Here is a 56,245-nt window from a genome sequence, read left to right as displayed (position 1 = left end):
GATCGTCGTAGATACTGCTCGCGTGCTCCTCTCTTCCTAGATGCCACTGCCCACTGCCTCCGCCCTTCCGCTGCTCTTCAGCGCCCCAAGTCGTCACCCTAGCCGATTCTTCGCGCGGGCATATTAGTATTACATTTCAGCAGATATTATAAAGAATACTCAGACGGTTAAAGAACACTGCCTTAGGAGGATCGACGAGGGCTAGCAGGATGACCGTGATGCGCCGCGACTACGACCTTAACATTCCCACGCGCACGGCTGCTTTCAGGCATCGGCAAAAATAACTTCAACGGCCAACTTTGGAGCGCTAACCCGCCGCCCCGCTTTCCCACGGGCCATGGAAAGCACCCTGCCCATCGATGCGCTCGAAGCCGTGCGCGCCGAAGAAATCGCGCTGCGCCTGGATCAGGTTCGAAGTGCCGCGGCCCTGCCGGTAACTGTCGAAATAGGCAAGTGCCGATGACAGGGCCGGCACCGGCGAGCCGGCTTCGGCTGCCCTTGCCACGACACGGCGAAGCGACGGATGTGCCTCCTGCATCAATGAAACGAAAGCCGGCGCCATCAACAGGTTGGTGGCTGCGCCGCCGGCGCCGAAGGCCTCCGCCATTGTATCCAGCAATTGCGAGCGGATGATGCAGCCGGCCCGCCAGATCTTGGCGATGACCGGCATCGGCAGGTTCCAGTTGAATTCCTTCGACGCGCCGCTCATCACCGCGAAGCCTTGCGCGTAGGCGGCGATCTTGCCGGCAAACAGCGCCAGCTCGAGATCGCCGAGCAGCGCGTCCCTGTCTCCGGAAATCTTGCTCACGCCGCCGCCATAAACCTTTTCGGCGGCAAGCCGCTCGTCCTTGATCGACGACAGCACGCGGGCCGCCACCGCCGCTTCGATTGCGGTGGCCGGGATGCCGAGCTGCTGCGCCTCGATCACCGACCATTTGCCGGTGCCTTTCTGGCCGGCGCGGTCGAGAATGATGTCGACCACCGATTTGCCGGTCTTGGGGTCGTCGGCGGCCAGCACCTTGGCGGTGATCTCGATCAGGTACGAGTTGAGCCGGCCCGTGTTCCACTGGGAAAACACCTCAGCGATCTCTTTCGGCCCCATGCCTAGCCCGTCACGCAAGATGCCGTAGATCTCGGCGATCATCTGCATATCGGCATATTCGATGCCGTTGTGGATGGTCTTGACGAAATGGCCGGCCCCGTCAGTGCCAAGCCACGCCGCGCAAGGCTCGCCCTTGAACTTGGCCGAGATTGCGGTCAGCACTCTTTCAACGCGCCTCCAGGACTCTTCGGTGCCGCCGACCATGATCGAGGGACCGTGGCGTGCGCCCTCCTCGCCGCCGGACACGCCCATGCCGATGAAGGTCAGGCCCGAATCGGTAAGCTCCGAGAATCGCCGCATCGTATCGCGGAAATTGGCATTACCGGCGTCGATGACGATGTCGTTGGCCGACAGCACGCCGCGCAATGCCGTGATCTGCTCGTCGACCGGCTTGCCGGCCAGCACCATGATGATGATCGGCCGCGGCGGCCGGATCGCGGCGGCCAGTTCCTCGAGGCTATAGCAGGGCACCACCCTATCCCTGAGCGCGCCGGCATTTTCGACAAAGGCATCGGTGCGCGCCGCGGTGCGGTTGAAGACGGCGATGCGGTGCCCCTTCTCGGCGATATTGAGCGCCAGGTTGGAGCCCATCGTGCCAAGGCCGATCAGGCCGATTTCGGCTTTTTCCATCGTTTCTTCCCTGCTTTCGGATCTTGTTGGTTTGAGCCCGCGATTGGGTTGGATGCCCATTCTTGATGACGATGATTGACGGGCCTTCACGGCCGCGTCAACCGTCTCGCCGAATTGTGTTGCGCAGACCAGCGCCGTCTTCATGGCCGGATATCGATCGGCGCTTCGATCTTCACCATCTCGAAATCGGAAACCAGGATATCGAGCCGCGCCGTCCACCGGCCGGCGACCGGAATGACGAGATCGTCGACGCGCCAGGTACCGTCGCCAAGCCTTGTTGCCGGCCGCTTGATGGGTTCGATGCCGGAATCGGGCTTTGACAGCACCAGGGTCACCTGCTTGGCGTCGAGCGGGCCGAAATCGCCGGTCATGATGAAAATCGAAGCGGCAACAGGCCCGGCGTGGCCGGGCGCAATGCTGAGGTCGGCCATCGCTTGCTGCGTGTGGATATGCACCGACGCGGGCTGTGCCGCGGCGATCGCCAGCGCGCGCGGCGGCGGCGTGAAGCGCCAGCCGGCGGCAACGCCGAAGATCGCGACCACGATCAGCACCTCGATGCCGATCGAGCGGGCCAGTCGCCTCTGGACTTCCGTCTTTCCCGCCTCGGCGGGGACCGTAAGCTTGAAGCGGTTGACGGCAGCGAGCGTGAACAGAAAGACAAGCAGCACCAGCTTGAGCAGCAGCAGCCGGCCATAAGCGGTGTGGACCAGCGCCGACGGCGTTTGCACCTGGATGACGGCGAGCACGATGCCGGCTGCCGCAAGCACGGCCACGACGAACAGGATCGCTCGCGAAAACCGACGCAGCAATGGCCCGGCTTTGGCCGGCTGCCGTTTCAAGGCAAGACCAAGCGGCGCCAGCGCGCCGGCCCAGACGGCGATACCAGTGGCGTGCAGAAACACCATCGGCCGGGTCAGCCATTGCGGCTCGGCGGCGCTGGCATGCCCGCTGGCGGCAAGTGCTGCGCCGACGCCAACCAGTCCGGCCAAGGCGAGCGGCTTTGCGTCGGCGGGCGGCACGACCAGCGATAATAGGCTGAGGCCGAGCGCCATCAGCGCGATCAGCACCGTCCAGCCGAAGCTGGTGCCGAGCCCTGTCTGCCAGATGACCGGCTGCGCCAGCCGGGCAAGCGGCGCGCCAAGCGCATCCAGCCCCTGCATGCCGAGCGACAGGGGTGCGGCGGCCAGCCCGCACAGGATTGCCGCGACGATCAGGCGCTGGCCGGATCGACCGCCTTGCGCCAGCCAGGCCAGCGCAAAGGCACCGCCGACGCCGAAAAACAGGCCGATATATAGAAAAACCTTGCCGATCCAGATCGCCGTTCGAAGCCCCCGGTCGACGGCTTCGGAGGCGGCCGGCGCAGCACTCGGTGCGCCGACCGAGAACAGCACCGAGCCGCCGACCGGATGGCCGTCGGCGGAGATTACCCGCCAGCTCAGCACATGCGTGCCGGATGTCAGCGCCTGCGGATTGTCGATCTCGACGGTCTGGCCGCTGAGCCGGAAGGAGCTCAGCGGGACCGCCGTGCCGTCGGGCCGCACCAGCGTCAGCACCAGCGGCGAAACCGGCTCGCTGAAGGTCAGCGACATCTGCGGCGGGCTCTGCGCCAGCACCGCACCGTCAGCCGGCTCGGCCTTGATCAGCGCCGCATGGGCGAAGGCCGGATCAGGCATGGCAATTACGGCGAGCAGCACGATGGCGGCGAGCAGGCCAGCCACAAGCCGGCCAGAATGGTTGCCGGCCATGCAAGCTCGCCGCAGGAAGGATGCCGCGCTCATCTCACCGCCAAGAGCAGCGGCGCGCTCATCCGCCAAAGCGCGCCGCTGGAGCTCACTTCTTCGGCAGCAGCTTGAGGCCGGGCGCCGGAAATTCCAGCGCGTCCTCAGCCTGCCCGACCGCCGGAATTTCAATCCAGCGATCGGCGACGCCGTCACATTCCTGCACCACCGGGAAATGCAGCGTCTGGCCTGCCGGCAGGTCGGACGCCAGTGTCGTGCGAAAGACGAATTCGTCGTAGAATTCGTCCGGCAGGCTGCCGGCGCTCCAGTCGACCTCCTTGACGCCGCTGGTCACTGCCTGGCCGTAGAGCTGGTAGGACTTCTCGTATTTGCCGTTCTTGACCTGCAGCGTCCAGCCCGGCTTCGGCATCGGTTTGACCGAGAGCACCCCTTCCGGGATCTGCACGCGCAAGGCGGTCGTTGCCTTGCCCTCGCAGCCATGCGGCACCCGAAGAACCGCCTTGTAGGTCGAGCCGACCGCCGCCTCCGGCGTTTCGAGCGTGATGTGGGCGAAGGCCGCGCTGGTCCCGAGAACAAGAAGCACGCAGCCGGGCAAAAGAGATTTCTTCATGATGGTACCTCTCGAAGCGGCCAAGTCAGTCGTCGTCCTGGGGTGCCGCACTGCCGATGCCTTGCACGGCGAATTCAATCTGCACGGGCCCGGCTTTCTCGAAGGTCAGCGTGGCGGAGAACATTTCGCCCTCCTTGGGCCGCCGCTTCAAATCCATGAACATCAAATGATAGCCCTTAGGCGCCAGCGCGACCTTGCCGCCGGCCGGGATTTCGAGGCCGCCGGTGACCGGCCGCATGGTCATGACGCCATTGCTGACGCCCATCTCGTGCAGTTCGGCCTTGGCCGAAATGTCGGAGGTGATCGACAGCAGGCGATCCGGCGCACTGCCGGTGTTGGTGATGGTGAAGTAGCCGCCGGCTACCTTGGCGCCGGCTGGCGTGGCGCGCGACCAGGGGTGCCCGATCTCGAGACCGCCAAGCTTGAACTCATGTGCCAACACCGTCTGGGCGTTGGCGAACAGGAGGGCAAGAACGCAAAGGGCGACGCCGAGACGCTGCTCGAAACTACCCAGTGAGAAGCGCCTGCGGCTGGATGCGGCAGCGCGAAAAGAGTGAGACATGATTGCTCCGTGGATTTTAAGAGATCGCGCCGATGCCGGTCGCGAACGATGTCGATAAACGCGCCGGCCAAGGGTGTGCGCGGCGCAAACCAGAACGGATCAGGCCGTCGCCGGTGGTGCGCGCGGATTGGACGGAGTGCGGGCGCGGGCGAAATCGCGATGCCGGAAGGCCGGCAGGAAAAAGGCGATAGTTTCGACGGAAGGGCTGCGAGACAGGCTCCCGGTGGCATCGGGCGGCGCGTAGACCGCCGAAACGAGGTTGCAGCCAAGCATGCAGCAAGCCGGCATGTGCTGCTGATGCGGATCCCCTGCCGGGAGTTGCGCCGCACCGTCATGGGTGCAGATCGTGTTGCCGAAAGCATCGAATTGCGAGGCGTTCGGCTCGATGCCGGAAGCAAACGCGCCGAACATCGACTGGAGCACGAAAAGCCAGGCCGCGGCGAACGCGACCGGCATGCTCCATCGTCTCCGGCGTATGGTCAAGAACCAGCCTCTTCACGCAGCAACGTCAGCTCTCTAGCACGGAGCCGGCGGCCGGAAAATCGCCAAAACGTTGCTGCGGCAACGCAACACAATCACGCGCGCAGCGGCTGCCTGCCCTCCGGGATCGACGTCAGCAGCGTGTGGCGGGCCGATTTCAGGTGCTTGCGGCAGGCGGCGTCGACCTTGACGAGATCGCGCGATTTGAGCGCGGCGATATAGGCGAGATGCTCCTGGACCGCAACTTCGTTGCGCTCGCGCTCCTGCGCCTTGTTCCACTGGTAGTGGTAGTGGAAGATCATGGCGATGACGTCGTAGAAATCGACGATGAAGCGGTTGTGCGACGCCCGGTGGATCAGCCGGTGAAAGCGCTCGTCGAGCTCGGAGAACGCGTTGAAGCGCACGGCGATCTCGCGAGCCAGCAGGCGATGCTCGTCTTCCAGGCTGTCGAGGTCGGCCCAGACCGGGCTGTCCTCGGGCAGAGCGGCAAAGGCGGCGGCCGAGCGCAGTTCGAACATCTCGCGGATTTCGGTCAGCTCCACCGCGAAGGCGCGGGTAAAGCCTTTCAGCACCCAATGACTGTTGCGGCGCTTCTCGATCAGGCCGAAGCGCGAGAAGCGGATCAGGAATTCGCGCACGCTGGTGGTGCCGACGCCGATCTCGCGCGCCAGTTCGAGTTCGTTGATCTGCATGCCGGCCTCGGCGCCACCGGCAAGCAGCCGCCGCATGAAGGAGCGTTCGATGATCTCGGCCAGCGTGTCGGTCTCTTCCTCGGGAAAAAAATCGTCCGGCCGCGGCTCGCGCAGAACCGTCTTGCTGCGCTTGTTCCAATCGATCAGCCCGGTCTCTTCCATGCGGGCAAGGATGGTGCGGACGGTCGTGCGGCTGACGCCGAGCAGCGTGCCCAGCTCCGGCTCCGAAGGCAGGCTCCTGGTTTCGTCGAGCAGCCTAAGACCGCGATTATAGGCGTCCTTGTATACGTTGTTGCTCTTCGACATCCCCTGCCCCGTGGCGCGCCGGCGTTTGCGGCCGGCGTGAAGCTTTTCTCGCGCATGAAATCGGAATCGCTTCGGAAAACATCATGCGCAACGCTAGTTTTGGTTGTAGAGCCTACGTCGCGCATCCAAAAGACGCGTCGCGCTCTGGCGAAAAAACAATTGACGCAAAAATGTTTTTTCACGATAAAAGACATTATATGTTAAGAGCCGCGTGTCAATCCGCTCGCGCACCCAGGAACATACCCAGGAAGCTCCCGTGAACGCCGCAAACAGCATTCTTCTGTCTCCCGCCGACAATGTCGCGGTCGCCAATGGCCGCATCGAGATCGGCACCGTACTGCCGGGCGGCGCCGCCGCCGCCGCGCTGATCGAGCCGGGCCACAAGGTGGCGATCAAGCCGATTGCCGCCGGCGAAGCCGTGGTCAAATACGCCCAGGCAATCGGCCGTGCCACGCAGGATATCGCGCCCGGCGAGCATGTCCATTCGCACAATCTGGTCTTCGAAAGCGGGCGTTTGCCGGTGGTGCCGCCGAGCGAGGCCGTGCACGCGACCGAGGCCGACCGCGCCCGCACCTTCATGGGCTACCGCCGCGCCGACGGCCGCGCCGGCACGCGCAATTTCGTCGGCATTCTCGCCAGCGTCAATTGCTCGGCCACCGTCTGCCACGCCATCGCTGACGCGGCGAACCGCACGCTTCTGCCGCAATATCCCGGCATCGACGGCTTCGTCCCGATCGTCCACGGCCAGGGCTGCGGCATGAGCGCCACCGGCGACGGCATGATGGTGCTGCACCGTACGCTGGCCGGCTACGCCCGTCATCCGAATTTCGGCGGCGTGCTGATGGTCGGGCTCGGCTGCGAGGTCAACCAGCTCACCCTCTATGGCCAGAAGGGCGTTGCCGCGGGAAAACGTCATTTCAACATCCAGGAAGCCGGCGGCTCGCGCAAATCGGTCGAGAAGGCGCTGGTCGTGCTGGCCGAGATCGCCGAAGAGGTCGGCAAGCTTCAGCGTGAGCCGATCCCGGTCAGCGAGATCGTCGTCGGCCTGCAATGCGGCGGCTCCGACGGCATGTCCGGCATCACTGCCAACCCGGCGCTGGGTGCGGCCGTCGACATTTTGGCCGGCGTCGGCGGCGTCGGCATCCTCTCCGAAACGACGGAGATCTACGGCGCCGAGCACCTGCTTGCCTATCGCGCCGCAACTCCCGAGATCGCCGCCAAGCTCGACGGCTACGTGAAATGGTGGGAAGACCATGTCGCCAAGCATGGCGCATCCATCGACAACAATCCCTCGCCGGGCAACAAGCGCGGCGGCCTGACCACCATCCTGGAAAAGTCGCTCGGCGCGGTCGCCAAGGGCGGCCAGACGCCGCTCAACGGCGTCTTCGGCTATGCCGAAAAGGTCACCGGGCACGGGCTGGTGTTCATGGACACGCCCGGCTACGACCCGGTCTCGGCCACCGGTCAGGTGGCGGGTGGCGCCAACGTCATCGTCTTCACCACCGGCCGCGGCTCCTGCTTCGGCTGCCGGCCGACGCCGTCGATCAAGGTCGCCAGCAACTCGACCATGTACCACACCATGGAAGAGGACATGGACGTGAATTGCGGCGTCATCGCCTCGGGCGAAAAGACCATTGCCGGCATGGGCCGCGAGATCTTCGAACTGATCGTCGAGACAGCTTCGGGCCGCAAGACCAAGAGCGAGGAATTCGGCTACGGCGACAACGAGTTCGTGCCGTGGCACCTCGGTGCGACGCTCTAAGCCGGACCGCTCGCGACAGTCGCGAACACCTGACGTGATCGCCAGGTGTCACAGTTCGTACATTCCCGAAAAAAGAATGAACATTCCATATTGACTGAGCGATGGAATTAATATTCCATGCGACATATTGGAGGAGATTGGCAGCGGAGTTCCGACAGAAAGAACCCTTCCGCCCAGCCATTCGAAGCAGGCATCAAACAGCGCTTGCGCCGACTGAGTTGATGCACTATCAAAATGCGATAAATGTTTTTTATTGATAAAGTTCCGTTTGGGCCGCGCCATCCGAATGGAGCTTCCATAACATTCACCGGGCGACTTAGGGAGGACTCCTAATGAAATTCGTGACCAGCATTCTCAATCGCCGCGCCTTCGTGGCACTCACAGCCGCCTCGATGCTTGCCGGCGTGATGCATTCGGCCCCGGCATCCGCGGCCGACGTGACCATTCCGATCATCGTCAAGGACACCACGTCCTTCTACTGGCAGATCGTCCTGGCCGGCGCCCGCAAGGCCGGCAAGGACCTGGGCGTCAACGTGCCGGAGCTCGGCGCCCAGGCCGAGACCGACGTCAACGGCCAGATCTCGATCCTCGAAAATGCCGTCGCCGGCAACCCGGCGGCCGTCGTCATCGCGCCGACCGAAGCCAAGGCGCTCGGCAAGCCGATTGATGAGGCCGCCACCAAGGTCAAGATCATCGGTATCGACTCCGGCGCCGACTCCAAGGCCTTCACCTCGTTCCTGACCACCGACAACATTCAGGGCGGCCGCGTCGCCGCTGACGGCCTTGCCGCAGCCATCGGCGAAGCCAATGGCGGCAAGGTCGAGGGCGACGTCGCCCTGATCACCGCGCTTCCGGGCGCCGGCTCGCTCGAACAGCGCGCCCAGGGCTTCAAAGAACAGCTCGCCGCCAAATATCCCGGCCTCAAGCTGGTCGCCGACAAATACGCCGACGGCCAGGCCACCACCGGCCTCAACATCGCCACCGACCTGATCACCGCCAACCCCAACCTCAAGGGCATCTTCGCCTCCAACCTGATCATGGCGCAGGGCGTCGGTCAGGCGATCGCCGAGAACAGCCTCGCAGGCAAGGTCGGGCTGGTCGGCTTCGACAGCGACGAGAAGCTGATCAAGTTCCTTAATGACGGCGTCATTTCGGCGCTCGTCGTCCAGGATCCGTACCGGATGGGCTATGACGGCATCAAGACGGCGCTTGCCGCCTCGAAGGGCGAGAAGGTCGAAGCCAATGTCGACACCGGCGCCAACCTGGTCACCAAGGCCAACATGAAGGATCCGAAGATCGACGCGCTGCTCAACCCGAAGCTCGACTGAGCATCGCCACTGTGAACTGTTTCCGGGGCCTTTTCGCCCCGGAAACATCCCACTCGTGCCAATCGCGAGGCCAATCTTTGGGGGCCAATCTGGGAGGATTGTCATGATGTCGACGGCGCAGGAACTCCATCCGGCCCCAACGCTTGAACCGGGCAGGACCATCCTCGAACTCCGCGGGCTGGAAAAGCGCTATCCCGGCACTCACGCGCTGAAGCCGGTCGACCTCGCCTTCAAGGCCGGCGAGATCCACGCCATCGTCGGCGAGAACGGCGCCGGCAAATCCACCCTGATCAAGCTTCTGACCGGCGTCATGCCGCGCACCTCCGGCGACGTCATCTGGGAGGGCAAGCCTGCCGCATTGGCGACGCCGCATGAGGCGATGGCGCTCGGCATCAATGCCGTGCATCAGGAAGTCGTCCTGTGCCGCCATCTCACCGTCGCCGCCAACATGTTCCTCGGCGAGGAGGATTCCCGTTTCGGTATCCTGCTGCAGCGGGCGATGGTCAGGCAGGCGCAGAAGATCATCGACGATCTCGGCTTCGACCTGCCGGCGCATGTCAAGCTGGGTGACCTGACCATCGGTCAGCAGCAGTTGATCGCCGCCGCCCGCGCCACCGTGCGCGGCACCAAATTCCTGATCTTCGACGAACCGACCGCCTACCTCACCCGCAAGGAGGCCGACCAGCTGTTCACGCTGATCCGCCGGCTGAAGGGCGAAGGCGTCACCATCATCTACATCAGCCATCGCATGGAAGAAGTGTTCGAGCTCGCCGACCGCGTCTCGGTGCTGCGCGACGGCACGCTGGTCGGCACCAGGAATATCGCCGAGACCAATGACGCCGAGCTGGTCAAGATGATGATCAACCGCTCGATCGAGCAGGTCTACCACAAGGAGCATTTCACCCCGGGCGCGATGCTTGTAGAAACCAGGAACCTGTCCGGCAAGGGTTTCGAAAATGTCTCGATGTCCGTCCGCGCCGGCGAGATCGTCGGCCTCTACGGGCTGATCGGCGCCGGCCGCAGCGAGTTCGTCACCACGCTCTATGGCCGCCACCGCAAGGCGGCCGGCCAGATCCTCTGGGAGGGCAAGGAGGTCAAGGTCAATTCAGAACATGACGCGATCAGGCTCGGCATGGCGCTGGCCCCGGAAAGCCGCCGCGACCAGGGCCTCTGCCTCAACCTGCCGGTCGGGCTCAACCTCAATCTGCCGATCTACAAGCGCATCTCAAGCAATCTGCTGATCTCCCGCGCGCAGGAAAAAGCCCAGGCCGATCGCCAGATCGCCGACCTGCGCATCAAGACGCCGACGCGAAGTGCGCTGGCCTCCAGCCTGTCCGGCGGCAATCAGCAGAAGATCGTCATCGGCAAATGGCTCGCGCACGGCGCCAAGCTGTTCATCTTCGACGAGCCGACCGTCGGCGTCGATGTCGGCACCAAGGCCGAGATCTACCGCCTGTTTGGCGCGCTGCTATCCAAGGGCGCCGGCATCATCCTGATCTCGTCCTACCTGCCCGAGGTCTATGAGCTCGCCGACACGCTGCATGTGTTCCGGCGCGGCAAGCTGGTGGCCACTCATGGGTTTCGTACCGCTGACCACGAGGAGATCCTCACCCAGGCGCTGGCCGAGAAACAAGAAAGACCGGGAGGACGGATATGAGCACCGAGGCGATCGCTGCCGAAAGGCCGAAACGCAACTACAACGCCCTGTTCGGGCTGACACTGCTGGCACTGCTGGTTCTTTTGTGGATCATCTTGTCGGTGGCGACGCCGAGCTTCGCCTCGGCCAACAACATCTCGAACCTGTTGCGGCAAGGGTCGATGATCGCCATCCTGGCGGTCGGCCAGACCTTCGTCATCATCACCGGCGGCATCGACCTTTCCGTCGGCGCCGTTGTCGGCTTCGCCACCGTCATCGTCGCGATGCTGATCAACGCCGGCACACCGGTTTTCCTAGCCATCCTGATTACCTTGCTGGTCGGCGTCGCCATTGGCATGTTCCATGGCTTCGGCATCGTCAAGATGGGCTTGCCACCCTTCATCATCACCCTGGCGACGCTGACCTCGCTGCGTGGCATCGGCCTGTTGATGACCAACGGCAACTCGATCTCGATCAACAACGACGCCTTCCAGACGTTCTCGCGCAGTTCCTTCGTCGGCGTCCCCAATCTGTTCTGGATGGTGATCCTGGTCGGCATTCCGGCCTACATCTTCCTGCACCACAGCCGCTGGGGCCGCTACCTGTTCTCGGTCGGCTCCAACGCCGAGGCATCGCGTCTGTCGGGCGTCAACGTCCAGCGCACAATCTACATGGCCTATACATTGTCGGGGCTGTGTGCGGCCTTCGTCGGCGTGCTGCTCGCGTCGCGCATCGGCATCGGCAATCCGACGCAGGCCGAGGGCTGGGAATTGCAGGCGATCGCTTCTTCGGTGATCGGCGGCACGTCGCTGTTCGGCGCTGTCGGCTCCGTGCACGGGCCGCTGCTCGGCGCCTTCATCCTTGCCACCATCAACAACGGCGCCAATCTGCTCAACGTCAACGCCTTCTGGCAGCGCATCATCACCGGCGTGCTGATCATCGTCATCGTCTATTTCGACGGGCTGCGCCGCCGCGGCAAATAGATCGCCCCTAACAGCCGCCGGCCTCGCAACAGCAGAGCCGGCGGTGCCATGAACCGACTGGATTGAAGCATGAAAGCCGTCGTCTGCCGCTCGCCCGGCGAACTTGTGCTCGAAGATCGCCCGGCGCCTGGCGCGCCGCCCTCGGGCTGGGCGCTGGTCGCGGTCAGTCATGTCGGCATCTGCGGCACCGATTATCACATTTTTGAAGGCAAGCACCCGTTCCTCGCCTATCCCCGCATCATGGGCCATGAAGTCTCGGGGACCGTGCTGGAGACCGGCCAAGGCGTCGATCTGGCAATAGGCGAAGCGGTGATCGTCAATCCCTATCTCGCCTGCGGCAAATGCATCGCCTGCCGGCAAGGCAAGCCGAATTGCTGCGTCAGGATCGAGGTGCTCGGCGTCCATCGCGACGGCGCCATGTGCGAGCAGATCCTGGTGCCGGCGCAAAATCTTTATCCGGCAAACGGCCTGTCGCTGGCCGATGCGGCCGCCGTCGAATTCCTGGCGATCGGGGCGCATGCGGTGCGGCGCTCGCTGGCTCAATCGGGCGCGCGTACCCTGGTCATCGGCGCCGGCCCGATCGGGCTCGGCACGGCGCTGTTCGCCCGCATCGCCGGGCTCGACGTGACGCTGCTCGACATGAGTGCCGAGAGGCTGGGTTTCGCCGAAAGCGAACTCGGCTTCGCGACCCTCAACGGCTCGCAGGGCGCCGCCGCTGATCTGGTGCGGCAGGCGACCGACGGCGATGGTTTTGACGCGGTCTTCGACGCCACCGGCAACACCCAGTCGGTGCAGTCGGCCTTCGCCCATGTCGCGCATGGCGGCACGCTGGTGCTGGTCAGCGTCGTCAAGGACGACATCGCCTTTTCCGATCCCGAATTCCACAAGCGCGAGATGATGCTGATCGGCAGCCGCAACGCTCTGCGCGCCGATTTCGACCATGTCGCCGCTTCAATCCGCAACGGTGCGGTGCCGCTGGCAAAGCTAGTCACCCACCGCACCATGCTTGGCGAGACGCCGCGCGACCTCGCCCGCTGGGCACATGAGAAATCCGGGCTGATCAAGGCGGTCATCCAGGTCGGATGATACAACGATAGCCGCGTCTCAAAGCGCCGACAGTTTGAGTTCGATCCGCTCGGCCGGGAAGCGCGACTCCGAAAACTGGATCGGCTGACCGTCGGGCGTGACGTTGACGGCGACCGTCACCAGCACGATGGCGCCGGGCTGCAGGTCGAGGTCGGCAAGGTCGGCGGCATCGGCATGGCGCGCCGACAGCACGGTCGATTGCCGGAGATAGTCGTCGATGCCGAAACGTGCCAGCGATGCCGTGATCGAACCGGTTTCTGCCATAGCGGCATCGATGCCGGCAAAGCGCCTGGCATCGAACCAGCCGGCAGCGCGGGACACCGGCATTCCATCGGCTTCGCCGCGCGTTTCCAGGCGTATCACATCAGCCCCCTTCGCAAGGCCTAAGCCCTCTGCGACACGACGGTTGGCCGGCTCCACCGACGACGCGAGCAAGGTGATATGCCGCTCTGACGCCTGTCCTTGCAATCCCTCGGAAAAGCGGGTGCGGGCGCCGATCGGATAGGACAGCCGCTTTCGCGACAGCACGAAGGTGCCACGCCCTTGCTCCGCCTTGAGCACACCCTCCTGCACCAGCGCTGCGATAGCGCTGCGCACCGTATGGCGGTTGACGCCATAGCGTTCGGCAAGTGCCACCTCCGGCGGCAGCGCGGCATTCTCGGGAAAATCGCCGACGGCGATCGAGTGCAGGATCTGGTCGGCGATCTGCCGCCATAGCGCGACACCGCTGCGCCGCTCGATGCTGTTGGCTTGCCCGATCATTTCCCGCCCCAATCTTTGCGCCGACCTTTTGGCCCGTGTCACGTACACGTCATAGACACGCGCTAGATAATAGATATAATTTGTATAGTTGTCTATATCAATAGACAAATGCACGCGAACGAGGAGCACCGGCCATGCGAGGACAGGAAGCGCGAGAGCAGGCCGAGCGCAAGGCCGTAATGGCGACGCTGGCGCAATCGGCCGGCGACGACATTGTCCGCCTCTGGGACGAAGCCGGCCTGCCTTGCGAAGCAGAACTTCTACGTGGCCCCGAAGCCGGCCTGGTGACCGTGCGCGGCCGCATTGGCGGTGGCGGCGCGCCGTTCAATGTCGGCGAGGCGACGGTCACCCGCGCCACGGTGCGGCTTGCGTCCGGCCATGTCGGCCACTGCTACGCGCTTGGTCGCGACAAGCAGAAGGCAAAGCTGGCGGCAATCGCCGACGCGCTCTGGCAGGATCCGGCCCACCGCAACGAGGTCGAGACCAGGATCGTCGCGCCCTTGCAAGCCGCACTGGCCAAGGCGCGTGACCAGCGCCGCGCAGAGACGGCGGCGACCAAGGTCGATTTCTTCACCATGGTACGCGGGGAAGACTGATGGACATCGCCACTCAATCCATTGAGGGCGGCTTCGCCGATCCGGTATTCAACGCGCAGACCGTATTCCGCGCCGTCATGGACGCGATGGCGCGGCCGGGCAGCGTGCAGCCGCTGCCGGCCCTCGCCCACCCCCCGGCGCCGCTGTCGGCCATCGCCGGCGCCATTGCTCTGGCGCTGTGCGACAACGACACGCCGCTCTGGCTCGACCCGGCTTTGCAGGGGTCGGCGGCGGTGAAATCCTGGCTTGGCTTCCATACCGGCGCGCCGCTGGCCAACACCCCGGCCGACGCGCATTTCGCGCTGATTGCCACGCCGGCCGAGATGATGGCGCTCGACGGGTTTTCGCAAGGCACCCAGGATTATCCCGATCGTTCGACGACGCTGATCCTTGAGGTCGGCGATCTCGTCTCCGGCGCTCCGCTGCTGCTCGAAGGCCCGGGCATCGAGAAGACGGCGACGATCGCGCCGGCGCAAATGCCGCGTCATTTCGTCGAGCAATGGAAGCAGAACAATCAGCGCTTTCCGCGGGGTGTCGACATCATCCTCGCCACGTCCGACGCAATTGCCTGCCTGCCGCGCACGACGCGCATTAAGACGATGGAGGCGTAGGATGTATGTCGCGGTAAAAGGCGGTGAAGCAGCCATCCGCAACGCCCACAAATTGCTCGCCGACCGCCGGCGCGGCGATCGCTCGGTGCCCGCACTTCGGCTCGACCAGATCGTCGAGCAGCTGGCGCTCGGCGTCGGCCGGGTGATGAGCGAAGGTTCGCTCTACGACAGGGAATTGGCGGCACTCGCCATCGTCCAGGCGCGCGGCGACATGATCGAGGCGATCTTCCTGGTTCGCGCCTATCGCACGACGCTGCCGCGTTTCGGCTATACCAGGGCGATCGAAACCGGCTCGATGCTGGTCGAACGGCGCGTGTCGGCGACCTACAAGGACCTGCCCGGCGGGCAGTTGCTCGGCCCGACTTTCGACTACACCCACCGGTTGCTCGATCCCGAGCTTGCCGCCGGCGGCGAAGTCGCCGAACCGGAGCAGCGTGCAGGCGAAGCGGAGGCGATGCCGCGCGTCGCGGCCATCCTCGCTCGCGAAGGCCTGATCGAGCCCGACGGCGACATGCCCGGGGATCATGTCCCCGGCGACATCACCCGCGAGCCGCTCGAATTCCCGATGGCGCGTGATATCCGCCTGCAGGCGCTGTCGCGCGGTGACGAGGGGTTTCTGCTGGCGCTCGGCTATTCCACCCAGCGCGGCTATGCGCGCAACCATCCTTTCGTCGGCGAGGTTCGTATCGGCGAGGTCGAACTGGAACTGGACGTGCCGGAACTGCCCTTTGCCGTGCCGCTCGGCAGCATCCGCGTCACCGAATGCCAGATGGTCAACCAGTTCAAGGGCTCGGCCAAGGCGCCGCCGCAATTCACCCGCGGGTACGGCCTCGTCTTCGGCCAGAGCGAGCGCAAGGCGATGGCCATGGCGCTATGCGACCGCGCTCTTCGTGCAACCGAATTCGGCGAAGATGTCGTCGCCGCCGCGCAAGACGAAGAGTTCGTCATCTCGCATTCCGACAATGTCCAGGCGACCGGCTTCGTCGAGCATTTGAAGCTGCCACACTATGTTGATTTTCAGGCCGAGCTCGACCTCGTGCGCCGCATGCGCGCCGCGCACGACGCCCGCGAAAACGCCGGCAAGGCCGACGAGAAAAGGCAGGCCGCGGAATGACCGGACAACCGACCGACATCGCCACCTACAACTTCGCCTATCTCGACGAGCAGACCAAGCGGATGATCCGCCGCGCCATCCTCAAGGGCATCGCCATCCCCGGCTATCAGGTGCCGTTCGCCTCGCGCGAGATGCCGATGCCCTATGGCTGGGGCACCGGCGGCGTCCAGGTCACGGCGTCGATCATCGGACCGGACGATGTTCTCAAGGTCATCGACCAGGGCGCCGACGACACCACCAATGCCGTCTCGATCCGCGCCTTCTTCAAGAAGGTCGCCAATGTCGCGGTCACCACCGAGACGGCCAAGGCGACCATCATCCAGACCCGCCATCGCATCCCTGAACATCCGCTGAGTGCCGGTCAGGTGCTGGTCTATCAGGTGCCGATCCCCGAGCCGCTGCGCTTCCTCGAGCCGCGCGAAACGGAGACGCGCAAAATGCATGCGCTTGAGGAATACGGCCTCATGCATGTGAAGCTCTACGAGGACATCGCCAGGCACGGCCGCATCGCCACCACCTATGCCTACCCGGTCAAGGTCGAAGGCCGCTATGTGATGGATCCGTCGCCGACGCCGAAATTCGACAATCCCAAGATGCACCGTTCGCCGGCTCTGCAGTTGTTCGGCGCCGGCCGCGAAAAACGCATCTATGCGCTGCCGCCCTTTACCGAGGTGGTCAGCCTCGACTTCGAGGATCATCCCTTCGAAGTGCAGACCTTCGACCAGCCCTGCGCGCTGTGCGCGGCCGAGAACGTCTATCTCGACGAGGTCATCCTCGACGACCATGGCGGCCACATGTTCGTCTGCTCCGACACCGATTATTGCGAGAAGCGGCGCGCCGAAGGCCACCGCGGCCATCTCGCGCCCGAGACCCATCTTGCCCCAGGAAAAATGGAGCCGGCTGAATGACCGACGAACCGCTGCTGCGCGTTTCGGCGCTGTCCAAATTCTACGGCTCGCGCGTCGGCTGCGAGAACGTCACCTTTGATCTGTGGCCGGGCGAAGTGCTGGCGGTGGTCGGCGAATCCGGTTCCGGCAAGACGACTTTGCTCAACTGCCTGTCGACTCGGCTGCTGCCCTCTTCCGGCACCGCCAGCTACCGCATGCGCGACGGCCAGTTCCGTGAGCTTTACCGCATAAGCGAGGCCGAGCGCCGCTTCCTGATGCGCACCGACTGGGGCTTTGTCCATCAGAACCCCGCCGACGGGCTGCGCATGACGGTGTCGGCCGGCGCCAATGTCGGCGAACGGCTGATGGCGGTCGGCGACCGCCACTATGGCAGGATCCGCGCGACGGCGGTCGACTGGCTGTCGCGCGTCGAGATCGACGAGGACCGCATCGACGACGAGCCGCGCGCCTTCTCCGGCGGCATGCGCCAGCGCCTGCAGATCGCCCGCAACCTGGTCACAGGGCCGCGGCTGGTGTTCATGGACGAGCCGACCGGTGGCCTCGACGTTTCGGTACAGGCACGCCTGCTCGATCTGCTGCGGGGGCTGGTCACCGATCTCGGCCTGGCGGCCATCGTCGTCACCCACGATCTCGCCGTGGCGCGGCTGTTGTCGCAGCGCATGATGGTGATGAAGGACGGCCGTGTTGTCGAAAGCGGCCTCACCGACCGCGTCCTCGACGATCCGCGCGCGCCCTACACCCAGTTGCTTGTCTCCTCGATTCTGCAGGTGTGACGATGATTGCTCCGGCGTACCCCCCTCTGGCCTGCCCTCTTTGGCATCGCTTGGCATCTCCCCCTCAAGGGGAGAGATTGGCTATCACTCCCGGTTTCGCCATCCTACAACGTTGCAGAACGAGCGAGATAGTCAGGCTGCCCATCTCCCCCCTTGAGGGGGAGATGGCCGGCAGGCCAGAGGGGGGTGTTGGCCCGCAAACGAATGGCGATTGGAGGACCTTCTGATGGCAACCCCGCTCGTCGTCTCCGATGTCGCCAAGAGCTTCACCATGCATCTGCGCGACGGCATCAAACTGCCTGTCGTCGCCGGCGTCTCGTTCGCGATCAGGGCCGGCGAATGCTCCGTGCTCGGCGGCCCGTCCGGCGCCGGCAAGAGCTCGATCCTGAAAATGCTCTACGGCAATTATGCCGTCGACGCAGGCCAGATCATCGTCCAGCACGAGGACGGGCTCATCGATCTCGCCACGGCCAGCCCGCGCACCGTGCTAGCCGTGCGCCGGCTCACGATCGGCTATGTCAGCCAGTTCCTGCGCACCGTGCCGCGCGTCTCGGCGCTCGATGTCGTCGCCGAACCGCTGGTCGAGCGCGGCGAGGAGCGCGAAGCCGCGCGCGGCAAGGCACGCGACTTGCTGGCCCAATTGAACCTGCCGGAAAAACTCTGGGCGCTGCCGCCGGCGACGTTCTCCGGCGGCGAACAGCAGCGCGTCAACATCGCGCGCGGCTTCATCACCGAGCATCCGATCCTGCTGCTCGACGAGCCGACCGCTTCGCTTGATGCGAAGAACCGGGACGTCGTGATTTCCCTGATCGCCGCCAAGAAGGCGGCGGGCGTCGCTTTGCTCGGCATCTTCCACGATTACGACGTGCGCGAAGCCGTCGCCGATCGCATCATAGACGTGACCGCCTTCGCCGCTGGGAAAATCGCCGCATGACCAGGAAATTGTCGGAGGCCCCGCTGGTCCACGAGACGGCGGAGATCGAGAACTCGACGCTCGGCCGCTGGACCGAGATCGCCGACCGAAGCCGGGTTTCGGAAAGCATGATCGGCGACTATTCCTACATGATGCAGGACTGCAGCGTCTGGTGCGCGACAATCGGCAAATTCGCCAACATCGCCGCCAGCGTCCGCATCAATGCCACCAATCATCCGACCTGGCGGCCGACGCTGCACCATTTCACCTATCGCGCCTCCGACTATTGGGACGACGCCGAGCACGAGAGCGAATTCTTCGCTCAGCGCCGCGCCAAACGCGTCACCATCGGCCACGACACCTGGCTCGGCCATGGCTCGACCGTCCTGCCCGGCGTCACCGTTGGCGACGGTGCGGCGGTCGGTGCCGGCGCAGTGGTATCGAAGGACGTCGCTCCCTACACCATCGTCGGCGGCGTACCGGCCAAGCCGATCCGCGAGCGCTTCGACCGCCGCACCGCGGAGCGCTATCAGGCGCTCGCCTGGTGGGATTGGGATCATGCAAGGCTGCGCGCCGCGCTCGACGATTTCCGGGAGCTGTCGGCGGAGGCTTTTCTGGAGAAGTATGGTGGCTAAGGATCGTGAATGGTAATGGCGGGCAGCGAATAAATTTCGAGGCTCAGGAAAGCCTTTCTTATCACCATTCACCATTCGAGCTTCTCGCGCCGAGTTGATCCCGCCCCGCTCCAGGCTGTGGGCGGTAACAAAACTGACATCAATCAGACACCGCAGGTTCACGTAGCTGCGCTAGCGAGGGTTAACAGACCTTCAATTGCGATTGGACTGGAGCCTGCACTATGTCAGCTACGCTCGAAATCCGCGGCGTCACCCGCCGGTTCGGCAAGAACACCGCCGTCAGCAATGTTCACATCTCGATCCCGCAAGGACAGATGGTCGGCGTCATCGGCCGCTCCGGCGCCGGCAAATCGACCCTTCTGCGCATGATCAACCGCCTCATCGATCCCAGCCAGGGATCCATCCTGTTCGACGGCGTCGAGGTTTCCGGGTTGCGCGGCTCGCCGCTCCGGCGTTGGCAACGCGACTGTGCCATGATCTTCCAGCAGTTCAATCTGGTGCCGCGCCTCGATGTGCTGACCAATGTGCTGCTCGGCCGGCTCAACCACCGCTCGACCCTGTCCAACCTGTTCGGCATGTTCTCCCGCAACGAATGCGCCGAGGCGGTTGCAGCCCTCGAGCACCTGGACATCGCCCGCACCGCGCTGCAGCCCGCCGGCACGCTTTCCGGCGGCCAGCAGCAGCGCGTTGCGATCGCGCGTGCCATGATGCAGCAGCCGAAGGTGTTGCTCGCCGACGAGCCGATTGCCTCGCTCGATCCGCTCAACGCCAAAGTGGTGATGGATTCGCTGCAGGATATCAATTTGCGCGAGGGTATCATCGTCATCACCAATCTGCATACGCTGGATACGGCGCGCAACTATTGCAACCGCATCATCGGCATGGCCGCCGGCAAGGTCGTCTTCGACGGCCCGCCCGAAGACCTCAATCGCGAGGCGGTGCGCATGGTCTATGGCGCCGACAGCAATGGCGGCGAAATCTCCGAGGCCATCACCTCGACCAGTGTCGCCATCAAACAGAAAATCGCTGCATCCGCCGGACCGCTCGAGCCAGCGTTTCCTGGTTATTGAGAACGGCCTGATCGCCGCCCGCGTCAAAGGCACTCGTCAAAATTCGATCGCAACCGGCGCGAGGCCGGATCAAAGGAGAGAGACCCAATGTTCAGGAAGATGGTTTTTGGCGCGGTTTCATTGCTCGCCATCGCGGCCAGTGCCGCTCACGCCCAGGATATCAAGGAATTCCGCATCGGTATCCTTGGCGGTGAAAATGAAGCGGACCGGCTGCGCAATTTTCAGTGCCTCGCCGATCACCTGACGTCCGAATTCGGCTTCGAGAAGGTCTCGCTGTTCCCGGCCGCCGACTACGACGGCGTCATCCAGGGCCTGCTCGGCGGCACGCTCGATTTCGCCGAGCTTGGTGCGTCCGGCTATGCCAGCGTCTACCTCAAGGATCCGAACGCGGTGACCCCGATCCTCACCACCCAGCAGACCGACGGTGCGACCGGTTATTATTCGATAGGCTTGGCGCTGAAGTCGTCCGGCATCACCGACATCAAATCGGCCAAGGGCAAGAAGCTCGGTTATGCCGACCCGGATTCGACGTCGGGCTATCTGATCCCGCTGACCCAGATCCCGAAGGACACCGGCGCTTCGAACGAAACCTTCTTCGCCTCGACCCAGTTCAATGGCGGCCACGAGAACAACCTTCTCGCCGTCCGCGACGGCAAGGTCGACGTGGCGGTTGACGACTCCTCGGGCATCGGCGACTTCAAGAACGGTTACACGTCCGGCACCTTCCACAAGGAAGTCGCCAAGGGCGCCGTCGACCCCAACGACTTCGTCGAAGTCTGGCGCTCCGGCCTGATCCCGAATGGCCCGCTGGTCGTGCGCACCGCGCTCGGCGGCGATATGAGCGCCAAGCTCGCCAACTTCTTCACCAGCTTGCCGGCCAAGGACAAGCCTTGCTTCGAAGCCATCGAAGGCGGCGATTTCACCGGCTACGTTCCAGTGAAGCCGGACTTCTACAGCGTCATCGTCGAAGCCCGCAAAGCGGCGATCGGCGGGTGAATGCAATTGAAAAGGGCGGCCTTACCAGCGCCGCCCTTTTTGCATGCCGATCATGACCATCTCAGCCACGATCCGTTCAGACGCGACCCGGCGGACGGCCGACACCTGGCGACGCCAGACGTCCTTGCGCCGGTTCTACACCGCGCTCGGCATCGGCTTGCTGCTTGTTGCCATGTGCACAGCCATGTGGTTCGCCGACGAGGCCAATGCCGGACATTTCTTCGATCGGCTGCCGCACATACTGGATTTCCTTAGCTGGCTTGTTCCCAAGGACTGGAATGACGTCTGGCGCGCGCTGTTCGACATCGCATCGCCGCACGACAAAGGCAGCCAGGAGTTCAACTTCCCGCTTGGCCGCGTCTATCTCTGGCGCGGCTTTTATCTACCCGAATATTTCGAGCTGATGCTCACTACGCTCAACGTGGCGCTGGTTTCCACTTTCATCGGCTTCGTCTTTGCGGTGCCCTTCTCCTTCATCGCGGCGCGCATCTTGACGCCCAGTCCGGTGCTCAGGCTCGTCGTCAAGCGCTTCATGGAACTGCTTCGCGCCTTCCCGGAGATCGTCATTGCCGGCCTTTTCGCAGCCATCCTCTCGACCGGCCCGGTCGCAGCCATCATCGCCATCGGCCTGCATTCGATCGGCGCCCTCGGCAAGCTCTTCTACGAGATCAACGAAAACATCGACATGCGCGCCGAAGAAGGCCTGCGCGCCGTCGGCGCCAACTGGTTCGAGCGCATGCGCTTCGCTGCCCTGCCGCAGGTGCTGCCCAATTTCACGTCCTACACGCTGCTCAGGATCGAGATCAATGTCCGCATCTCGACCATCATCGGCGCGGTCGGGGGTGGTGGCATCGGCGAGGAGCTGAAGCTCTCCATCTCGCGCGGCTTCGGCGCCAAGACGCTGGCTCTGGTGCTGCTGTTGTTCACCACCATCTTCCTCGTCGATCAGTTCTCTGCCTGGCTTCGCCGCAAGCTCGTCGGCGAGCAGGCTTTCATGATGGGCGCCTGAGCATGGCCGCAATGACCGCCGATGAGATGCAGTCGATCGAGGAGCGCTTCCCCATGTGTTCCGGCGGCCCCTGTACAAACGCTTCGGCCCGCTGGTCCTGTTCGCCGGCATCCTGCTCTACCTCGTCTACACCTTGTGGTTCTTCAGCCTGCCGCAAGTTCTGAGGGAATCCCACTGGGAGCGCCTGCCGCTCTTTCTGACGCAATGGATCAGCTACGATCTGCAGCCGGAATTCCGTCTCGATCAGCCTCAGATCACGCCCAAATACCCGCGTTTTTCCGCGCTGGGCGAAGATCCTCATCCCGACTGGGTTATCACCAATGCGAACGGCTCCTACACCATTCTGATCGCCGGCCGGGCCAAATCGGTTACCTTCGACAAGACCGAGGCGACGCTGGTCGCCAATGACCAGACGGTGCCGGTGTCCTTGGCCAGCGGCAAGCCGGTGATATCCGGCCTGGTGCCGGACTGGATCACCGCACACGACGACGAAATCGTCGCCAGGATGGGCTTTGCCGGCGAGGTCCGCATAACCGTCGATCGCGTCAAAGTCCGTAAGCGCTTCCTCGGCTGGGCGAATTTCGTCTTCGACACACGCTCGCCCTTCTTCGGCAAGTCGCCCGGCGAGGTGGTCTCGTTGCTGATGTCCGGACCCCAGCTCAAGCCGGGCACATCTAACATCACGCTGGCCGCCGACAATATCTGGTACAACGCCCAGTGGCAGCATGGCGATGTCTGGACGAAGCTGTTCCAGACCATCGTCATGGCATTTCTCGGCACCTTGCTCGGCGGCATCGTCGCCTTCCCGCTCGCCTTCTTTGCCGCCCGCAACATCACCCCGAGCGGCGTGATCAGTCAGGTGCTCAAGCGCTTCTTCGATTTCATGCGTTCGGTCGACATGCTGATCTGGGCGCTGTTCTTCACCCGCGCCTTCGGCCCGGGCCCGCTTGCCGGCAGCGCCGCGATCTTCTTCACCGAGATCGGCACGCTCGGCAAAGTCTATTCGGAAGGCCTCGAGAACATCGACGACAAGCCGCGCGAGGGCATCCAGTCGACCGGCGCCAACGGCTTGCTGGTGCAGCGCTATGGCGTGCTGCCGGAAGTGATTCCGGTCTTCATCAGCCAGACGCTCTACCAGTGGGAATCCAACACCAGGGGCGCAACGATCATCGGCGCTGTCGGTGCCGGAGGTATCGGCCTGAAGCTTTGGGAAGCGATGCGCACCAACTCCAACTGGGCCAATGTCTTCTACATGGTGCTCTTGGTCCTGCTCGTCGTTTTCATCTTCGACAACATTTCCAATTTCCTGCGCCGCCGCTTGAGCAGGACGATCCACGACTACAACAGGATCCAGGCCGGCCAGGGGTGACGGCCGCGTTGCGCCGGCGGCAGTTAGGCCGCCTTCTTCCAGCCGCTCCTGATGTGCCTGTAGCCGTCGCGGTAAACAGCTTCCGGGCCTTCGGAAAAGTCGCGCCACACCTTGGTGGCCGCGGCCAGATCCTTCAGCGAGCGGCCGAACGCCTCGATCGTCAGCCAATCGTCATAGTCGCTCTCGCGGATGGCGGAGAAAGTCTCCTTCCAGGGGATGTGACCGCGGCCCGGCACGCCGCGGTCGTTCTCCGAAATGTGGATATGGACGACGTTCTTGCGGTTGCGTGTATAGGCGCCGATCGGGTCGGCCTCTTCGATGTTGGCATGGAAGGTGTCGTACATCGCCTTGATGTGCGGCCGGTCGATCGCGTCGATATGCTCCGACAAATCGTCCATCGTGTTGAGCAGATAGCATTCGAAGCGGTTGAGCGCCTCCAGCCCGATGGTGACGCTCTTGTTGCCGGCATGGTCGCCAATAGCGCGTTGCGAAGCGATCGAACGTTTTTTCTCGGCCGCCGTCGGCCCGCTGCCCGAGAAGGCCCCGAGCGTCGAATGCAACGGGCCGCTCAACGTGTCTGCGCCAAGCGCCTGCGCGCAGTCGATCGCCCATTTCATGTAGTCGATACCGGCCTTGCGCGTCGAGGCATCCGGCGAGATCAGGTTCATCGCCGGATCGCCCATGGCCGAGACGGCGGTGCGTTGCAGCCCGATTCGGTCGAGCAGATCACCGAGCTTCTTGTAGCCGTCCGGCGCGCCGGAGAAGACCGGTATTTCGACGCCGTCGAAGCCGGTCGTCTTGATGTCTCTCAACAGCGGCTCGTGTTTTTTCGACACGGCCGTCGTCCACAACAGCATGCACATGCCGATCTTCATCGACGCCCCTCCCTTCATTCGCTCGATCGCCCCCGAGGAGTGGTAGATTCAGGTCAGGCCGAGCCGAAAATGGTAGGTTCCGAGAACCGGAGCGGAGCGTACTTTTGGTACGTGAGCACCGGAAGCGCAGGAAAACTGCCATTTGCAGGCCGGCCTCACCTGAATATCACCACCCCTTCAAAGCTTCGTCCACGCCCCATTCTTCTTAGACGACTTCACGCAGGCTTCGATGAAGGCCATGCCTTCGACGCCGTCTTGCACGGTTGGGAAGACGACATCCTTAGCCGGCTTGCCGCCCGTCCGGCGCGCCGCACGAATAGCCCGCGCGGCTTCCTGGTAGATGTTGGCGAAACCTTCGAGATAGCCTTCCGGATGCCCTGGCGGGACGCGGCTGACGCGCCCCGCGACGGGGAGCGCGCCGGCGCCATTTCGGGTAATCAACTGCTTCGGCTCGCCGAACGGCGTGTACCAGAGATAGTTCGGGTCGGCCTGCACCCATTCGAGCCCGCCCTTCGAGCCGTAGATACGCAATTTCAGCCCGTTCTCGTGGCCGGGCGCCACCTGGCTGGCCCAGACCATGCCCTTGGCCGGGTGCGACCCGCCGACCGGCTTGAAGCGCAGCAGCACATTGATGTTGTCGTCGAGCAGCCTCCCCGGCACGAAGGCATCGAGATCGGCCGACAACGAATCGAGCTCCAGCCCGGAGACGAAACGGGCAAGGTTGTAGGCATGGGTGCCGATATCACCCAGCGCACCGCCCGCACCCGCCTGCTTGGGGTCTGAGCGCCACGCAGCCTGCTTCTGGCCGGTGGCGGCCAGGTCCTCGGTCAGCCAGTCCTGCGGATATTCCGACTGCACGATGCGGATATCGCCGAGCTGCCCCTTGGCCACCATCTCGCGTGCCTGCCGCACCATCGGATAGGCGGTGTAGTTATGCGTCAGCACGAACACTTTGCCGGTCTTTTCGACCAGCGCCGCCAGCTTCTTTGCCTCGGCCAGCGTCGTCGCCAGCGGCTTGTCGCAGATGACGTGGATGCCGGCCTCGAGAAAAGCCTTGGCAGCCGGCACGTGCACATTGTTCGGCGTGACGATGGCGACCACCTCGATGCCGTCCGGCCGCTTGGCCTCCGCCTTGGCCATCTCGGCATAGGAGCCGTAGCTGCGTGCCGGATCGAGCCCAAGCTCGGCCGCCGAGGCCTTGGCGCGCTCCGGATTCGATGACAGCGCGCCGGCGACCAGCACGAACTCGTTGTCCATGCGCGCCGCGATGCGGTGCACCGCGCCGATAAAGGCGCCTTGTCCGCCGCCAACCATGCCGTAGCGGATCGGACCGCCCCCGGTTTCCGCCTTCGATGCGCCGACCATGATTTTCTCCCTCGTTGTCTGAGATACCCCTCCCCCTTGAGGGAGGGTGGCCCGAAGGGCCGGGAGGGTCGGTCAATGCCGAGCTCAACCCAGCGACCCCACCCCGATCCGCTGCGCGGATCGACCCTCCCCTCAAGGGGGAGGGAAAGCTGTGTTAGATCCCCATCATCCCGCGCAGCACCTTTTTGTCGGTCGTGCCGCCGGCGAAATCGTCGAATGCCTTTTCCGTAACCCTGATGATATGATGCTGGATGAAGGGAGCGCCCTCGGCAGCACCATCCTCCGGGTGCTTCAGGCAGCATTCCCATTCCAGCACCGCCCATGAATCATAGTTGTATTGGGTAAGCTTGGAGAAGATGCCGCCGAAATCCACCTGTCCGTCGCCGAGCGAGCGGAACCGCCCGGCACGGTTGGTCCAGCTCTGGTAGCCCGAATAGACGCCTTGCCGCCCGGTCGGATTGAACTCGGCATCCTTGACGTGGAACGCCTTGATCCGCTCGTGGTAGATGTCGATGAATTCGAGATAATCGAGCTGCTGCAGCAGGAAGTGCGACGGGTCGTAGTTGATGTTGCAGCGCTTGTGGCCGCCGACCGCATCGAGGAACATCTCGAATGTCGCGCCGTCGAACACGTCCTCGCCCGGATGGATTTCGTAGCCGACATCGACGCCGTTCTCGTCATAGACGTCGAGGATCGGCTTCCAGCGCTTGCCGAGTTCGGCAAATGCTTCCTCGATCAATCCCGCCGGCCGCTGCGGCCACGGGTAGAGGTAAGGGAAGGCCAACGCCCCGCAAAACGACACCGACGCCTTGAGCCCGAGATTCTTCGACGCCTTGGCGCCGAACTTCATCTGCTGGACCGCCCATTGCTGCCTGGCTTTTGGATTGTTGTGCACCGCAGGTGGAGCGAAGCCGTCGAATTGTGCGTCGTAGGCCGGATGCACCGCCACCAGCTGACCCTGCAGATGCGTCGACAGTTCAGTGATCTCGACGCCGGCATCGGCGCAGATGCCCTTCACCTCGTCGCAATAGGCCTTCGACGACGCTGCCTTCTCGAGATCGAACAGCCGGGCGTCCCATGTCGGGATCTGCACGCCCTTGTAGCCCAGACCGGCCGCCCATTTGGTGATCGAGGCCAGCGAGTTGAACGGAGCGGCGTCGCCCGCAAACTGCGCCAGGAACAGACCAGGCCCCTTCATCGTCGTCGGCATCGGCATCTCCCTATGTTTCGCGACCAAGCATAGCGCCGATTGAAAACAGGGCCAGCCTCTTTGGTCTCTTTGCACAGCGCGCTCGGCGCCGCTATTCTGGTATTACCAAATGCCGAAATCTGGTCAAGCCATTTGACGCGCGGCCGCAGTCCTGCAACCATGCCGAGCTGCCCAACATAATTCAACGTAATCAATGCTGTAAGCAAGAGACGGCGCTTGATGGTAGCACTTCTTGCCGTCCAGATGAAATTACTGTAGACCTCCCATCAAGCCCAATTGGTCGAACCAGTTTGCCAAAAAAATGCTGGGAGGCCTTGGGGAGGAATCATGCAGCGCACTTCGGCAGAGTGCGTCGCAGGCGAACTGGTACAGGCGATTCTGGGAAGGATAGACCATGCATCTTTCGACGCACAATTGGATGCGGGCGGAGCCGCTGGAAACGACGCTCAAGCGCATCAAGAAATTCGGCTATGAGTCGATCGAGATTTCCGGCGAACCCGAACAGTACAAGACCAAGGAAACACGCGCGCTGCTGAACGAGTACGGCATCCGTTGCTGGGGAGCGGTGACGCTGATGCTGGGCGAGCGCAATCTCGCCGCCAAGGACCAGGGCCAGCGCGAGCGCTCGGTGCAATATGTCAAGGACGTGCTGACCATGGTCAGCGAGCTCGACGGCGAGATCATCACGCTGGTTCCCGCCACCGTCGGCAAGGTCGTGCCGGACGGCACCGAGGAAGAGGAATGGAAATGGGTGGTCGACGCCACCCGGGAATGCTTCACCCACGCCAAGAAGGTCGGCGTCAAGATCGCGGTCGAGCCGCTCAACCGCTTCGAAACCTACCTGTTCAACCGCGGCGCCCAGGCACTGGCCCTTGCCGATGCGGTCAGCCCCGAATGCGGCGTCTGCCTCGACGCCTACCACATCCACATGGAAGAATTTAACGTCTATGACGCCATCCGGCAGGTCGGCAAGCGCCTGTACGACTTCCATGTCGCCGACAACAACCGCTTCGCTGCCGGCCTCGGGCAGATCGACTGGCCGAAGATTGTCGGCACGCTGAAGGAGATCGGCTATGACGGCGCGCTGACCAATGAATTCGTCGCCCCAGTCGACCGCACGCCGGCAGCCCCCTATCCCGACATGGTCGAACGCAATCCGGTCGACATCTCGCCAGAGCAGCTGAAATTCATTCAGGACCACGGCTCCAGCGTGCTCACGGAAAAATTCTACACTGACCAGATGCGCATCAATGCGGAAACGCTGCTGCCGCTGATCAAGTAGCCAAGCCGTTTGGAAAAAGCCCTTCCGCCTCACAGCGGCCGGGCCGAGGATGAACATGCGCATCAAGACGGTCCAAGCCTGGTGGGTTCGCATACCGATCGAAGCCGCGAAGCAGCACCGCAGCGACTTCGGTCAGGTGGCGACGTTCGACGCCGCCATCCTGCGCATCGAAACCGACGACGGGCTTGTCGGCTGGGGCGAAGGCAAGAACGCCGCCGGCAGCGCCGGCAGCTACGGCGCCCTTGTCCATTTGCTGAACCATGAGGTCGGGCCGCAGCTGGTCGGCCTCGACCCGGCCGACATCGGCGTCATCTGGGAGATGCTGTACAATGGCGCGCGTCACGACAGCGCCGCCCGCGCCGGCCACGCCATGCCGCAATTGGCGCGACGCGGCATGAGCATCGCCGCTATCAGCGCCGTCGACATCGCATTGTGGGACATTCTCGGCAAATCACTCGGCGTTCCGGTCTGGCGACTGCTCGGCGGCCGCAAGCTGGACCGCATGCCGGCCTATGCTTCCGGCGGCTGGGCCACTGCGGAAGCCATCGGCGATCAGCTGCAATCCTACGTCGCCAAGGGCGGCTTCAAGGCGCTGAAGATGCGCGTCGGCGCCATGGACGGCGCCCCGCACGTCTCCGCCGCCCGCGTCCGCGCTGCAAGACAGGCGCTCGGTCCCGACATCGACCTGATGGTCGACGCGCACGGCACCTATACGGTGGCCGAAGCCAAGCGCTTCATCCATCTCGCCGGCGACCTCGATCTCGCCTGGTTCGAGGAGCCGGTGATCGCCGACGACAAGCCCGGCATGGCCGAGGTGCGCGCCTGCGGCTCGATCCCGATCGCCACCGGCGAAAGCGAGGCGACCCGCTATGCCTTCCGCGACCTCGCTGTGCTCAAATCCGCCGATATCTTCCAGCCGGATCCGGCCTTTTGCGGCGGCATCAGCGAGGCGATGAAGATCGGAACCATCGCCAGCGCCTTCAATCTGCGCTTTGCGCCGCATCTTTGGGCGGGTGCGCCCTGCTTTTTTGCCGGGCTGCATGTCTGCGCCGCTTCGCCGGCGAGCTTCACCGTCGAATATTCACTCGGCGCCAACCCGATGATCCACGATCTGATCGAAGAGACTGTCGAAGCAAAGGACGGTATGGTAGCGATCCCTGATAGACCCGGGCTGGGATTCACTATTTCGGAGCGGTTCCTGGAGGCGCACGCGCAACACGGCTGACATGAAAGAAAAGAACCTTCTCGCGGAACTCGCCGCCTACCTGTTCTCCCATTCGGACAAGGAGACGGGCCGCACGCCGTCGGAGCGCGAACTGGCAGAGCATTTCAGCGTCAGCCGCGGTCAGATCCGCGAGGCGCTGGCCATCCTCGAGGCCATGCGCATCGTCGAACGACGGGCGAAGTCCGGCATCTACATCGATACAAAGCAGGCGAGCGTCGAGGCGATGGCGCTGTTCGCCCGCGCCGGCCTGCCGCTCGATCCTGTCCAGATCTACGAGACGGTCGAGTTGCGCAAGATCCACGAGATCAAGGCCGCCGAACTTGCCTGTTCCCGCGCCACCGAGGAGAATTTCGAGCGGCTGCGCGAGATCCTGAAGGCCTCTGAGGATCGCATCGCGGCCGGTGAAGGCCTTGCCCGGGAAGACCGCGAGTTCCATCTCGAGATCGTGCGGGCGACCAAGAACAGCGTCTTCCACAATGTCTGCAGCGTCTACTACATGATGGGCGAGATGCGCCTGCCGATCTATTTCAACGATCCCGAACGCAGCGTGCGCTCGCATGCCGAGCACATCCAGATCTACGAGGCGCTGCTGCGCCGCGACGGCAACCTCGCCCAGGCGCTGATGAGCGCTCATCTGCAAGGCGCCGAAAGCTACTGGAAGGGGCTGATCGAGGGGCGTGAGGCGGAACCGCAAAGCCCAGCGCTCGAAAAGGCCTGAAATGCCCAAGATCCTGTCGACACACAGACTGCACCCCCGTGCCTCTTCCATGCTGACAGGGGCCGGCGAACTCGTCGTTGCTTCCGCTCTCGACGCGGCCACGCTGGCCGCCGAGGCAAGGGACGCCGATGTCATCATCGTTCGCGCTCCTTTGCCTGCGGCGCTTTTCGAAGGCGCGACCAAGCTCAGGGCCGCGATCCGCCACGGCGCCGGGCTCGACATGGTACCGATGGAAGCGGCCAACGCGGCGGGCGTGCTGGTGGCGAACGTTCCGGGAGTGAACGCGCGCTCGGTCGCCGAATATGTGATGTTCGCGGCACTGGCGCTGCTTCGGCGCTTTCGTGTGTTGGACCGCGACTTGCGGGCGAAGGGCTGGCTGGCCGGCCGCGAACACACCGTCGTGGCTAATGAGCTTGCCGGCAAGACGATCGGCATTGTCGGCCTCGGCGCAATCGGCCAGGCGGTCGGCCACATCGCCGCCCATGGTTTCGATCTGAATGTGGTGGCAACGACGCGCAGCATGCAGCCGGCGCCGGACAGCGTCGGCTTCTTGTCGATCGATGCGCTCATCGAGCAGAGCGACATCATCGTTCTGTGCTGCCCGCTGACGCCCGAAACGCGGGGGCTGATCAGCCGGGAACGTATCGACCGGATGAAGCCGGATGCGCTGCTGATCAATGTTTCGCGCGGGCCGGTGATCGACGACGACGCGCTGATCGAGGCCCTGCAGAAGGGCCGCATCGGCGGCGCCGCGCTCGACGTTTTTGCGACACAACCGCTGCCGCCCAACCATCCCTACTTCGGCTTCGACAACGTCATCGTCACCCCGCACATGGCCGGGATCACCGAACAGTCGATGATGCGCATGGGCGTCGGCGCGGCTGGCGAAGCCTTGCTGGTGCTGGCCAACAGATTGCCGGTTAATCTGCGCAATCCCGAAGTGGTCGAGCACTACCGGCGGCGGTTCCCTGCCGATTTCTAAAGCGCAGGCTACGCCTCAATTTTCCCGAATTCGCCAGCGACGTTGCCGGTATGGGAAACACCACAAAATTCCTGCTGACCGCCAGTGTCTGCATGGCGGCGGCGCATGCCTTGGCCAACGGACAGGGCAGCTACGTGTTCTGCGACAACGGCTTGCGCTGCGTGATGGCACCCTGTCCATCGAACAGCGCGCTCGACCTCGACACCGGCAAGTTCGTCAAAGGCGTTTCGATCGACATCGATCGCCTGCCGCAGCAAGACAAGGGCCTCGATCTTTCGGACAAGCTCTATGCCGGCAAGGTCGTTGTTGTCGGCTCGATCGAGAACCGCACCCGGACCTTCAACGGCAAGCGATACACCCTGCCTTGGCTGGTTGCCACCAGCATCGAGCGCACCGCCAAGGACAACGAGCGCGGCCACTGCTCGTCGCGCTGACACGCGCTATCGGATCAATTTGCAAGCAGTGCCTCGACCGCAGCGGCGATCCGCAGCAGGTAGTGGTCATGGCCATTGCGCGCCACCAGCATCAGCCCGGCCGGACGCATCATTCCGGGCATCGGCAGCGAGATGGCTGAAAGATCGAACTGGTTGGCGACCTGCGTGTTGCGCAGCAGAAGGCCTTCCGTCCTGTCGCACAGGGCCTCGTCGCCGGTCATCGAGACGATCGTCGGCGCGGTCATCGGCGTGGTCGGCAGGGCCAGCACGTCGACCGACGCCAGCCGGTCATCCATCGCGGCGGCAAGTGCTGCGCGACGGCGCATTGCTCTGATATAGACCGTGGCCGGAATGGCGGCGGCGCGCGACAATGGCCCGCTTACCCGCGGGTCGACCGGCATCGTCGCTCCCGTCGCCAGCCAGTCGGCATGGATCTCCGCCCCTTCCATTGCCGCGATCGAGGCGCGTTTGGTTGCCGCGCGCAGATCGACAAGCAGGTCGTCGATCGACAACTCCACAAGCCGTGCGCCGCTAAGCTCCATCTTGCGAAGACACCGGTCGAACGTCGTCGCGACCTCTTCCTCCGTATCATCGAACAGCACGCCGCGCGGAATACCGATGCGCAGGCCGTCCAGCGGAAGCGGCAACAGTGCCGCCAGGTTTTCGCCCGCCATCACTGCGTCGGCCGCCGCACATTCGGCGACGGTGCGGGCCAGCGGACCGATCGAGTCCAGCGTGGCCGACAGCGGAAACGCACCCGCGAGCGGCACGCGCCGCGCCGTCGGCTTGAAACCGACGACGCCATTCAACGATGCCGGAATGCGCACCGATCCGCCGGTATCGGAACCGATGGAGATTTCGCTGGTGCCTTCGCCGACCGAAACCGCGGCGCCTGAGGACGAGCCGCCCGGAATACGGCTGGCATCACTTGCATTGCCGGGCGTGCCGTAATGTGGGTTGACGCCGATCGCGGTAAAGGCGAACTCGGTCATGTTGGTCTTGCCGAGGATGACCGCACCGGCCTGGCGCAGCCGTCGCACGACAATGGCATCCCGCAGCGCCGGCGCTGCGGTGGCGAGCAGCAGAGAGCCCGCCGTGGTCGGCTCGCCAGCGACATCGAACAGATCCTTGATCGAGACGATAGCCCCATCGAGCGGCCCGAGCGTGACGCCGGCTTTTCGCCGCGCATCGGCGGCGTCGGCCGCCGCCCGTGCTGCTTCAGGATAGAGCTTTACGAAAACGCTCTCATCGCCCACGCGAGCAGCAAGAAGCGAAACAATTTTTTCGAGGCGATCACGGGCTGATTGCATTTTCGGTGTCGGACTCCGCACGCTTGCAACGTCTTAGTGTAGCAGCCACAAACTGGCCGCAGGAGACATAACCCGGCACGGCCGGGTTTGCACCTGTCGAACCGAAGGAGGAAGGCCCGATGCTCTACAAAGGCAGCTGCCACTGCGGCAAGGTCGCGTTCGAGGTCGAAGGCGAGCTGACCGGAGCCGTACGGTGCAATTGCTCGATCTGCTCGCGCAAGGGTGCACTGCTATGGGCAGTGCCGCATGAGAGCATGCGGGTGCTTGCCTGGGGCGATAATCTCGGCCGCTACAGCTTCGGCAACCATGTCATCGCCCACCGCTTCTGCCGCAGCTGCGGCATCCACCCCTTCGCCGAGGATGTCGGCGAAGGGAGCGGGCGAAGTGCCTATATCAATATCCATTGCATCGAGGCGTTGGACGTCGCCGCGGTGCCGGTCTTCGACTTCGACGGCCGTTCCGTCTAATGCATGTCGCGCAAAAGTGTGCAGCGGTTTTGTGATAACGACATGCATAAAAAAAAGAATCTAAAGCGCGTCGCATAAGGCCGATCGAGTGCGACGCGCTTTAGGCCTTGGGACCGTCGATCGCCTTGGGGCCAAGTAAGAACGCCGCCAGTGCCGCAAGCAACGTCGCCGCCGCGCAATAGGCGAAGGCGCTGGCAACGCCGGTATTGTCGACCAGCAGGCCGCCGAAGACGGCGCCCAACGCGATGGCGACCTGGAACGTCATAACCATCAGCCCGCCGGCGCTTTCCGCCTGATCGGGGGCGGCCCGCACCAGCCAGGTCTGCAGCCCGACTGGAACGGCACCGAAGGCAAAGCCCCAGCTGGCCACCGCTATTGCAGCCACGACGGGTGAGCCTCCGACCACCAGCAGCAGGAGCGCCGAAAACGCGATCAGCAGAGGCGCCAGGCTGACGGCTGCCCTGAGGCTGCGTTCGGCAATGAAGCCGCCGGCAAAATTGCCGAAGAAGCCACCAATGCCGTAGGCGAGCAGCACAAGCGAGATCGTCTCGATGTCCAGCGCGGGCACCTTCTCGAGAAACGGGCGGACATAGGTGAAGCCGGCAAAGTGTCCCGAGGCGACCAGCAGGACCACCAGCAGTGCCACCCTGATCATCGGCCGCTTCATCACCTCCAGCAGCGTGCGAAAACCTGCCGTACCTGCCGGTGGCAGCTTCGGAATGGTAGCCACCTGCACCAGCAGCGCCAGCGCGCCGACCACGGCGGCGATCATGAAGGCCGTCCGCCATCCCCAGATGTCGCCGACATATGCGCCGACCGGAGCCGCACAGACCGTCGCCACCGAAACCCCGGTGAGGATGATCGACATGGCGCGCGGCATCAGCCGCATCGGAACGAGCCGCATCGCCATGGCTGCCGACATCGACCAGAAGCCACCGAGACTAATGCCAAGCATGATGCGGGCGATCAGAAGAACGGGAAGCGACGACGCAAACGCGGCTACCAGATTTGACAGCACAAGCAGCACCGTCAGCGCCCACATGACCAGCCTGCGGTCCAGCCGCTTGGTGACAATGGCCATGGTCGGCGCCGCAATCGCGCCAATGACGGCGGTGGCCGTTACCGCCTGCCCGGCGGCGCCTTCGGTGATGCCGAGATCCTGCGCAAGCGGCGTCAGCAGGCTGGCCGGCAGAAATTCTGCGGTCACCAGGCCGAAGACTCCGAGCGCCAGGGAGACCACCGCTCCCCATGCGGGCTCGGACCGTTCGCCGGTTTCCGATGCGTCGAGAACGGCGTCCATGACGCCTGTCGCGGGTTCGGTCATGAGGGATCTCCGATCTGGTTGCAGCGCAGCATCTGGCTGCAGTGCAACATAGGGAGTGACTGTCCGGAGTTTCCATGCTAGAAACACCATTATGCTTGACCGTTCGTCCAAAATCCCTGTCACCGGTGATCCGCTGACAGACATATTGCGCGGATTGCGCCTCGAAGGCGTCGATTACGGCCGTTGCGAGATGAAGGAACCCTGGGGCATCCATTTTCCGGCTCAGGCGGCGGCACGGTTTCATTTCATCGGTAGCAAAGGCTGCTGGTTGCTGCAGCCGTCCGGCGACTGGGTCGAGCTCAAGGCGGGCGACGCTGTGTTGTTGCCGCGCGGTTCAGCCCACACGCTGGCGAGCGAGCCGGGTATCGAGGCGGCGCCGATCCACGGCTATGAGGTCGAGGAGATCTGCAAGGGTGTCTATTGCATGTCGAATGACGGCGTGCCCGGCTGCCGTCCGGGCACCTTGCTGTTTTTCGGCAGCATGTATTTCAATCTCGATGGCTTGCACCCCTTGCTCGGCATGATGCCGGACGTGATGCGCGCGCATGAGTTGGAAGCCTATGAGCCAGGTATCCCGCATTTGCTGGAGGCGATGGCCCGCGAGGTGACGATGGAACGCGTCGGCTCCGGCGGCATCCTGGCGCGGCTAGCCGATGTGCTTGCCGCGACCGTCATCCGCTCATGGGTCGAGCGCGGCTGCGGCGACTCTTCCGGATGGATCGCGGCGGTGAGGGACCGCGAGATCGGCCGGGTGCTGGCCGCGATCCATCTGGAACCGAGCCGCGACTGGACGGTGGACGCTCTGGCGAAGATGATGGGCGCCTCGCGATCAGGTTTCGCCGAGCGCTTCGCAACCATTGTCGGCGAAACACCGGCAAAGTACGTCACGCAGGTACGGATGCACCAGGCGCGGCAATGGCTGGTCCGCGACCGGCTCAAGATTTCCGTCGTCGCGGCGCGCCTCGGCTACGAATCCGACGCCTCCTTCAGCCGCGCCTTCAAGCGGGTAATCGGATCGCCGCCCAGCCATTTCCGGGCCGAGGAACAGGCGGAGATCCGCCAGGCCGGCTAAACGTTGGCCGGGTTATTGCTCGGTGATGCAGGCCGAGCCGGCGCTGCTCTTGCAATATTTGCCGGAAGCCCCGCACCTGCCATCCGAGACTTCGACAACGGTGCCGCTCAACAACAGCTTGCAGTCACTGGTGGACAGATTGACCGTGCCGTTGAGATCCTTGATCTTCTTGGCGTCGACCTTCGCGCCGGCGACAACTTTCTTGGCTGCCTGCGCCTCGCCCAGATGTGCGGCCGACAATCCCATACCGGCGACAAGCAGGATCGCAGCAAAACTGCGGAACAGATTTCCCATAGCCAACCCTCCATTTTGGGCCTCCAAATTGGGCTCAAAGCCCGTTTGGGACCAAAGGATCAGCCTATTCGACAAATCGGAGCATCCGCATCCCCCGTACGGGGGATGACGGGAAGACTCGAGCATTTCGCAGCCAAGTGGAATCACACGGCGTCGCACAAATGCGACTAAAACAGATAGATAGAGCGGGATGCACGGTCAATTTGAACGCATCCCGCTCTAGCTGCAGTAAAGAGGCTTGTACTTAGCCGGCGTGACGCAGGCTTATTCCGCTGCCCTTATCGAACAGCACCACCTTGTCCGGGTTCCAGGCAAAGCGCACCGGCTGCTCTATCTGCACGTCGGTCCTGGCCGGCACAGTGGCGCGCAGCATGGCGTCGCCGACCCGCAGCGTCAGGATCTTCTCGACGCCATGGTTCTCGACGTCATGGACCCGCGCCTCGACCGGCGCGCCGGTCTCGAGATAGACGTCCTCGGGACGAATACCGAAGACGAGCGGGCGACCGTCGGTCGCCGCGCCCGTCTTGGCACCCCCCGAAGTCTTGGCACCCCCCGCAAACGGCAATTCGAAATTCAGCGGTGCCATCACCGCACGCCCGTTAACAAGCTTGCCGTCGATGAGATTCATCGGCGGCGAGCCGACGAAGCTCGCCACGTAGGTGTCGCGCGGATTGTTGTAAATCTCGTACGGCGTGCCGGTCTGGACGATGCGGCCATGGTTGAGCACGCCGACCTTGTCACCCATCGACATCGCCTCGATCTGATCGTGCGTCACGAACAGGAAGGTGGCGCCGAGCTGCATCTGCAGGTTCTTCAATTCGGTGCGCAGCGCCTCGCGCAATTTGGCGTCGAGCGCCGACAACGGCTCGTCCATCAGGAATACCCGCGGCTTGCGCACGATGGCGCGGCCGATCGAGACGCGCTGCATCTCGCCGCCTGAAAGCCGGTCGGTCTTGCGGTCGAGCAGATGCTCGATCCGCAGTGTCCTGGCAGCGCGGTCGACACGATCCTTGATCTCGGCATCGGGCAACCGGCGGATCTTCGGCTTCAGCGGAAATTCGAGGTTTTCGCGCACCGTATAACGCGGATAGAGCGAATATTGCTGCAGCACCAGCGCCACGTCGCGCTCGGCCGCGCCCCAATCGGCGACATCGACGCCGTCGATAAAGACCTGGCCTTCGCTCGGTTTTTCCAGGCCGGCAATCATGCGCAGCGTCGTCGTCTTGCCGGCGCCGGTCTCGCCGAGCAGGACGAAGAACTCGCCGTCGGCGATGTCGAGGTCGAGCCCGGTCAAAGCGGTGTGGTTGCCGAATTTCTTCGAAATGTTCTTGAGCTGGATGTGGGCCATCAGAGTCTCACTCCCAGCGATTTGCCGCTCGCCGTGTCGAAGAAATGCGCCTGGCTGGGATCGATTCTGACGAAGACCCTTTCGCCGGGGCCGCCGATGAAGCCGCTCTTGGTGCGTGCACGCAGCATCTTGGAGCCGACCTTGAGGTCGACGATATCGAAGGAGCCGAGCGGCTCAACGATCTGCGTCTCCACCGGCAAGAACCCCTCGGCGGCTTCGCGGCGAACGAGAACGCCTTCCGGCCGGATGCCGAGCGCGAGCTGGCCGCCGGCATGGCCGTTGAGCTTCGACAGCAAGGTGCGCGGGAATTCGAAGCCGGCGGCCGCATCGCCGACCGTGACCGAGGCCGACGAGGCTTTCTCGGTCACCGAAGCGTCGGCGACGTTCATCACCGGGCTGCCGACAAACTGCGCGACGAAAAGATTCGCCGGATGCGAATAGACCTCGTCCGGCGAGCCGACCTGCTGCAGTACGCCCTCATGCATGATGACGATGCGGTCGGCGAGGCTCATCGCCTCGATCTGGTCGTGAGTGACGTAGATGCTGGTCGAGCCCTGCTTGATGTGCAGCCGCTTGATCTCGGCCCTCATCTCCTCGCGCAGCTTGGCATCGAGCGCGCCGATCGGCTCGTCCATCAGCATCGCCTTCGGCCGTCGCACCAAGGCTCGGCCGATCGCGACGCGCTGCATGTCGCCGCCCGACAGGGCGGATGGTTTCTTGGCGAGGAGATCGCTGATCTGCAGCGTCTTGGCGACCGAGCGCACCTCGCTGTCGATCTCGGCCTTGCTCTTGCGCGTCGCCCTCAGTGGAAAGGCGATGTTCTCGTAGACGCTCATATGCGGATAGAGCGAGAACGATTGGAAGACCATGGCGATGTCGCGGTCGGCGGCCTTGAGGTGCTGGACCGGCTTGCCGTCGATGAGGATGTCGCCGCCGTCGATCGTCTCCAGTCCGGCAACGGCCCTGAGCGTCGTCGTCTTGCCGCAGCCCGACTGGCCGAGCAGCACGATGAACTCGTTATCGTCGATCTTCAGGTTGAGGTCCTTGATGACCTGGACGGCGCCGAAATATTTCTGGACGCCGCGAAGCTCGATCTGGGTCAATGCTGTGCCCCCGGGTTTGCCCCTTGCCCGGTGCCGGCCTTCGCCTCCGGCGCGATCTTGGAGGTGATGTTGAAGCCGATCAGGCCGATCAGGATGATGGTCACGCCGTAGCTGTGCAGCAGCATGTGCCATGGCTGGCAGAGCGCGATGATGCCGAGCACCATCAGCACCTGGCTGCCCGGTTCAAGATATTTCTGATTGATGTCGCGAAAACTCATTTGCGGATCGCTCCGAAGGACATGCCGCGCAAGAGGTGGTTGCGGAGCAGGAAGGTGAAGATCGCAACCGGCAGCAGGAACAGGAAGGTTCCGGCGGCAATCACCGTCCAGTCCGGCAGGCCGGCGCCGACCTGGCTGGGAATGAAAGGCGGCGCCGTCTGGGCACGGCGGCTGGTCATGATCAGTGCGAAGGCATATTCGTTCCACGCCGTGATAAAGCAGAACACGGCGGTGGCGGCGATGCCGGTGGCGGCCTCGGGCAGCACGATCTTGAAGAAGGCCTCCATGCGCGTATAGCCGTCGACGAGGGCCGCCTCCTCATACTCCTTGGGGATCTCGTCCATGAAGCCTTTCATCAGCCACACCGAGAAGGACAGGTTGAAGGCGGTGTAAAGGATGATCAGGCCGACATGGGAATCGTTGAGGCCGACCGCCCGGTACATCAGGAACATCGGAATGGCGACGACCACCGGCGGCAGCATGCGCGTCGACAGGATGAAGAACAGCAGGTCCGCCTCGCCTTTCACCTTGAAGCGCGAGAACCCATAGGCGGTGAAGGTGCCCATGCCGACGGCCAGGACGGTCGAGGTTATGGCAACGATCAGCGAGTTCATGAAACGGCTCGGATAGCCCGACCACTGCACCTGGCCCTTGCCGTCGCGCACGATCTTTTCGCCGCCATTGAAGACGACGCGCTCCCACCACGGCGCAGCCGCGTACTCCTCCGGTGATGGCGGGCTGCGCAGCTGCGAACGCTTGGTGAACAACTTGACGAAGGGCGATATCTCCGGCTGGAAAACCACCGTCGGCGGAATGGTGGTGGCGAGGTTGCGCGGCTTGAACGCCGTCGAGGCTATCCAGTAGATCGGCGCCAGGAAGATGATCGTCACCAGCAGGACGGCGACGATGGCGACCCGGTTGAAGGTGATTTCGGAAGAAGTGCGGACTGCGGCCATCTCAGCGCTCCTTCACCTTGTTGAGGTATTTGACATAGATGTTGGTGATCGCCAGCACCATGATCAGCACGATGTAGGCGAGCGCGCAGGAGCGCCCGGTCTGCCATTCCTGGAACGCCATCTTGTAGAGCCGGATCGAGATCAGCTCGGCCGTCGGCTGGCTGGTCAGGATATAGGCGAGGTCGAAGGTCTTGAACGCTTCCATGGTGCGGAAGATGACCGCGATCATCAGGATCGGCGCGACCAGCGGCAGCGTGATGCGGAAGAAGGTGTAGAACGGCCCGGCCCTGTCGATCGCGGCGGCCTCGTAGAGATGCTTGGGCACGGCCGACAGGCCGGCCAGCGACAACAGCATGACGAAGGGCGACCACATCCAGATATCGGTCAGCGCGACCGCATAGAGCGCCATTTTCGGATCCGACAGCCATTCGAAGGTGCCGAGGCCCAGCGCATAATTGATGATGCCGAAGGACGGATCGTAGAGCAGTTTCCAGAACAGGCCGACGACGGCCATAGACAGCATCATCGGCAACAACAGGAGCGTCGTCAGCAGGCCCTTGAGCGGAATGTCGCGGTTGAGCAGCATGGCCACGCCGAAGCCGACGAGCAGCTGGCCGGCGACCGAGATGATGACGTATTTTGCGGTGATGGCGAAGTTGGACCAGACATAGGGATCGCTGAGCAGGTCGCGATAGTTTTGCAGCCCGACGAAATTCGCCGCCGCGCTGGTCGAGGCGCGGAAATCGGTGAACGAATAGCCCAGCGAATAGATCAGCGGGAAGATGTTGAAGACGATCAGAAACAGGATCGTCGGGATGATGAAGAGATTGCGGATCGAAATGTCGCTTAGACCGCGAGCAGCGGCCCGCGAGGACCTGTCCAGCGTGGTGATCATCGTGGTCGCCAAGACCCTGCTCCCGGTTCAAGAATCAGAAAAAGAAACGGAGGAGGCACGAACGCCCCCTCCGTGAAGCTTCATACTTATTGGCCGCGGCCGTATTTCTTGAAGGTCGCGTTCCAGTCGGCTGCCAGTGCGTCCAGCGTCTCCTTGGCGGTGCCTTCGCCGCCGATCATGTAGGGGTAGATGCGCTGGTTGAGCTGCTGCAGCAGTTCGGCATATTCCGGAACCGCCCAGAAGTCCTTGACCTTGAACATGGTCTCGTAGAACGCCTTGTTGTAGGGCGTGGCGTTCTGGAATTCGGGCGACTTGAGCACGGCGGCACTGCAGGTGTAGCCGCCAAGCGCTGCCCATTTCTTCTGGGTCTCGTCCTTGATGAACCATTCCAGGAACTTGGTCGCCTCTTCCTGCTTCTGCGAGTAGGAAACGATGGAGATGCCCTGACCGCCGAGTGCGGCGAACTGGTCCCCGTTCGGGCCGGGAGGATTGGCGAAGAAGCCGGTGTTCTTGGCGTTCGGGTTCGACGCCTCGTTGATCAGCGAGGGGAAGAACGCGAAGTAGTTCATGCTCATCGCCGCCAGGTTTTCAGTGATCGCCTGGTTGTCCTCGACGAAGAACGACTTGGCCCAGCCCGGAGGCGTGAACTTGTAGAGTTCCTTGTAGGCGTCGAGCGCCGCGATCGCCTTGTCGGAGTTGATGAAGCCATCGACCTTGTAGGTCTTATAGTCACCCAGCTCGCCGCCAAAGGAGAACAGCGCGTTTTCGAAGCCCATCGCCATCGCGTCATAGGAATTGTCGGTGTAGATGGCGATGCCGTATTTTTTCTGGTCCGGCCGGTAGAAGAACTCGGCGATGTCGCGCAGCGCCTTGAAATCCTTCGGCACGTCGAGATCGTAGCCATACTTGGCCTTGAAGGCTTCCTTTTCCTTCGGATCCTCGAACCAGTCCTTGCGGTAGGACCAGCCGACAGCGTCGCCTTCAAGCGGGATGGCCCAGTACTTGCTGCTGCCGCCCGGATATTCGGCGTAGTACTTCACCGTCGCCGGTGCCATCACGTCGCCGACCTTGTGCTTGTTGAAGAAGTCGGTCAGGTCGACATAGTGGCCACCGGTCGAGCCGGCACCGAGCCATTGCGAGTCGCCGACGACCATATCATAGGCGTCGCCATGGGCGTTGAACTCGGTGAAGGCTTTGGTCTGGAAGTCGGGCCACGGTGTGGTTTCCACCGTGATTTTGACGCCGGTTTCCTTCTCGTACTCGTTGCCGAGTTCCTGCAGGTAATTGGCCGGATCCCATTCCGCCCAGAAGATTGTAAGTTCCTTTTCCTGCGCGTAGACGGACGTTCCGCAGGCTAGCACTAAGCCGATACCAGCAAGCAAGCTGGTCATTGTCTTGCGCATAATGATTTCCTCCCTTGTGCGCATTCTACCGCGTCATGCGAGCCGGCGGCGAGGCCGGCCCTGGTAGTCCTCCCGTGACGGCACCGTTCCGGTTTTTGAGCCTCCTCGTTCGACCGAAACGGATATTAGCCTTCACCCTTTGATCCGCTTTATTTGTCCTGATCTGGTATTACCAATTTCAGACGAACGTCAAGCCCTTTCTTGGACGGCGGCGGACACGCAGACAAGTTGGTTTCTGCGATATCTGCCTGTTTTCCCTGAATTTTCCTACTCCTTGATACAGAGGGGCCTTGCCTCGGCCGCTGCATCGCCAATAGTATGAGTAGGCAGGGTGCAAATCTGGTCGAACCAGATTGGCGTTATCTAGCGGCTGTCATCGGTGCGATCCCATCTCCTTCAATCATCGATTCCGTCACAGCTGCGCGTACCAGCGCGCTGGCGGCCCATTGCGCGACCGACATCATACTGCGGCTGTCCAATCCCCATATATCCTTCAGTACGATCAGCATCTCAACACCGAAGATCAATGACAGCGCCTGCGCGAGCCGCTTGAATTCGCGCGGCGGCAACCGGCCTTTGAGTGGCGCAATCGCATCTTTCAAAAGATCGACGCGATGGCCGCGCGTGAACGCCGGTTCGCCGTCAAACGTGCCTGCCTGTCGCTGCGCCCACTGGTCGAGCGACAGTTTCAGCGCCGCCTTGAACGTCGCTTCGAAGGCCTCGATGCGCGGCATGGCGGTCTCGAACAGCTCGGCCACCCGGCGCTCGGGATCGGCAGAGCTCGATTTCCAGGTAAGGATCGGTCCGAGCCCCTCATCGACCACCGCCTGCACCAGCGCCGCCTGGCTCGGAAAATACCGATAGGCGGTGGCGCGTGAGACTTCCGCCGCCTCCGCCACCTCGCTGACCGACGGCGTGGCGCCCGCCTGCATCAGCTTTGTCGCCGTCTCCAGCATCAGCCGCCTGGTGCGCGCGCGGGCCCCGCGCTCTACCCGCGGGTTCGGCCCCTGGCCGGCATCGTCGTCCGTTGCCGCTTGTTGACGTGAGACATTCATGTCAATACGATACGCGCGTCTCAAAAAATTGCAATGGCCCTTCGCGCCGTCGAATGGCCGGGCAAAGGGGCGGCAGCGTCGAACACGCCCAGGACCGGGGAAACGCGATGAAGCGCATCTATGTGGTGGGCACCGCCGACACCAAGGGCGAGGAACTCGCTTTTCTGGCCGATGCGGTCGCCGCAACCGGCGCTTCGATTGCCCGTGTCGACATCGGAACACGCGGCGCGACCGTGCCGGTCGATGTTTCGGCAGACGAGGTCGCCAGCCACCATTCAGAGGGTCGCAATGCCGTGCTCGGCGTCGACGACCACGGCACCGCAGTGGCGGCGATGGCTGCCGCCTTTGCCCGATTTGTTCAATCGCGTAGCGATATTGCCGGGATTATCGGCATCGGCGGTGGCGGCGGCACCTCGATCATCACCACAGGCATGCGCACGCTGCCGCTCGGCCTGCCCAAGATCATGGTTTCGACCTTGGCCTCCGGCGACACCGCGCCTTATGTCGACGTCTCCGACATCGTCATGATGCCGTCGGTGACCGACATGGCCGGCCTCAACCGGCTTTCCCGTGTCGTGCTCCACAATGCCGCCCAGGCGATATCAGGCATGGCGGCAAAGCCGGCGCCGCCGGCCGACGGCAGACCCTCGATAGGCCTCACCATGTTCGGCGTCACCACGCCGTGCGTGACCGCCATCGCCGACGAACTTCGTTCGACTTATGACTGTATGGTATTTCATGCCACTGGAACCGGCGGCCGCACCATGGAAAAATTGGCCGACAGCGGCTTGTTGTCCGGCGTCATCGACATCACCACGACCGAAGTCTGCGACTTGCTGTTTGGCGGCGTGCTGCCGGCGACGGACGATCGCTTTGGTGCCATCGCCCGCACCGGGCTGCCTTATGTCGGCTCGGTCGGCGCGCTCGACATGGTCAATTTCTGGGCGCCGCCAACAATTCCGGAACACTATCGCGGCCGGCTATTCTATGAGCACAATCCAAACGTCACACTGATGCGCACCACCGCCGACGAAAGCAGAATGATCGGCGAATGGATCGGTACAAGGCTGAGCCTCTGCCAGGGTCCGGTTCGTTTCCTCATTCCGGAGAAAGGCGTGTCGGCGCTCGACATCGAAGGCGGCGCCTTCTTCGACCCTGAAGCCGATGCAGCTTTGTTCGAGGCGATCGAGCGCACCATCAAACCCGCCAAAACGCGGCGCGTTCTGCGCCTGCCGCTGCATATCAACGACCCCGAATTCGCCTGGGCCGCCACAACGGCCTTCCTCGACATCGCCAGACAGTGAGACACCAAGATATGGCCGCCATACCGCGCAAGAAAATCCTGGAGAAATTCCGCAAGATGATCGCGGACGGCGTTCCGATCGTCGGCGGCGGTGCCGGCACCGGCCTGTCGGCCAAGGCAGAGGAAGCTGGCGGCATCGACCTGATCATCATCTACAATTCCGGCCGCTACCGCATGGCCGGGCGCGGCTCGGCCGCCGGCCTGCTCGCCTATGGCAACGCCAACGAGATCGTCAAGGAGATGGCCTACGAAGTGCTGCCGGTAGTGAAGAAGACGCCGGTGCTGGCCGGCGTCAACGGCACCGATCCCTTCGTCATCATGCCGCTGCTTTTGGCCGAGTTGAAGACGATGGGCTTTTCCGGTGTGCAGAACTTTCCGACCATCGGCCTGTTCGACGGCCAGATGCGGCAGAGTTTTGAAGAAACCGGCATGGGCTTCGGGCTCGAGGTCGACATGATCGCCGAGGCTCACAAACTCGACCTGTTGACCACGCCCTACGTCTTCAATCCAGACGAGGCTCGCGCCATGACACAAGCCGGCGCCGACATCGTCGTCGCCCATATGGGGGTGACCACCGGCGGTTCGATCGGTGCGACCTCGGCTAAATCGCTGGACGATTGTGTGAAGGAGATCGACGCCATTGCCGAAGCGGCACGCTCAGTGCGCGAGGATATCATCCTGCTTTGCCATGGCGGGCCGATCTCGATGCCGGACGACGCCAAATATATTCTCGAGCGCTGCAAGGGCCTGCACGGTTTCTACGGCGCGAGTTCGATGGAACGGCTGCCGGCGGAAGCTTCGATCGCCAGGCAAACGGCGGATTTCAAGGCCGTCACGTTCGGCGCTGCGTAGAAGAAGGGGTGAGACGATGACCGACAACAGCAAGGTGTTCGTATACCCAAAAGACGTCAGCGCCTTCGGCTTCGACTGGGGCAGGCTGTCGCTGACGGTCGCTCCCGAAGTGAACGGCGCGAAGCGCTTTTCCGGTGGTGTCGTCGACCTGCCGTCGGGCAAGGGCCATACGCGTCATAACCATCCGGGTGCCGAGGAGATCATTTTCGTCATCTCAGGCAATGGCGAGCAGATGGTCGAAGACGAGAAGGGCAATCCGGTCGTCGAGAAGGTCGGCCCCGGTTGCACCATCTATGTGCCGGAAAGCCGCTTCCATTCGACGCTCAATACCGGCGACGCGCCGATGCAGCTTTTCGTCGTCTATTCGCCGGCCGGGCCGGAATTGGCACTGCGCGACCTGCCGGATTTCAGGCTGCTGCCGTTAGGTGGGAATTGAGATAGACGGCGCCTAAGCCCCGCCCCTGTTCCAGCCCCTACCCCGATCGCCGAACATAATGTAACCGGCGCCGGTCACCGCCACCGTGTCCTCCAGCTTGATGAAGCCGCGCGTCGGGTGGAGCATGGTCGTCTCGACCGAAAGCACCATGTTCTTCTCCAGCGGCTTTGCGGCATAGGTGCCTTCATAGGTCACCGGATGGTTGGTCATCAGGAACGGCGCTTCGTGCGTGATCAGCCCCATGCCATGCGCGAAGAAATCGGTATAGGCCGCAACCTTGGATTTCTTCAGCACGCCTTCGGCATGAGAAATCATGTCACCGCCCAGCGTGCCCGCCTTTACCTTGGAGAAGGCCGCCTGCTGCACCGTCTCGATCTCGGCCAGCAGATCCTCGAGTTCGGCGTCAGGCTCACCCAGCACGCCCATGCGGCAAAGGTCGCCGATATAGCCGTGGTAGTTGCCGCCGGAATCGATCGACATCACCTCGCCCTTCTTCCACGTTTGCGGCGAGGCCGCGCGGTTGTGACTGGAGCCTAGCGTCAACAGGCAATATTCGAAATGCGCGCCGCGATTGGTCTCCTCGCGCCTGAGCTGTTCGATGATCTCGCTCTTGGTTGTGCCTTCGCGTGCCCAGCCGATGGTCGCCAGCATGGAATCGGTGATCAGCTCCGAAGCAATGCGCAGCTTCTCCAGCTCGGCTTCGGTTTTGATTGCTCGCATGCGCTCCAGCATGTGCGTGGCGTCGATCAGCTTGGCGTCCGGCAGCGCGTTGCGGATCAGCATATAGGCGTCGGACGGCAGGAAGGCGGGCTCGATGCCAATGCGGGCATTGCCCTTGCCGATCTTCCGCAAATGCTCGACCGCCAGGTTGGCGGCATCGAGCGTGCCCCAGCAGGCGGCATGCAGTGTCGGCGTCCAGAACGGATGGTTCTGGTGCTCGCCGCCCTCCATGCGGTTGCCGATATAGGCGGCATGCTCCGGCCCGCCTTTCTCGTAGACGACGACAGGCAGATAGCGGCTATGGCCGATCGCATCCATGGCGGCGAAGAAGATGAACTTGTAGCCGCCAAGCAGATATTGCGTGTTGTGCTTGGAGGTGGCGAGCAGCACGTCGATGCCGGCTTCCTCCATCAGCCCGTCCACCCTGGCCTGGTCGAACGGCACGCTGCCGACGACATTCTTGCCCGGAGCAACGTTCATTGTCTCTCTCCCTGAAGTGCCATGACCGACCGCACGTGGCGCCGGCCTTTCTGGTTTTAGAGCCTTGGCTCCCCTCAAATCTGCATCATTTTGCCCGGTCTGGTCCAGCCAGAATGGGTCGAGCGGGCGCCAAAAGCTCATTCCGCTACCGGCATGGTCTAATCTGGTCCGGCCAGATCAGCGCATTGGACCGCTTCCCTGTAACTGGTCCAGCGGACGGAAATTTCAAAGCCACGTGAGGATGCGCCAATTCCGTCTCTGGCGAAACCCCGGACAAGGGCCATAATCAGCTTTGCAGGATGCTCACGAGCGTCCGAGGGGTACGGCGCACCCGGCCGGGTCGCGGAGAGGACGGAGTTCGATCATGCCAGAGTTCACCATTTCCAGGCGTACGATACTTGCGGGTTCGGCATTGCTGCTGGCCTCCACCGCCATGCCGACGATCGGCTGGGCGCAGACGCCGAAAAAGGGCGGACGACTGGTTGTCGCCGCTGATTCCGAGCCGCGCAATCTCAATCCGGCGATTGTCGCCTCGAACGGCGTCTTCTTCATCTCGAGCAAGATCGTGGAAACCTTGGCCGAGGCCTCCTTCGGCGGCAAGGACGGGCTCGAGCCACGGCTGGCGCTCAGCTGGGAAGGCGCCGCCGACGGCCTGTCGGTGACGTTCAAACTGCGCGAGGCCGTCAAATGGCATGACGGGAAGCCCTTCACCTCAGCCGATGTCGCCTTCTCGGCGCTGCAGGTCTGGAAACCGCTGCAGAATCTCGGCCGCACCGTGTTCAAGGATCTGGAGGCGGTCGACACGCCGGACGAGGCGACCGCCGTGTTCAAATTCGCCAAGCCGACCCCGTTCCAGCTGATCCGCAACGCCTTGCCGGCGCTGAGCAGCGTGGTGCCCAAGCACATCTACGAGACCGGAAAGATCGAGGACAACCCGGCCAACAACGCCCCGGTCGGCACCGGACCGTTCAAATTTGCCGAATACAAGCCCGGCGAATATTACCGGCTGGAGAAGAACACCGACTATTGGGGCAAGGACGAGCCCTATCTCGATGAGATCATCTATCAGGTGCTGCCGGACCGCACGTCGGCGGCCAGCGCGCTCGAGGCCGAAGAGATCCAGCTCGCCGCCTTCTCCGCCGTGCCCCTGGCCGATCTCGACCGCATCTCCAAAGTGCCCGGCCTCAAGGTGATCACCAAAGGATACGAAGGGCTGACTTACCAACTGGTCGTCGAGATCAACCATCGCCGCAAGGAGCTGGCCGACCTGAAAGTGCGCCAGGCGATCGCTCACGCTATCGACAAGGATTTCGTCGTCAAGACGGTGTTTCTCGGCTATGCCGCCACCGCCACTGGCCCGGTGCCGAAAAACGACCCGCAATTCTACACCGCCGACGTGCCGACCTATGCTTTCGACGTCGCCAAGGCCAACGCCTTGCTCGACGAGGCCGGCTACAGCCGAGGCGATGATGGCAAGCGCTTTTCGCTGAAACTGCTGCCGGCGCCCTATTTCAACGAGACCAAGCAGTTCGGCGACTATCTTCGTCAGGCGCTCGCCGCCATCGGCATCGACGCCCAGCTGGTCAACAACGACTCTGCCGCGCATATCAAGGCGGTTTACACCGACCACGCCTTCGACCTTGCGGTCGGGCCGCCGGTGTTCCGCGGCGATCCGGCGATCTCGACCACCATCCTGGTGCAGAGCGGCATTCCCGACGGGGTGCCTTTCTCCAACCAGGGCGGCTACAAGAACGCCGATCTCGACGCTCTGATCGCCAAGGCATCGGAGACGCTTGACACCGCCGCCCGCACCGAACTCTACAAGGAGTTCCAGAGAAAAGTTGCCGCCGACCTGCCACTGATCAACGTCGCCGAATGGAGTTTCATCAGCGTCGCCCGCGATACGGTCAAGAACATCGCCAACACCCCGCGCTGGGCGGTGTCGAACTGGGCGGACACCTATTTAGAATCGTGACACATTCTGGCGGATGAAAATTCGCGCCGAAATCCGTGTGGAAACTTGGTCAAATACCGAGTTCCTTCACACCCCCCTCTGTCCTGCCGGACATCTCCCCCGCAAAGGGGGAGATTGGCTGGCCGCAACGTCGGCTTATTTGCCTGCTGCGTTGAAGATTGGCGAAATCGCTAATGACATCCGATCTCCCCCCTTGCGGGGGAGATGTCCGGCAGGACAGAGGGGGGTGGGAAGAAACACCGCATCTCCTAATTGCCACTGCGCCAAGCACCCGGCGCCGCCATGAGCCGCGCCCTCACCCTCCTTCGCCGTCGCCTCGTCGGCAGCATCTTCGTGTTGCTGATTGTCGTCATCGGCACCTTCCTGTTGCTCGAAGCCGCTCCCGGCGATGCGGTCGATGCCTACATCGTCTCGACCGGCGGCGACGCCGGCATGATCGAGCTGTTGCGTCACCGCTGGGGGCTCGACCAATCTGAGCTGACGCGGCTGGCCAATTACCTTTGGGCGCTGCTGCATCTCGACCTTGGCCAGTCCGTCACCTTTTCACGGCCGATCCGCGATGTCATCACCGAGCGCCTGCCCAACACGCTGCTGTTGATGGGCAGCGCCACCGCGCTCTCCTTCGGACTCGGCTCGGTGCTCGGCATCTATGCCGGCGCCAGACCCGGCAGCGTCCGTGATCGCTTCCTGTCTATCGGCTCGCTGGCGGTCTATGCCATACCGGGCTTCTGGCTCGGGCTGGTGCTGATCATCGTCTTTGCCGTCGACCTGCGCTGGTTTCCGATCGGCGGCATCGAGAGCATCGCCTCGGCCAGGACCGGCCTTGATCGCGCTGGCGACATCGCCCGCCATCTCGTCCTGCCGGTCTCCGCGCTCGGCTTCATTTATCTCGCGCTCTATCTGCGCATGATGCGCGCCGGCATGGCCGAGGTCTGGCGGCAGGATTTTGTCCTCGCCGCTCGCGCCAGGGGACTTTCCCGCCGTCGCGTCGTGCTCGCCCATGTCGCCCGCAACGCGCTGTTGCCGCTGGTCACCATGCTTGGCCTGCAGTCCGCGCAAATGCTGGGCGGCAGCGTCGTCATCGAAAGCGTCTTTTCGGTGCCAGGCCTTGGCCGATTGGCGCAGGAAGCGGTGGCGGCACGCGACACGCCGTTGCTGCTCGGCATCATTCTCGTCAGCGCCGTTCTGGTCGTCATCATCAACCTTCTCGTCGACATCGCCTACGCCGTCCTCGATCCGCGCGTCGGAGCCAATGAGGCCGGCGCGTGAACCCGCTTCGCCGTTTTCTCCGGACGCCGGAAGCGATCGCCGGCATTGTCATCCTGGCGGCGCTGTTTGCCGTGGCGCTTGCCGCACCTTTGTTCTTTCCCGGCGATCCGCAGGCCATTGCCGGGCCGGCATTGCTGCCACCGTTCCAGGACTGGTCGCTACCACTAGGCACCGACCGCCTCGGCCGTGACATGCTGGCCGAGCTTTTCCACGGCGCCCGCACCTCGCTGGCGGTCGGCCTGGCGGCCGCCGCCGCCGCCCTTGCCGTCGGCGCAGTGATCGGCACGCTGGCCGGCTTTGCCGGCGGCCTTATCGACGAAGTGCTGATGCGCATCACCGACGCTTTCCAGACCGTGCCAGCTTTTCTGCTGGCTTTGGCTTTCGTCAGCATCGTCGGGCCGTCGCTCGGCGTCGTCGTCGCGGCGATCGCACTGGGCGCCTGGACCGGACCGGCACGCGTGGCGCGAGCCGAAGTGCTGTCGATCCGCGAGCGCGATTTTGTAGCGGGCGCCCGCGTCATCGGCATGCATCCGCTGGAGATCGCCTTTCGCGAGGTGCTGCCCAACGCATTGCCGCCGGTACTGGCATTGTCGTCGGTGATCGTCGCCGCGGCGATTCTCACCGAAGCGGCATTGTCCTTTCTCGGCCTCGGCGACCCCAACCGCGTTACCTGGGGCGGCATGATCGCCGAAGGCCGTGCCGTGCTGCGCACCGCGCCGTTCCTGTCGATCGTTCCGGGAATAGCACTCGTGCTCACGGTGCTAGGTGTGTATCTCGCCGGCGAAGGCGTCGTCGAGACGACGGCGGTGAGGAGGGGCCTGTCGTGACGGCGCTGCTTTCGATCCGCAATCTGACGGTGACCTATCGCCGCGATGGCTCCGAGGTGACGGCACTAAAGAGTGTCAGCCTCGACATTCCCGCCGGCGAGCGCTTTGCCATCATCGGCGAGAGCGGTTCGGGCAAGAGCACGCTGGCGCTTGCCATTGCCGGGCTGCTGCCGGGTTCTGCCAGGATCGAAGGCCGCATCGATTGGCTCTTGCGCCCGCCGCCAATGTCTGGTGCCAAGACACCCCCCTCTGTCCTGCCGGACATGTCCGGCAGGACAGAGGGGGGTGCGACGGGACGTCAGCCTGCAAGTCTTCGCGACCATGCTTCAATCGGCGGCCGTGACATCGGCTTCATCTTCCAGGATCCATCGGCGAGCCTTGACCCGGTGATGCCAATTGGCAAGCAGATCGCCGAGGTCGCCTACACCCACCTCGGCCTCAATTGGCCGCAAGCCTACGCGAAGGCCCAAAACTTGCTTGAACGGGTCCGTCTGCCCGACTCCAATGCGGCTATGCATGCCTTTCCACACCAGCTTTCCGGCGGCCAGAAGCAGCGCGTCGCCATCGCCGCGGCAATCGCGTCCGGCCCGAAACTGCTGATCGCCGATGAGGCGACCAGCGCGCTGGACACCATCGTGCAGGCCGAGATCGTCGCGCTAATTCGGCAATTGGTGGCCGAGGACGGCATGACGCTGTTGTTCGTCAGCCACGACATCGCGCTGGCCGCTGAGCTGGCGGGGCGCATCGCCGTGTTCCGGAATGGCGAATTGATCGAACTCGGTGCGACGGCGCAGGTCGTCGGTGCGCCGCGGCACACTTACACTCGGGCGCTGCTTGACGCTCATCTCGGCCTCGACGCCGAGCCGCTGTTGCAGCGAACATGACCAGTCCTCTGCTCGCCGTTTCCGGCCTGACCAAACGATACCCTCGCGGCGGCAAGATCATTGCCGCGGCAGATAACGTTTCCTTCCACATCGAAGCTGGCGAGACGCTGGCGCTGGCCGGACCTTCAGGCAGCGGCAAGTCGACGATAGCCCGGCTGATGCTGCGGCTCATCGAACCCGACGCCGGCCATATCGAATTTGAAGGCAGCGACTTCCTGTCAATGAACGGCGCTGCCTTGCGCCACCGGCGCGCTCGTCTGCAGATGGTGTTTCAGGATCCGCTCGCCGCCTTGAACCCGCGCACCACGGTGGCGCGTGTGCTCGACGACCCCTTGCGCATCCATCACATTGCCTCTCGTGCCGAGCGCCCGCGCCGTATTGCCACTCTGCTGGAGCGCGTCGGCCTCAGCCCCGGTCTCGCCGGCCGCGCCATTCACGAAATCTCCGGCGGCCAACGCCAACGAGTCGCCATCGCCCGCGCCATCGCCACAAAACCGTCGCTGGTCGTGCTCGACGAGGCCGTGTCGGCGCTCGACGTTTCGGTGCGCGCGCAGATCCTGCGGCTGCTGCTTGACCTTCAGCGCGAAGAGCGCATCGCCTATCTATTCATTTCGCACGATCTCGGTGTCGTCCGTGCCATCGCTCACCGGGTCGCCATTTTGGACGCCGGGCGCATTGCCGAGAGCGGCGATGCCCGTACCGTCATCGACGCGCCGCAATCCGCGATCGGCAAGGCGCTGGTGGCGGCAGCGCCAAGACTGTCAAGGATCGAACAGGACGCATCATGACCGACGTCGAAGCCCGAGCCGAAAAACTGTCGCGCGAACTCGATTCCGCCTTCCGTAACCGCGCCGATCTCTATCGTCTGTTGCTCGACGAGCTAACCGCGGAAGTTGGCGCGGAAAAGGCTGAGGCTATCATGATCCGCACCATCGAACGGCGCGGCAAGGAGGTTGCGGCGTCGGCCTTCGCCGATTTCGGCCCGAACGACGCAACGGCGATCGGCGAGGCGTTCCTCGCCGTCAGCCCGGATGGCGGCCGCATGTATCCGACCGACGTCGAACGCGGCCAAGGCCGCATCGCCTTCAAGGTCAAGCGCTGTCCGCTGAAGGACGCTTGGGTCGAAGCTGGCGTTGGCGACAAGAAGCTCGCCACGCTCTGCCGCATCGCCGGCGCCTTCGACCGCGGCCTGTTCGAGGCCACCGGAGTGCGCTTCGACAACGTCACCTGGACGCCGGGCCACGGTTCCGGCTGCTGCCACATCGCCTTGACCAACCGGGATGCCGGCTAGAGCTGCAGTTCGAGCCATGTCGGCGAAGACGTAAAGCTCCGTCCCGTTGGGCAGCGCAGAGCCAAACAAAAACCCCCGGCGCCGCAAGGCAACCGGGGGTTTTGATGTTTGCATTGCGAGGAATTTGGTGCGGACAGGATCTGCCTCGGTGTCCCGCTGTGTCGGCTTCGTTGGTAAGTGTCCGGCCGGAGGCGTCTTTGTGGGTTCATGGCTGTGGCCTCAAACCGTAGGTTCGAGCCACGGCCCAATCAAATCACTCCGAGATTTGTCGGATTGCGGCATTCTTATTCGTCTTCAGTAGGGGAGTTCCTGGAGGTGAATTATGAGCGAATTGCCGGTGGTCAAAACGCGACTCAAAGGCAAAAACCTTACGCAGAGCATGCTGATCCCAACGGAGAACATGGTCGCAGACGAGCTCCGGGCTGCGCGACCTGGCCACTTGTCGGACCTTGCAGAGTTACGACGTAAGCTCGCGGCAAAATACGGAGCAGACGCCTGCTGCCCAGTGACTGTGCGGCGGCACTTGGTGCATATCAGTCAAGACGGCAGCGCGCCCTTTTGGCGCGTCGTAAATCCCGATCGGCCATTCGCCCGACGTATGAGAGGTGGATCGGAACACATACGCGAAAAATTGGCTGCGGAACGCTGAGTATCCTGTCGCTGCACTTCAGAGCAAACGAAAACGGCCCGCACAAGGCGGGCCGTTTTCGTACTTTGGTTGCGGGGACAGGATTTGAACCTGTGACCTTCAGGTTATGAGCCTGACGAGCTACCGGGCTGCTCCACCCCGCGTCAACTTCACGGCGACCGCCGGCCGGGCAGCCCGGGCTTTTTTGTTTGTCCGTCCTCAAGGCCTTTGGCCTTTGTGGGCGGATGGGGCGCTGCTCCACCCCGCGTCAACCCTAGAAGTAAGCCTTGGCTCACTGAATTCAAGCTTCCGCCAAATGAAAGGGCCGCTTGCGCGGCCCGGAGCCCCGTTGGCGGGCCTGTTCGTAAGGAGAAGATTAAACAACGTGCGCTTGGCAGACCTGGCAGCGACCTACTCTCCCGCGTCTTGAGACGAAGTACCATCAGCGCTGGAGCGTTTCACGGCCGAGTTCGGAATGGGATCGGGTGCAGCCGCTCCGCCATAACCACCAGGTCGGCAAAACGCACGTTGCTCGAGAAGCTGTTTTCTGTGCCATCCATCTCGGCGCAATCCAAGGATTGCCGCCAGAAATGGGCATTAGGAATGAGAACGATCAAGCCGATCGAACTATTAGTACCGGTAAGCTTCAAGCGTTGCCGCTCTTCCACACCCGGCCTATCAACGTGGTCGTCTTCCACGGTTCTCAGGGAATACTCGTTTTAAGGTGGGTTTCCCGCTTAGATGCCTTCAGCGGTTATCCCGTCCGGATATAGCTACCCTGCTATGCGGCTGGCGCCACAACAGGTCCACCAGAGATCCGTCCATCCCGGTCCTCTCGTACTAGGGACAGATCCTTTCAATATTCCTACACCCACGGCAGATAGGGACCGAACTGTCTCACGACGTTCTGAACCCAACTCACGTACCGCTTTAAATGGCGAACAGCCATACCCTTGGGACCTGCTCCAGCCCCAGGATGCGATGAGTCGACATCGAGGTGCCAAACAACCCCGTCGATATGGACTCTTGGGGGTCATCAGCCTGTTATCCCCGGCGTACCTTTTATCCGTTGAGCGATGGCCCTTCCACGCGGGACCACCGGATCACTATGACCGACTTTCGTCTCTGCTCGACTTGTCAGTCTCGCAGTCAGGCAGGCTTATGCCATTGCACTCAGCGAACGATTTCCGACCGTTCTGAGCCCACCATCGCGCGCCTCCGTTACTCTTTAGGAGGCGACCGCCCCAGTCAAACTACCCACCATACATTGTCCCGGACCCGGATAACGGGCCGCGGTTAGACATCCATAGTGATAAGGGTGGTATTTCAAGGGTGGCTCCACCTGAGCTGGCGCCCAGGTTTCAAAGCCTACCACCTATCCTACACATGCCACTACGAATGCCAATGTAAAGCTATAGTAAAGGTGCACGGGGTCTTTCCGTCTAACCGCAGGAACCCCGCATCTTCACGGGGAATTCAATTTCACTGAGTCTATGCTGGAGACAGCGGGGAAGTCGTTACGCCATTCGTGCAGGTCGGAACTTACCCGACAAGGAATTTCGCTACCTTAGGACCGTTATAGTTACGGCCGCCGTTTACTGGGGCTTCGATTCAGAGCTTGCACCCCTCCTCTTAACCTTCCAGCACCGGGCAGGCGTCAGACCCTATACGTCGTCTTGCGACTTCGCAGAGCCCTGTGTTTTTGATAAACAGTCGCTACCCCCTGGTCTGTGCCACCCTCCCATGCTTGCGCATGAAAGGGTCACGCTTCTTCCGAAGTTACGCGTGCAATTTGCCGAGTTCCTTCAGCATAGTTCTCTCAAGCGCCTTGGTATACTCTACCAGTCCACCAGTGTCGGTTTCGGGTACGGTCTATAAGGAGGAGCTATTTCCTGGAACCACGCAGCAGCCCTTTCAATCCGATAAGATTGGACTACCTCAATGATCCGTCACTTCCTCCAGGCCCACGAATATTAACGTGGTTCCCATCGTCTACGCATTTCTGCCTCGACTTAGGGGCCGGCTAACCCTGCTCAGATTAGCTTTAAGCAGGAACCCTTGGACTTTCGGCGGGGGAGTCTCTCACTCCCCTTACGTTACTCATGTCAGCATTCGCACTTCTGATACCTCCACCATCCCTCACGGGTATGGCTTCATCAGCTTACAGAACGCTCCGCTACCGCTTGCATTGCTGCAAACCCTAAGCTTCGGTGTATGGCTTTAGCCCCGTTACATTTTCGGCGCAAAGACCCTTATTTAGACCAGTGAGCTGTTACGCTTTCTTTAAATGATGGCTGCTTCTAAGCCAACATCCTGGTTGTTTTGGGATCCTCACATCCTTTCCCACTTAGCCATAACTTGGGGACCTTAGC

54 protein-coding genes, 1 tRNA gene, 2 rRNA genes and 1 pseudogene (1 of these 58 only partly in view) are annotated in these 56,245 nt (G+C 63.0%); 33 read left to right on the top strand and 25 right to left on the bottom strand.

The features are described 5' to 3' along the window. Positions 1–307: 307 nt before the first annotated feature. The 6 genes from gnd to NKH63_RS19995 form a co-directional block, all read right to left on the bottom strand. The gene (gnd, locus tag NKH63_RS20020) at positions 308–1,732 is read right to left on the bottom strand and encodes an NADP-dependent phosphogluconate dehydrogenase (RefSeq protein ID WP_352918494.1); all 1,425 of its coding nucleotides are present in this window, start codon (positions 1,730–1,732) and stop codon (positions 308–310) included. 140 nt (positions 1,733–1,872) lie between these two features. Continuing rightward, complete coding sequence (locus tag NKH63_RS20015) at positions 1,873–3,510, bottom strand: copper resistance CopC/CopD family protein (protein ID WP_502896346.1); 1,638 nt, start codon at positions 3,508–3,510, stop codon at positions 1,873–1,875. Between the two features lie 52 nt (positions 3,511–3,562). Then, positions 3,563–4,081 carry a YcnI family copper-binding membrane protein gene (locus NKH63_RS20010; RefSeq protein WP_023721958.1) on the bottom strand — a complete coding sequence of 173 codons (519 nt, stop codon included), beginning with the start codon at positions 4,079–4,081 and terminating at the stop codon, positions 3,563–3,565. A 25-nt stretch (positions 4,082–4,106) separates the two neighbouring features. Next, positions 4,107–4,643 carry a copper chaperone PCu(A)C gene (locus NKH63_RS20005; protein WP_352918491.1) on the bottom strand — a complete coding sequence of 179 codons (537 nt, stop codon included), beginning with the start codon at positions 4,641–4,643 and terminating at the stop codon, positions 4,107–4,109. Positions 4,644–4,742: 99 nt separating this feature from the next. Then, entirely contained in the window at positions 4,743–5,099 is a 357-nt protein-coding gene (locus NKH63_RS20000) for a DUF2946 family protein (RefSeq protein ID WP_352483618.1), read from the bottom strand. Between the two features lie 119 nt (positions 5,100–5,218). Next, a complete protein-coding gene (locus NKH63_RS19995) occupies positions 5,219–6,121 on the bottom strand; it encodes a GntR family transcriptional regulator (protein WP_352918489.1) in 903 nt (300 codons plus the stop codon). 256 nt (positions 6,122–6,377) lie between these two features. Between NKH63_RS19995 and NKH63_RS19990 the strand changes: the two genes are divergently transcribed. Next, positions 6,378–7,883 (top strand): UxaA family hydrolase, encoded by a 1,506-nt coding sequence (locus NKH63_RS19990; RefSeq protein ID WP_352918487.1) that lies wholly within the window; start codon positions 6,378–6,380, stop codon positions 7,881–7,883. Between the two features lie 48 nt (positions 7,884–7,931). On the opposite strand, the gene NKH63_RS19985 is transcribed toward NKH63_RS19990, so the two are convergent. After that, positions 7,932–8,165, bottom strand: a complete 234-nt coding sequence (locus NKH63_RS19985; protein WP_352918485.1) for a hypothetical protein — start codon at positions 8,163–8,165, stop codon at positions 7,932–7,934. A 50-nt stretch (positions 8,166–8,215) separates the two neighbouring features. On the opposite strand from NKH63_RS19985, the gene NKH63_RS19980 reads away from it, so the two are divergent. From NKH63_RS19980 to NKH63_RS19965, 4 genes are all read left to right on the top strand, one after another. Beyond that, the gene (locus tag NKH63_RS19980) at positions 8,216–9,211 is read left to right on the top strand and encodes an ABC transporter substrate-binding protein (protein ID WP_023721963.1); all 996 of its coding nucleotides are present in this window, start codon (positions 8,216–8,218) and stop codon (positions 9,209–9,211) included. Between the two features lie 103 nt (positions 9,212–9,314). After that, positions 9,315–10,868, top strand: coding sequence for a sugar ABC transporter ATP-binding protein (locus tag NKH63_RS19975; protein WP_352918483.1), 1,554 nt, complete (start codon positions 9,315–9,317; stop codon positions 10,866–10,868). Continuing rightward, a complete protein-coding gene (locus NKH63_RS19970) occupies positions 10,865–11,830 on the top strand; it encodes an ABC transporter permease (RefSeq protein WP_352483622.1) in 966 nt (321 codons plus the stop codon). Before NKH63_RS19975 ends, NKH63_RS19970 begins: the two co-directional genes overlap by 4 nt. Positions 11,831–11,899: 69 nt before the next feature. Continuing rightward, positions 11,900–12,916, top strand: coding sequence for a zinc-binding alcohol dehydrogenase family protein (locus NKH63_RS19965; protein ID WP_352592782.1), 1,017 nt, complete (start codon positions 11,900–11,902; stop codon positions 12,914–12,916). An 18-nt stretch (positions 12,917–12,934) separates the two neighbouring features. Here the strand turns inward: NKH63_RS19965 and phnF are convergent, their stop codons facing one another. After that, positions 12,935–13,678 (bottom strand): phosphonate metabolism transcriptional regulator PhnF, encoded by a 744-nt coding sequence (gene phnF / locus NKH63_RS19960; protein ID WP_352918481.1) that lies wholly within the window; start codon positions 13,676–13,678, stop codon positions 12,935–12,937. A 134-nt stretch (positions 13,679–13,812) separates the two neighbouring features. On the opposite strand from phnF, the gene phnG reads away from it, so the two are divergent. The 11 genes and pseudogenes from phnG (at position 13,813) to phnE (NKH63_RS19905) (ending at position 23,672) form a co-directional block, all read left to right on the top strand. After that, a complete protein-coding gene (gene phnG, locus NKH63_RS19955; protein WP_352918479.1) occupies positions 13,813–14,274 on the top strand; it encodes a phosphonate C-P lyase system protein PhnG in 462 nt (153 codons plus the stop codon). Continuing rightward, positions 14,274–14,885 carry a phosphonate C-P lyase system protein PhnH gene (gene phnH / locus NKH63_RS19950; protein WP_352592790.1) on the top strand — a complete coding sequence of 204 codons (612 nt, stop codon included), beginning with the start codon at positions 14,274–14,276 and terminating at the stop codon, positions 14,883–14,885. Before phnG ends, phnH begins: the two co-directional genes overlap by 1 nt. 1 nt (position 14,886) lies before the next feature. Further along, complete coding sequence (locus NKH63_RS19945; protein WP_352918477.1) at positions 14,887–15,999, top strand: carbon-phosphorus lyase complex subunit; 1,113 nt, start codon at positions 14,887–14,889, stop codon at positions 15,997–15,999. Continuing rightward, positions 15,996–16,907, top strand: a complete 912-nt coding sequence (locus NKH63_RS19940) for an alpha-D-ribose 1-methylphosphonate 5-phosphate C-P-lyase PhnJ (protein ID WP_352483628.1) — start codon at positions 15,996–15,998, stop codon at positions 16,905–16,907. Before NKH63_RS19945 ends, NKH63_RS19940 begins: the two co-directional genes overlap by 4 nt. After that, on the top strand, positions 16,904–17,680 hold the full coding sequence (gene phnK / locus NKH63_RS19935; RefSeq protein ID WP_352918475.1) for a phosphonate C-P lyase system protein PhnK: 777 nt from the start codon (positions 16,904–16,906) through the stop codon (positions 17,678–17,680). The genes NKH63_RS19940 and phnK overlap by 4 nt, the downstream gene beginning before the upstream one ends. A gap of 226 nt (positions 17,681–17,906) precedes the next feature. Continuing rightward, on the top strand, positions 17,907–18,614 hold the full coding sequence (gene phnL, locus NKH63_RS19930) for a phosphonate C-P lyase system protein PhnL (RefSeq protein ID WP_023721973.1): 708 nt from the start codon (positions 17,907–17,909) through the stop codon (positions 18,612–18,614). Beyond that, positions 18,611–19,228: a DapH/DapD/GlmU-related protein gene (locus tag NKH63_RS19925; RefSeq protein ID WP_352483629.1), complete on the top strand. Its 618-nt coding sequence runs from the start codon at positions 18,611–18,613 to the stop codon at positions 19,226–19,228. Before phnL ends, NKH63_RS19925 begins: the two co-directional genes overlap by 4 nt. Before the next feature lie 221 nt (positions 19,229–19,449). After that, entirely contained in the window at positions 19,450–20,298 is an 849-nt protein-coding gene (gene phnC / locus NKH63_RS19920; protein WP_352789288.1) for a phosphonate ABC transporter ATP-binding protein, read from the top strand. A gap of 87 nt (positions 20,299–20,385) precedes the next feature. Next, positions 20,386–21,294: a phosphonate ABC transporter substrate-binding protein gene (gene phnD, locus NKH63_RS19915; RefSeq protein WP_023721976.1), complete on the top strand. Its 909-nt coding sequence runs from the start codon at positions 20,386–20,388 to the stop codon at positions 21,292–21,294. Between the two features lie 52 nt (positions 21,295–21,346). Next, on the top strand, positions 21,347–22,303 hold the full coding sequence (gene phnE / locus NKH63_RS19910; protein ID WP_352918473.1) for a phosphonate ABC transporter, permease protein PhnE: 957 nt from the start codon (positions 21,347–21,349) through the stop codon (positions 22,301–22,303). Positions 22,304–22,305: 2 nt separating this feature from the next. Next, positions 22,306–23,672: pseudogene (gene phnE / locus NKH63_RS19905) on the top strand (phosphonate ABC transporter, permease protein PhnE). 23 nt (positions 23,673–23,695) lie between these two features. Here phnE (NKH63_RS19905) and NKH63_RS19900 read toward each other — a convergent pair. The 3 genes from NKH63_RS19900 to NKH63_RS19890 form a co-directional block, all read right to left on the bottom strand. Then, positions 23,696–24,547, bottom strand: a complete 852-nt coding sequence (locus tag NKH63_RS19900; protein WP_352483631.1) for a sugar phosphate isomerase/epimerase family protein — start codon at positions 24,545–24,547, stop codon at positions 23,696–23,698. A gap of 177 nt (positions 24,548–24,724) precedes the next feature. Then, complete coding sequence (locus NKH63_RS19895) at positions 24,725–25,912, bottom strand: Gfo/Idh/MocA family protein (protein WP_023721980.1); 1,188 nt, start codon at positions 25,910–25,912, stop codon at positions 24,725–24,727. A 154-nt stretch (positions 25,913–26,066) separates the two neighbouring features. After that, entirely contained in the window at positions 26,067–27,122 is a 1,056-nt protein-coding gene (locus NKH63_RS19890) for a sugar phosphate isomerase/epimerase family protein (protein WP_352918470.1), read from the bottom strand. A gap of 394 nt (positions 27,123–27,516) precedes the next feature. Between NKH63_RS19890 and NKH63_RS19885 the strand changes: the two genes are divergently transcribed. The 5 genes from NKH63_RS19885 to NKH63_RS19865 are packed head-to-tail and all read left to right on the top strand — an operon-like array spanning position 27,517 to position 31,763. Further along, complete coding sequence (locus NKH63_RS19885) at positions 27,517–28,404, top strand: sugar phosphate isomerase/epimerase family protein (protein ID WP_023721982.1); 888 nt, start codon at positions 27,517–27,519, stop codon at positions 28,402–28,404. Between the two features lie 55 nt (positions 28,405–28,459). Beyond that, complete coding sequence (locus NKH63_RS19880) at positions 28,460–29,629, top strand: mandelate racemase/muconate lactonizing enzyme family protein (RefSeq protein ID WP_352592808.1); 1,170 nt, start codon at positions 28,460–28,462, stop codon at positions 29,627–29,629. Position 29,630: 1 nt separating this feature from the next. Beyond that, a complete protein-coding gene (locus NKH63_RS19875) occupies positions 29,631–30,347 on the top strand; it encodes a FadR/GntR family transcriptional regulator (protein WP_352483633.1) in 717 nt (238 codons plus the stop codon). A gap of 1 nt (position 30,348) precedes the next feature. Then, positions 30,349–31,329: a hydroxyacid dehydrogenase gene (locus tag NKH63_RS19870; RefSeq protein WP_352483634.1), complete on the top strand. Its 981-nt coding sequence runs from the start codon at positions 30,349–30,351 to the stop codon at positions 31,327–31,329. A 50-nt stretch (positions 31,330–31,379) separates the two neighbouring features. Then, positions 31,380–31,763 (top strand): hypothetical protein, encoded by a 384-nt coding sequence (locus NKH63_RS19865; RefSeq protein WP_023721986.1) that lies wholly within the window; start codon positions 31,380–31,382, stop codon positions 31,761–31,763. 14 nt (positions 31,764–31,777) lie between these two features. Here NKH63_RS19865 and NKH63_RS19860 read toward each other — a convergent pair whose 3' ends face one another. Continuing rightward, positions 31,778–33,073 carry an amidase gene (locus tag NKH63_RS19860; protein ID WP_352592811.1) on the bottom strand — a complete coding sequence of 432 codons (1,296 nt, stop codon included), beginning with the start codon at positions 33,071–33,073 and terminating at the stop codon, positions 31,778–31,780. Positions 33,074–33,192: 119 nt separating this feature from the next. On the opposite strand from NKH63_RS19860, the gene NKH63_RS19855 reads away from it, so the two are divergent. After that, on the top strand, positions 33,193–33,540 hold the full coding sequence (locus NKH63_RS19855; protein WP_352592814.1) for a GFA family protein: 348 nt from the start codon (positions 33,193–33,195) through the stop codon (positions 33,538–33,540). 100 nt (positions 33,541–33,640) lie between these two features. On the opposite strand, the gene NKH63_RS19850 is transcribed toward NKH63_RS19855, so the two are convergent. Next, entirely contained in the window at positions 33,641–34,864 is a 1,224-nt protein-coding gene (locus NKH63_RS19850) for an MFS transporter (RefSeq protein ID WP_352856943.1), read from the bottom strand. A gap of 91 nt (positions 34,865–34,955) precedes the next feature. Here NKH63_RS19850 and NKH63_RS19845 point away from each other — a divergent pair, with 91 nt between their 5' ends. Next, entirely contained in the window at positions 34,956–35,936 is a 981-nt protein-coding gene (locus tag NKH63_RS19845) for an AraC family transcriptional regulator (RefSeq protein WP_352861019.1), read from the top strand. A gap of 12 nt (positions 35,937–35,948) precedes the next feature. Here the strand turns inward: NKH63_RS19845 and NKH63_RS19840 are convergent, their stop codons facing one another. The 8 genes from NKH63_RS19840 to NKH63_RS19805 form a co-directional block, all read right to left on the bottom strand. Continuing rightward, on the bottom strand, positions 35,949–36,230 hold the full coding sequence (locus NKH63_RS19840; RefSeq protein WP_023721992.1) for a hypothetical protein: 282 nt from the start codon (positions 36,228–36,230) through the stop codon (positions 35,949–35,951). A gap of 244 nt (positions 36,231–36,474) precedes the next feature. Then, positions 36,475–37,578: an ABC transporter ATP-binding protein gene (locus tag NKH63_RS19835; RefSeq protein WP_023722319.1), complete on the bottom strand. Its 1,104-nt coding sequence runs from the start codon at positions 37,576–37,578 to the stop codon at positions 36,475–36,477. After that, positions 37,578–38,681, bottom strand: a complete 1,104-nt coding sequence (locus NKH63_RS19830; protein ID WP_352484972.1) for an ABC transporter ATP-binding protein — start codon at positions 38,679–38,681, stop codon at positions 37,578–37,580. Before NKH63_RS19830 ends, NKH63_RS19835 begins: the two co-directional genes overlap by 1 nt. Next, complete coding sequence (locus NKH63_RS19825; RefSeq protein ID WP_352918467.1) at positions 38,678–38,899, bottom strand: hypothetical protein; 222 nt, start codon at positions 38,897–38,899, stop codon at positions 38,678–38,680. Before NKH63_RS19825 ends, NKH63_RS19830 begins: the two co-directional genes overlap by 4 nt. Continuing rightward, complete coding sequence (locus tag NKH63_RS19820; protein ID WP_023722316.1) at positions 38,896–39,855, bottom strand: carbohydrate ABC transporter permease; 960 nt, start codon at positions 39,853–39,855, stop codon at positions 38,896–38,898. The genes NKH63_RS19825 and NKH63_RS19820 overlap by 4 nt, the downstream gene beginning before the upstream one ends. Position 39,856: 1 nt before the next feature. Beyond that, entirely contained in the window at positions 39,857–40,762 is a 906-nt protein-coding gene (locus tag NKH63_RS19815) for a carbohydrate ABC transporter permease (RefSeq protein ID WP_023722315.1), read from the bottom strand. A 74-nt stretch (positions 40,763–40,836) separates the two neighbouring features. Beyond that, positions 40,837–42,153 (bottom strand): ABC transporter substrate-binding protein, encoded by a 1,317-nt coding sequence (locus tag NKH63_RS19810; RefSeq protein WP_023722314.1) that lies wholly within the window; start codon positions 42,151–42,153, stop codon positions 40,837–40,839. Between the two features lie 359 nt (positions 42,154–42,512). Next, complete coding sequence (locus NKH63_RS19805; protein ID WP_023722313.1) at positions 42,513–43,208, bottom strand: TetR/AcrR family transcriptional regulator; 696 nt, start codon at positions 43,206–43,208, stop codon at positions 42,513–42,515. A 107-nt stretch (positions 43,209–43,315) separates the two neighbouring features. On the opposite strand from NKH63_RS19805, the gene NKH63_RS19800 reads away from it, so the two are divergent. The 3 genes from NKH63_RS19800 to NKH63_RS19790 are packed head-to-tail and all read left to right on the top strand — an operon-like array spanning position 43,316 to position 45,799. Further along, complete coding sequence (locus NKH63_RS19800; protein WP_352918465.1) at positions 43,316–44,512, top strand: Tm-1-like ATP-binding domain-containing protein; 1,197 nt, start codon at positions 43,316–43,318, stop codon at positions 44,510–44,512. Positions 44,513–44,523: 11 nt separating this feature from the next. Further along, complete coding sequence (locus tag NKH63_RS19795) at positions 44,524–45,363, top strand: phosphoenolpyruvate hydrolase family protein (RefSeq protein WP_352484966.1); 840 nt, start codon at positions 44,524–44,526, stop codon at positions 45,361–45,363. 16 nt (positions 45,364–45,379) lie between these two features. After that, positions 45,380–45,799: a cupin domain-containing protein gene (locus NKH63_RS19790; protein WP_352918464.1), complete on the top strand. Its 420-nt coding sequence runs from the start codon at positions 45,380–45,382 to the stop codon at positions 45,797–45,799. A 12-nt stretch (positions 45,800–45,811) separates the two neighbouring features. Here the strand turns inward: NKH63_RS19790 and NKH63_RS19785 are convergent, their stop codons facing one another. Beyond that, on the bottom strand, positions 45,812–46,999 hold the full coding sequence (locus NKH63_RS19785) for a M24 family metallopeptidase (RefSeq protein ID WP_352484965.1): 1,188 nt from the start codon (positions 46,997–46,999) through the stop codon (positions 45,812–45,814). A gap of 364 nt (positions 47,000–47,363) precedes the next feature. On the opposite strand from NKH63_RS19785, the gene NKH63_RS19780 reads away from it, so the two are divergent. The 7 genes from NKH63_RS19780 (at position 47,364) to NKH63_RS19750 (ending at position 53,894) form a co-directional block, all read left to right on the top strand. Continuing rightward, on the top strand, positions 47,364–48,974 hold the full coding sequence (locus NKH63_RS19780) for an ABC transporter substrate-binding protein (protein WP_352592826.1): 1,611 nt from the start codon (positions 47,364–47,366) through the stop codon (positions 48,972–48,974). A 282-nt stretch (positions 48,975–49,256) separates the two neighbouring features. Further along, complete coding sequence (locus NKH63_RS19775) at positions 49,257–50,243, top strand: ABC transporter permease (RefSeq protein WP_023722307.1); 987 nt, start codon at positions 49,257–49,259, stop codon at positions 50,241–50,243. Then, positions 50,240–51,070, top strand: a complete 831-nt coding sequence (locus NKH63_RS19770) for an ABC transporter permease (protein WP_023722306.1) — start codon at positions 50,240–50,242, stop codon at positions 51,068–51,070. Before NKH63_RS19775 ends, NKH63_RS19770 begins: the two co-directional genes overlap by 4 nt. Beyond that, entirely contained in the window at positions 51,067–51,954 is an 888-nt protein-coding gene (locus tag NKH63_RS19765; RefSeq protein ID WP_352918462.1) for an ABC transporter ATP-binding protein, read from the top strand. The genes NKH63_RS19770 and NKH63_RS19765 overlap by 4 nt, the downstream gene beginning before the upstream one ends. Then, complete coding sequence (locus NKH63_RS19760) at positions 51,951–52,742, top strand: ATP-binding cassette domain-containing protein (protein ID WP_352593535.1); 792 nt, start codon at positions 51,951–51,953, stop codon at positions 52,740–52,742. The genes NKH63_RS19765 and NKH63_RS19760 overlap by 4 nt, the downstream gene beginning before the upstream one ends. Next, the gene (locus NKH63_RS19755; RefSeq protein WP_352849367.1) at positions 52,739–53,245 is read left to right on the top strand and encodes an L-2-amino-thiazoline-4-carboxylic acid hydrolase; all 507 of its coding nucleotides are present in this window, start codon (positions 52,739–52,741) and stop codon (positions 53,243–53,245) included. Before NKH63_RS19760 ends, NKH63_RS19755 begins: the two co-directional genes overlap by 4 nt. A gap of 322 nt (positions 53,246–53,567) precedes the next feature. Further along, positions 53,568–53,894, top strand: coding sequence for a hypothetical protein (locus tag NKH63_RS19750; RefSeq protein ID WP_352593539.1), 327 nt, complete (start codon positions 53,568–53,570; stop codon positions 53,892–53,894). Between the two features lie 66 nt (positions 53,895–53,960). On the opposite strand, the gene NKH63_RS19745 is transcribed toward NKH63_RS19750, so the two are convergent. The 3 genes from NKH63_RS19745 to NKH63_RS19735 all read right to left on the bottom strand — a co-directional run. Further along, positions 53,961–54,037 (bottom strand) — tRNA-Met (locus NKH63_RS19745). A gap of 234 nt (positions 54,038–54,271) precedes the next feature. Then, positions 54,272–54,386 (bottom strand): 5S ribosomal RNA (gene rrf, locus NKH63_RS19740). A 96-nt stretch (positions 54,387–54,482) separates the two neighbouring features. After that, positions 54,483–56,245 (bottom strand): 23S ribosomal RNA (locus NKH63_RS19735) (it continues 1,044 nt past the right edge of the window).

The organism is Mesorhizobium sp. M0960 (assembly GCF_040319055.1).
Lineage (GTDB): Bacteria > Pseudomonadota > Alphaproteobacteria > Rhizobiales > Rhizobiaceae > Mesorhizobium.
This window is presented reverse-complemented; position numbering and strand designations above follow the sequence as displayed.

Bases quoted from the DNA above. Each gene is read 5' to 3' on its own strand.
- NKH63_RS19780 (WP_352592826.1), top strand. From the start codon at position 47,364: ATGCCAGAGTTCACCATTTCCAGGCGTACGATACTTGCGGGTTCGGCA.
- NKH63_RS19870 (WP_352483634.1), top strand. From the start codon at position 30,349: ATGCCCAAGATCCTGTCGACACACAGACTGCACCCCCGTGCCTCTTCC.
- NKH63_RS19785 (WP_352484965.1), bottom strand. From the start codon at position 46,999: ATGAACGTTGCTCCGGGCAAGAATGTCGTCGGCAGCGTGCCGTTCGAC.
- NKH63_RS19965 (WP_352592782.1), top strand. From the start codon at position 11,900: ATGAAAGCCGTCGTCTGCCGCTCGCCCGGCGAACTTGTGCTCGAAGAT.
- NKH63_RS19755 (WP_352849367.1), top strand. From the start codon at position 52,739: ATGACCGACGTCGAAGCCCGAGCCGAAAAACTGTCGCGCGAACTCGAT.
- NKH63_RS19775 (WP_023722307.1), top strand. From the start codon at position 49,257: ATGAGCCGCGCCCTCACCCTCCTTCGCCGTCGCCTCGTCGGCAGCATC.
- NKH63_RS19985 (WP_352918485.1), bottom strand. From the start codon at position 8,165: ATGGCGCGGCCCAAACGGAACTTTATCAATAAAAAACATTTATCGCAT.
- phnC (WP_352789288.1), top strand. From the start codon at position 19,450: ATGTCAGCTACGCTCGAAATCCGCGGCGTCACCCGCCGGTTCGGCAAG.
- NKH63_RS20000 (WP_352483618.1), bottom strand. From the start codon at position 5,099: ATGCCGGTCGCGTTCGCCGCGGCCTGGCTTTTCGTGCTCCAGTCGATG.
- NKH63_RS19925 (WP_352483629.1), top strand. From the start codon at position 18,611: ATGACCAGGAAATTGTCGGAGGCCCCGCTGGTCCACGAGACGGCGGAG.
- NKH63_RS19885 (WP_023721982.1), top strand. From the start codon at position 27,517: ATGCATCTTTCGACGCACAATTGGATGCGGGCGGAGCCGCTGGAAACG.
- NKH63_RS19835 (WP_023722319.1), bottom strand. From the start codon at position 37,578: ATGGCCCACATCCAGCTCAAGAACATTTCGAAGAAATTCGGCAACCAC.
- NKH63_RS19880 (WP_352592808.1), top strand. From the start codon at position 28,460: ATGCGCATCAAGACGGTCCAAGCCTGGTGGGTTCGCATACCGATCGAA.
- NKH63_RS19945 (WP_352918477.1), top strand. From the start codon at position 14,887: ATGTATGTCGCGGTAAAAGGCGGTGAAGCAGCCATCCGCAACGCCCAC.
- phnD (WP_023721976.1), top strand. From the start codon at position 20,386: ATGTTCAGGAAGATGGTTTTTGGCGCGGTTTCATTGCTCGCCATCGCG.
- NKH63_RS19875 (WP_352483633.1), top strand. From the start codon at position 29,631: ATGAAAGAAAAGAACCTTCTCGCGGAACTCGCCGCCTACCTGTTCTCC.
- NKH63_RS19890 (WP_352918470.1), bottom strand. From the start codon at position 27,122: ATGCCGACGACGATGAAGGGGCCTGGTCTGTTCCTGGCGCAGTTTGCG.
- NKH63_RS19860 (WP_352592811.1), bottom strand. From the start codon at position 33,073: ATGCAATCAGCCCGTGATCGCCTCGAAAAAATTGTTTCGCTTCTTGCT.
- phnE (WP_352918473.1), top strand. From the start codon at position 21,347: ATGACCATCTCAGCCACGATCCGTTCAGACGCGACCCGGCGGACGGCC.
- NKH63_RS19750 (WP_352593539.1), top strand. From the start codon at position 53,568: ATGAGCGAATTGCCGGTGGTCAAAACGCGACTCAAAGGCAAAAACCTT.
- NKH63_RS19850 (WP_352856943.1), bottom strand. From the start codon at position 34,864: ATGACCGAACCCGCGACAGGCGTCATGGACGCCGTTCTCGACGCATCG.
- phnL (WP_023721973.1), top strand. From the start codon at position 17,907: ATGGCAACCCCGCTCGTCGTCTCCGATGTCGCCAAGAGCTTCACCATG.
- NKH63_RS19810 (WP_023722314.1), bottom strand. From the start codon at position 42,153: ATGCGCAAGACAATGACCAGCTTGCTTGCTGGTATCGGCTTAGTGCTA.
- phnF (WP_352918481.1), bottom strand. From the start codon at position 13,678: ATGATCGGGCAAGCCAACAGCATCGAGCGGCGCAGCGGTGTCGCGCTA.
- NKH63_RS19800 (WP_352918465.1), top strand. From the start codon at position 43,316: ATGAAGCGCATCTATGTGGTGGGCACCGCCGACACCAAGGGCGAGGAA.
- gnd (WP_352918494.1), bottom strand. From the start codon at position 1,732: ATGGAAAAAGCCGAAATCGGCCTGATCGGCCTTGGCACGATGGGCTCC.
- phnK (WP_352918475.1), top strand. From the start codon at position 16,904: ATGACCGACGAACCGCTGCTGCGCGTTTCGGCGCTGTCCAAATTCTAC.
- NKH63_RS19940 (WP_352483628.1), top strand. From the start codon at position 15,996: ATGACCGGACAACCGACCGACATCGCCACCTACAACTTCGCCTATCTC.
- NKH63_RS19845 (WP_352861019.1), top strand. From the start codon at position 34,956: ATGCTTGACCGTTCGTCCAAAATCCCTGTCACCGGTGATCCGCTGACA.
- NKH63_RS19805 (WP_023722313.1), bottom strand. From the start codon at position 43,208: ATGAATGTCTCACGTCAACAAGCGGCAACGGACGACGATGCCGGCCAG.
- NKH63_RS19980 (WP_023721963.1), top strand. From the start codon at position 8,216: ATGAAATTCGTGACCAGCATTCTCAATCGCCGCGCCTTCGTGGCACTC.
- NKH63_RS19975 (WP_352918483.1), top strand. From the start codon at position 9,315: ATGATGTCGACGGCGCAGGAACTCCATCCGGCCCCAACGCTTGAACCG.
- NKH63_RS19760 (WP_352593535.1), top strand. From the start codon at position 51,951: ATGACCAGTCCTCTGCTCGCCGTTTCCGGCCTGACCAAACGATACCCT.
- NKH63_RS19900 (WP_352483631.1), bottom strand. From the start codon at position 24,547: ATGAAGATCGGCATGTGCATGCTGTTGTGGACGACGGCCGTGTCGAAA.
- NKH63_RS19840 (WP_023721992.1), bottom strand. From the start codon at position 36,230: ATGGGAAATCTGTTCCGCAGTTTTGCTGCGATCCTGCTTGTCGCCGGT.
- NKH63_RS19995 (WP_352918489.1), bottom strand. From the start codon at position 6,121: ATGTCGAAGAGCAACAACGTATACAAGGACGCCTATAATCGCGGTCTT.
- NKH63_RS19795 (WP_352484966.1), top strand. From the start codon at position 44,524: ATGGCCGCCATACCGCGCAAGAAAATCCTGGAGAAATTCCGCAAGATG.
- NKH63_RS20010 (WP_023721958.1), bottom strand. From the start codon at position 4,081: ATGAAGAAATCTCTTTTGCCCGGCTGCGTGCTTCTTGTTCTCGGGACC.
- NKH63_RS20005 (WP_352918491.1), bottom strand. From the start codon at position 4,643: ATGTCTCACTCTTTTCGCGCTGCCGCATCCAGCCGCAGGCGCTTCTCA.
- NKH63_RS19970 (WP_352483622.1), top strand. From the start codon at position 10,865: ATGAGCACCGAGGCGATCGCTGCCGAAAGGCCGAAACGCAACTACAAC.
- NKH63_RS19895 (WP_023721980.1), bottom strand. From the start codon at position 25,912: ATGGTCGGCGCATCGAAGGCGGAAACCGGGGGCGGTCCGATCCGCTAC.
- NKH63_RS20015 (WP_502896346.1), bottom strand. From the start codon at position 3,510: ATGAGCGCGGCATCCTTCCTGCGGCGAGCTTGCATGGCCGGCAACCAT.
- NKH63_RS19855 (WP_352592814.1), top strand. From the start codon at position 33,193: ATGCTCTACAAAGGCAGCTGCCACTGCGGCAAGGTCGCGTTCGAGGTC.
- NKH63_RS19790 (WP_352918464.1), top strand. From the start codon at position 45,380: ATGACCGACAACAGCAAGGTGTTCGTATACCCAAAAGACGTCAGCGCC.
- phnG (WP_352918479.1), top strand. From the start codon at position 13,813: ATGCGAGGACAGGAAGCGCGAGAGCAGGCCGAGCGCAAGGCCGTAATG.
- NKH63_RS19825 (WP_352918467.1), bottom strand. From the start codon at position 38,899: ATGAGTTTTCGCGACATCAATCAGAAATATCTTGAACCGGGCAGCCAG.
- phnH (WP_352592790.1), top strand. From the start codon at position 14,274: ATGGACATCGCCACTCAATCCATTGAGGGCGGCTTCGCCGATCCGGTA.
- NKH63_RS19865 (WP_023721986.1), top strand. From the start codon at position 31,380: ATGGGAAACACCACAAAATTCCTGCTGACCGCCAGTGTCTGCATGGCG.
- NKH63_RS19820 (WP_023722316.1), bottom strand. From the start codon at position 39,855: ATGGCCGCAGTCCGCACTTCTTCCGAAATCACCTTCAACCGGGTCGCC.